This is a genomic window from Acetobacterium paludosum, assembly GCF_008086595.1.
In the GTDB taxonomy this organism is placed as follows: domain Bacteria; phylum Bacillota; class Clostridia; order Eubacteriales; family Eubacteriaceae; genus Acetobacterium; species Acetobacterium paludosum.
The window spans coordinates 115343-173013 of sequence record NZ_RXYA01000005.1; the positions used below are offsets into that span (position 1 = coordinate 115343).

Consider the following 57671-nt stretch of genomic DNA (forward strand, 5'->3'; position numbering starts at 1 on the left):
ACACCAGCCGTAACATCTGCAGAAAGCATTTCTGAATTCATTAAACAACGCCGAACCACCATTTCTGGTTTCTCAATATTCATAAGATCAATCATTTCTGCAACAGAATTTTCAAAAAAGAGAGAATGCATACCGGTATTTCCGCAGCTCCCGATTTCTTCTTTATCTGCTAGAATAACACAAAGTGTTCGTTTAGGATTATCACGTTCAAGTATTGCCTTGAGTGCTGTATATGCGCAGATTCGATCATCCTGACCGTAACTGCCCACCAAACTTTCATCAAAGCCCACATTACGCGCAGCTCCTGCCGGAACGACTTCTAATTCTGCTGTTGCAAAATCTTCCTCTACCATACCATATTTTTCGTGAAGAATATTTAAAATATTTAGCTTCACACCTTCTTTAAGATCCTTCTCCTTATAAGGCTGACTTCCAACGATAATATTCAATCCTTCTCCGGTTATGCCTTCATTCATTTTTTTTGCATTTTGCTCCTGAGATAGATGGGGTAATAAATCAGTGATACAAAAAACAGGATCCGTCAGTGCTTCACCGATCGAAAGATTAATGGTTTCCCCATCTTTTTTAACCACCGTTCCATGCATTGCCAACGGTATGGTAACCCAATGATATTTTTTTATGCCGCCATAGTAATGGGTCTTGAAAAAAGCCATATCATCACTTTCATAAAGAGGTGTGGGTTTTAAATCCAAACGGGGCGCATCAATATGAGCGCCTACAATAGCCATGCCGTTTTCAATCGAGTCTGTACCAGCAATAAATAATACGATCGTTTTTCCCTTGTGCACCATATAAATTTTATCACCAGCTATAATTTTACCACTTTTTTTGTAATCATCCAGTGGTTTAAATCCAGCTTTCTCTGCCATTTTTATACTGATTTCCACACATTGCCGTTCGGTTTTTCCACTTGTCAGGTATGAAAGGTACTCATCACTGATTACCTTCATTTTATGCGTTTCCTCTTCATCTAAATCATTCCATGCAATTTCCCATTTTTTTGTCAGCTGTTCCTGCAGCAATATTCCTGGTGTTTTTTCTTTTTCCTCAGTACTCATCACTCTGTATTCTCCCTAACTAGTCTGCTTTGTTTGTTTCATCATTTGAGCCTGCCATAACTTCATGGATATTTGTTTTATTTTTTTCTCCTGCTTCTTCAGCCACGTGATAACTCAAATCTTCACCGCCAGCTTCACCCTTTTGCTTCATCGCTGCATCCTGGGCATTTTCATAAATCCGCTCTGAATGCTCTTCTTTTAGTGAAACACTTTTTTGAGGAGATTCCTTTTTAAAGGATTCTTCTTTTTCAGCTTCATCTTTTGGGCCCGCCATAACTTCATGGATATTTGTTTTGTTTTTCTCTCCCGCTTCTTCAGCTACGTAATAACTTGAATCTTCACCGCCGGCTTCGCCTTTTTGCTTCATCGCTGCATCTTGGGCATTTTTATAAATCCGCTTGTTATCATCTTTTTCCATTTTAGTTCCTCCTTTATTTTTATCACATTGTGGTTCATCCACAATTATAATTGTATCTAATTGATCTCGAAAGTTTTTTCTAACCGCCTGAAGATATTCAGCTCGAAGAGATTGTTGCTCTATTCGTTCTTCTTCAGTTAACGCCATTGTCTTTTTTTTATTTGCGAGAGTATTAATTCGCTCAATTTTTTCCTTAGTTATCATAAATTGTATCCTTTCTAAATTATACCATTAAAAACTGATTCTAATCATATTATAATTATTTTTTTATCACATAATCTTTGCAAACTTAATAAGATTCCCAATTTCCCATGATAATGCGTTAAGCCACCCTGAAAATAAACAATGTAAGGTTCCCGCATGGGTGCATCAGCTGAAAGTTCAATGGAAGATCCTTGAATAAATGCTCCTGCTGCCATAATAATGGGATCCGCATATCCTGGCATATTCCATGGTTCCGGTGTTAAGTGACTGTCTACTGGGGCTGCCTCTTGAATCGCCCGGCAAAATATTTTAATCCCTTCGCCGGTGTTCAAACGCACACTTTGAATAATATCACTGCGATAATCGGTCACCTCCGGACAAACCTCGAAGCCAAGTTTTTTATAGCATGCCGCCAATAATATTGCCGATTTAATCGCCTGGGCAACAACTGTCGGTGCCAAAAACAATCCCTGCAGCAAGGTTCGATTGATTCCCAAGGTAGCTCCCGTTTCCCTGGCAATTCCAGGGGCCGACAAGCGACACGCTGCCAAGTGGACAAGATCTGAACGACCGGCAACGTAACCGCCAGTCGGAGCCAGCCCCCCGCCTGGATTTTTTATTAATGAACCGGCAATGAGATCTGCACCGATCGATACCGGCTCAACACGATCTAAAAATTCACCATAGCAGTTATCTACAAAGACCACCACTTCTGACTTAACTGCCCGTATTTTCTTGATCATTTTTTCCATTGCATCAAGCGTTACCGCTTTTCTCCAACTATATCCGGTGGAACGTTGCAGATAAATCATTTTCGTATTGGGGGCAATTGCCGTTAAAATCGCTTCCTCATCAAAGCTTCCATCCTCCAGTAATTCCACCTGATCATAGGTTACTCCATATTCTTTAATGGTACCGAGTCCCTGATATTTATCTTCTAACCCGATTACCGACCGGATGGTATCATAAGGAGACCCTGTTATCGCCAATAAATGATCTCCCGGTCTCAGAACACCGTAAAGTGCCAGGGAAATGGCATGTGTTCCGGAAGAAATATGTGGCCGAACCAAGGCATCTTCTGCTCCAAAAACATCTGCATATATTTTTTCGACAACTTCCCGGCCGATATCATCATATCCATATCCAGTGGCTACGGAAAAATGCCGTTCACTCAATCCCGCCCGCTGCATGGCCTTAATAACACGGTATTGATGAAATTCCGCCGTTAAATTCAAATCATTTAATGGCTCTACAATTTCATTTTCAATTTTTTCAACAAAATCAATCACTTCTTGCGAGATATTAAAATCTTTTTCTAAATAATCTTTAATGTCTTTTCTTTTAATCAAAAAAATACTCACTTTCTTTTTTTCTTTGTTACTATTCGCTAATCTGTGAAGCGATCACCGCGAGGCACTCTTCCAGAAGCATTTCGATTTTCTTATCTTCACTCATTTCAATCCAGTGAATGCGTTCATCCTTGCGAAACCAGGTCATTTGTCTTTTTGCATAATGACGGGAATCCCGTTTTAAGATGGTTACTGCCTCTTCCATAGATGCTTCTCCCCGAAGATAAGGTCCTAATTCCTTGTAACCGATGGCCTTAAGTGCCGTTAGGTTCCACTTATATCCACGATCGAGAAGCATTTGAGTTTCTTCAATTAAACCATTCTCAATCATCAGATCAATACGTCGATTAATTCGATCGTACAATACTTCTCTCGGCCATTTCAAACCAATCATCACATAATCATATGGAATTTCCTGCGTTTTTGTTTTTTCGTCAAAATATGATTTCGGCTTTCCGTTAATTTCATAAATTTCCAATGCCCGGATGACTCGATTTAAATTATTAGGATGGACAGTTTCTGCAGTGATCGGATCCACGCTCTTTAAACGCTGGTATAGAGTTTCCCGGCCTAACATTTCTGCTTCTGCCCTCAATCTTAGCCTAATTTCTTCATTGCCATCATTTTTCTGAAAATCCCATGGCAGCGTCAGACTATTGATATACAAGCCCGTTCCGCCGACGATAATGGGAAGTTTTCCCCTTCCGAAAATAGTCTCGATGGCTTTTAATGCCGCTTTTTTAAATTTTGCAACGCTAAACTCCTCATCCGGTGAAACACAATCCACCAGATAATGGGGCACGCCCTGCATTTCTTCAGTCGTTACTTTTGCCGTTCCAATCGTCATGTATTTATAGATCTGCATGGAATCAGCCGAAATGATTTCACCATTTAGTTTTTTTGCAAGTGCCACTCCCAGGGCCGTCTTACCGCTTGCTGTCGGTCCAGCCAAGACAAGAATTCTCGGTTTATTAATAGCCATTCATATCACCCGTTTAAATAACTTCATTAATTCATATTCCTTTAGCCGCGTGATAATGGGTCGGCCATGCGGGCAGGTAAAGGGGTTGTCCAATCGCATCAAATCTGTCAACAGTTGCTGAATTTCTGCCTGCGTAAGTGGTTGTCCACCCTTTATAGCCGCTTTACATGCCATACTGATTAATTTATTCTTTATTCTAAGTGAAACCACATTATCTGAGCCAGAATATTCTTCATCCGTATCGCATAAATTCTCATCAATTGCACTTTTTAGTAACTCAACGGTTTGCGGTTCACCCATTAGTACCGGCACACTGCGAACCAGTAAACTATCTTCACCAAAGACATCGCATTCATAACCTATCTTTTTATAGAATGCCAAGGCATTTCTTACTCCGTCTAAATCTTTGGGCCTTATTTTAACGGGAATCGGTGTTACCAGCCCCTGGCTTGGTATTAAACCGCCCCTTTCAAAAAGTCCTGCCAACTCTTGAGTGAGAAAAGCTTCATGGGCAGCATGCTGATCAATCAGATAAATCTCTTTTATTCCTTCTAAAAGGATATAACCATTGAACAATTGTCCGACAATTTTCATTTTTTGCAAATCCGGAAGTTTCTCCTTTTTAATGGTCGGCGCTTGATCCCTGACTATAAACGCCTTGGTTTTTTCAAATACACTTTCGCTGTTTTTTTGATCGATCTTCGCTTCGATCAAAAGCAGCTCATTTTCATTCAAAATTTCTTGATCTTTAGCGGCTTTGCTGGAGTCATTTTTTAATCGATAACTGACGTCTTTAGCATTCGTTACGATTGGATCTATTTGGGCAATATGAACCTGAGCTTTTTCTTCGATTTTTATCATCCGGTCATTGAAATTTGATCCAGTCTGTTTTTGCATTTTATCCCTATCGGGGGAACACTGATCATTTTTTGTCTTCTTTTTGATAATATCAGCACTCGAATTTTCTATTTTTTTGTCTATTTCTATCTTATTGATAATTTGTGTCATTTCTTTTTCTGAAAGCTGTTCTTTTCCATCCCCAATATTCACCACTAAATTTGCTCCGCGCAAAGTTTCCCGTATTCCCTGTTTAAATAACAGACAAATTAAACTTTCATTTAATATTTTTATTTCAGTTTTGGCGGGATGGATATTAATATCGAGCATTCTGCCAGGAAGTTCTATAAAAATAATACCAAAAGGATGTTGGTGCTTCATGGTGTAACCCATGTAGGCCTCATCCAAAGCCTGAGCTAATTGAGGATTCTTGATATAACGTCCGTTGATAAAAAATATTTGATCCTCGCGGTGATTTCGCATCATCTTAAGATTACCGATGAAACCACCCAGTTTCATGGGACTGTTTTCATAATCAACGGCAATCAGATTGTTCCCCTCTTCCCACCCATATAGCACATTTACAACATCGATTACTTTTCCTGAACCCGGTGTATCTAAAACAGAACGCCCGTTACACTTTACCTGAAATGCAATATTCGGATGTGACAATGCAATTTTATTCATTAAATTTCGAATTAAACCTTCTTCTTTTTTATCCTTTTCCATATGTTTTCTTCGTGCCGGCGTATTATAAAAAAGATCCCAAACTTTTATTTCCGTCCCCTGGTTATAAGAACACACCCGTTGATTAATAAGCATTCCGCCTTCAAAAGAAGTAAAACTTCCCACTTCCTCATTTTCATTTCGGGTTGTCACTTGTACTCTGGCCACTGCCGAAACACTGGACAATGCTTCCCCCCGAAATCCCAGTGAATTGATGGTTTCCAAATCATCAATGGTTGTTAATTTACTGGTCGCATGCCGTTTGAAAGCTAAAGGTATTTCATTATAAGCAATCCCGCAGCCATTGTCTCTGATTACAATTTGATTTTTTCCTCCGGCTTCGATCATCACCGAGATGTGATTTGCTCCGGCATCAATTGCATTTTCAACTAATTCCTTAACCACCGAAACAGGTCGGATAATAACCTCACCGGCAGCAATTTTATTGATTGTCTCATTGTTTAACATTTTAATTTTCATAAATTTATTATAGCATAAGAAAATAACACCGTCGATATACCCTAATACTAAAAATAAAAAACAGGAGCCATCAATTGACAACTCCTGTTTTCATTTTTACTTTTACTGTTTTATTTTTTCAGCATGTTTAATTGACTTTTCGGTTCCATGTTCGGTCGATTTAAAACAAGCTTAGGTTCAGGCAGTTCGATACCCAGTGCTTCTTTAAAAACATCTTCAATGCTTGAAACATACTTAAATGTCAATTCATTTCGCACTTCATCCGGAATATCAGGGACATCTCTTTCATTGTCTTTTGGTAAAAGAATCGTTTTGATCCCACTGCGTTGTGCAGCAATGACTTTTTCTTTAATTCCACCAACCGGAAGCACTTGACCGCTAAGGGTAATTTCTCCCGTCATAGAAAGCTTAGAATCGACCTGTTTTCCTAAAATAAGCGATGCCAGAGCCGTTGTCAAAGCCACTCCGGCGGAAGGCCCGTCTTTCGGCGTTGATCCCGAAGGCACATGAATATGAGTATCGTATTTAAAATAATCAAATCCATTGGCTAGTTCTCCTAAATGAGAACGAATAAGGCTCATTGCAATGGTAGCACTTTCCTGCATAACATCTCCCAGTTGACCTGTAAGTGTCAGTTTCCCACTGCCTGGCATTAGACTGGCTTCTATAAAGAGAATTTCTCCACCCACGGTTGTCCACGCCATCCCGGTAACCACTCCCGGCTTGTTATTTTCTCCTGCTTTTTCATGTCGTCTTGTTTTATTTCCCAAAACATCGCTAAGATTTTCGGTCGTTACAATAAATGGCAACTCAGCTGTTTTTGATACAATTTTTTCTGAAACAAACCGAGAGATTTTTGCTAATTGCTTTGTTAACCCTCGCACTCCAGCTTCCGCTGTATAGTTTTCAATAATCGCTTCAATGGCTGTTTCTTCAATTTGAAGCATTTGATCGGTTAATCCATGCTCTTCCAATACTTTTGGCAACAGGTGATCAATGGCAATACGCTTTTTCTCTCCATTTGTGTAACTCGACAACTCTATGATTTCGGCACGGTCCAAAAGAGGAGCCGGTATGGTGCTTAAATCATTTGCTGTGGCTATGAAAAACACATCTGATAAATCATAAGGAATTTCTAAATAATGATCTGAAAACGAATTGTTTTGCTCTGGATCTAAAACTTCCAGCAACGCTGCCCCTGGATCACCTTGATTTGATATTCCCATTTTATCTATTTCATCCAGAACAAAAACTGGGTTTTTGGCTTCGGCATTACAAATTCCTTTAATAATTCGTCCCGGCATTGCTCCTAAATATGTTTTTCGATGCCCACGTATCTCAGCTTCATCACGAACACCGCCTAAGCTGGCTCTTACATATTTTCGGTCAATTGCCTCGGCAATGCTTTTCCCCAAACTTGTTTTACCCGTTCCCGGAGGTCCCACTAACAGAAGAATTGAACCCTGTTTGTCTTCTTTTAATTTCATAACCGCAAGATGTTCAATGATTCTTTTCTTCACATCATCAATTCCATAATGATGCGAATCCAGAACTTTTCGGGCATGTTCGATATCAATTTCTTTCTTTTCACTTACCCACGGCATTTCAAGCAATAAATCAAGATAATTCATGATCACATTACCCTCTCCGCTATTGGGAGGAGTATTTTCCAGCTTGTGCACTTCTTTTAGCGCAATTTTCTTTACATCTTCAGGCATATCCGATTCCAGTACGTGAGTCCGATAATCCTCATCTTCTTCAACATCCCCATCCATTTCTCCGAGTTCTGCTTTTATATTTTTAAGCTGTTCCCGAAGCATTGCTTCACGATAGGATTTGTCTTTTCTTTGAGAGTACTTTTTACTGATTTCTAATTGCAGATGCACGGAATCTTTTTCTCGTACAATATAATCAATAAAATTAAGGGTGCGTTCTTTGATGGAATCAATTTCCAATAAATCCTGTTTGCTTTTTAATGGAATGCCCATCATGGGAACGGTATATCCCATTAGTTCTTCTAATGACGGCAATCCTTCTAAAATGCTTATAAAGTATTCAGCCCCTTTAAATTTGTTGCTTAAATCCTTCATTAGACCTTTGATGTATAGAATCATCTCTTGCTGTTCAGCTTCAGTGATATCCATAATGTCTTCTTGATCGCTATAGGATGCTGTAATTTGTTTTTCTTCAAAAGTAAAGTCATATATTTTTACACGATTAATTGTCGTAATATCAATGACGAACCCAGTATCCGATTTCTGTATATTATCAAATTTCATCAGCACACCGATTCGAAAAAAAGAATCCGCCGTTAATTGAACTAATCCTTTGTAATCTTTTGTTGACAACCCGATAGCTAATGTATTATTCTTGACGATAAGTTCTTTGATATTGTTTCCGATATCATCGTTCACAAAAATCCGGGTGCTAATTCCAGGATAAATTACAGTCTCTGTAATCGGGATTAATGGTGCGTTTTTGATTTCTAGTACGTTCATTTTTTTCCTCCTAATCCTCTAACCTTATGTTTTATTTTAAAGGATTTTATTTAGTAAAGTGATAAATTGATCCAGTTCTTCATCTGTAAGACTATTTGTAATTCGCTCAACTAAGCGTACATGTGTTTTTTCTTCAGCTCTTGCAATGGATTTGCCTTTAGGTGTTAAATAAATAAAATACACCCTGCCATCCTCTGGAGAACGTTCTCGATAAACACATCCCATTGAAATGAATTTTCCGATTAATTCAGTAATCGTCGGTTTTGAATTTTGCGTTTCCTGAGCCAGCTGACTAAACGTTACCCGATAATTCTGATCGATGATTCGCAGATAATATACCTGTTTGATTGTTATATCTCGTGCCTGACCTTCTTCATCTTCATGAAAGTCCGCCTCCATCTGAAGCAATTTTTGATAGGCCTGAAATAATTCATTTTTCTTACATGCCATAATATCACCCAACTGATTTTATTAGTTAGATTTAACCTAACTACTTGATAGAAGTATAGCTCTCTTACTGACAATTGTCAAGAAGAGAGCTATCTATTTTAATTAATTAAGTTTTCTTTAATTTTCTATTTGAATTGATGTTCTCGGACATTTTATATTGCATTTTTCCATAATAAGCATTTACTCATCTATATATTGACAAAAAACATTGAAAAGGCTATGATCTTTATTAAATAAATTAATTTTCAAGGAGATAATTATGGAAAAAACCCCTTTAGCTACCGTAGGTAGTAAAACAATTTACACCTCGGATTTAGATGCCTTAATCAAACAATTACCCCAGGAACAGGCAAATCAGTTCACGTCTCATGAAGGACGTCGACAGTTATTAGAAGAACTCATCGCCCAAGAACTTTTTTATTTAGAAGGTAAAGAAGAAAAAGCTGATGAAAGCGAAGAATTTAAAAAAATGCTCATTGATGCTGAAGAAAAGCTCTTAAAAACACATATGATTGCTCAATTTATGTCGGATGTTAGCGTTCAAGATGAAGAAGTTCAAAAATTCTACAATGAAAATCCGACCCAATTCATCGCACCCGATAGTATTCGTGCAAGCCATATCCTTCTGCCGGCCGAACAACAAGCAATTGACATTATTGAAGAAATTAAAAACGGGAAATCCTTTGAAGCCGCCGCTAAAGAATTTTCGACTTGTCCTTCCAGCGACAACGGCGGGGATTTAAATTATTTTTCAAAAGGTCAAATGGTTCCAGAATTTGAAGCCGCTGCTTTTGCCTTAGAAATCGATGAAATGACAGAAGTTCCTGTACAAACTCAATTTGGATACCACATCATTAAACTGACCGATCGAAAAACATCACAGACCATTCCCTATGATTCTGTAAAAGAAAATGTACGCAATTTTTTGCTGCGTGAAAAACAAAACAGAGCCTTTATTGGCAAAGTTGATGAACTCAAACAAAAATATCCAGTAACTATGGAAATGGGAATATAATTAAAAACGGGAACTGTTCTTCAAGACAGTTCCCGTTTATTGCAAAACCTATTTTTCGTATTTTTTAAATCTCGTCCGACTCTTTTTTACACAAAAATTTATGACCTAAAATAAAACCGGCAATCATAAAGAGTGCTGCAAAAACCCCCAACACACATGGAACAATTTTTTCTTTGTGAGCAATAAAACAACACTGGCTCTCTTCACTCTGATTTTCTTCTTTTTTATGACAGCACATTCTTTTTTCCTCCTAATTTTAGTTTTCCTTATAATTTTATTATATACCCACTTCTTCTAAATTCAACCTACTATTTTAATTTCAATTTATTTTTTATTAATCACTTGACTCTTACCTTAAGTAATAGTTTATTATTGATCTTGTAAGGAGGTCATCAAATGAAAATGACTGTAAAAGAAGTTTCAAATCTCACCGGAGCTAGTGTGCGCACCCTTCACTATTATCACAGCGAAGGAATTCTTATTCCCAGCGAGATTTCTCAAAACAATTATCGATATTATGATGAAGACAATCTTAAAAAATTGCAGAATATTCTTTTTCTTAGAGAACTGGATTTTTCAATCCAGGAAATAAAACATATTCTTTCAGATCCAAATTATGATCAAATTGAATCCTTTACAAAACAGCGAAACCTTCTTTTGCTAAAGCGAGATCGTTTGGACAACCTTATTAATTTATTAGACAAAAAAACAAAAGGAGAAAACAACATGAATTTTGAACCATTTGATATGAAAAAAATTGAAGAGATGAAAATAACGTATGAAAACGAAGTAAAAGAACGTTGGGGAAATTCCCAGGCGTATACTCAGTACGAAAACAAAACCAACCACTATACCCCTGAAAATTGGGAAGAAATTCACAATGAAGCTGAAAACATCTACACTGACTTTATTAATAACATGAATAAATCACCAGAAAATCCCGAAGTTCAGGAATTAGTCGCTAAATGGCAACAACACATCAGCAATCATTATTATGACTGCACGAAGGAAATTCTTTCCGGACTTGGCATGATGTACGTTTGTGATGAACGTTTCAAAAAAAACATTGATGAACACGGTGAAGGCTTAGCTCAATTTATGAGTAATGCCATCGCTATTTACACATCAAAATAATATAAAAAAAAGGTAGCGGCTAAATCTAAAATGATTGCTCGTTATTGCAATTTTTCTGGCATCGATGAGATTGGACCCCGTTCAGGTATTTATTTCAAAGTGTATCAATGAACGATTAGTAACCTTGGGAAATTATAAAGGGTTAAGTGAAATAAAAAGACATGATTATTTCACTTAACCCTATATTGTGATCATTAAATATTCATACTGACCAATTGTTAGTTTTGTTCTTTTAAGATTTTAATATAATCCTTCATATATTCAGGCAGATCAGGAGGACGTCGACTTGAAACAATGTGACCATCAATAATGGATGGCACATCATGCCAAATGGCTCCGGCATTTCTCATATCATCCCTGATGCCCGGGGTACTGGTTACATTGATGCCTTTTAGTATTCCCGCCGAAATGAGAACCCATCCGGCGTGGCAAATCTCGCCAATCACCCGTTTTCGATCATCCATGTTTCGAATCATATCCAGAACGACGGGAAAACGTCTTAACGCATCAGGTGCCCATCCTCCAGGTACCAAAATACCGTCGTAATCCGCTGGATTAATATCGGTAAAGGAATAATCTGAGATGCAGGGCACTCCGTATTTGCCGACATACTTTTTACCTGCCGTTTCTCCCACAACATGAACAGTGACGCCTTCTTCGCGTAAACGAAGCACCGGGTACATTAATTCAAGATCTTCAAAATCATTGCTGATCAATGCGATAATCTTTTTGCTTTCCATATCGTTCCTCCGATCATTTTTATCTGTTAGGCATTTCCTCTGGAGCCGGGTTTAACCAGTTGTATTTTTCCGGCTTTGCAAACCGGACAATCTTTTGCATCCCATGCCGTGATTTCAAGCTTAATTGAAGAATAAATCGGCATGTCTATTTCAACTCCCGGGGCCCGACGATCAGCGATACAGGCAACCCCCAATACTTCAGCACCCAAAGCTTCCAGTACTTTCTTCGTTTCAATGGTTGATTTTCCGGTGGTTACAACATCTTCGGTGATAATCACTTTTTCACCGGGTTTGATCTCAAAGCCTCTTCGCAGTTGCATTTCGCCATCTTTACGTTCTGTGAAAATGGATTCTTTTCCCAGCTGTCGGCCAATTTCATAAGAAACAATGACCCCGCCCATGGCTGGCCCAACCACCTTATCGATATCTAACGTTTTTAGCTGTTCCACCACTGGTGCCAACACCTTAGCAGCTTTATCCGGGAAACGCAGCACTTTTGCACATTGCACATACTGATCGCTGTGTTTACCGGAGGATAATAAAAAATGCCCTTCTAAAAACGCATCCGTTTCTTTTAATATTTCCAATATTTCTTGACTCATCCTATTTCCTCAATTCTATATTTTAATCTTTCTCTTAACTTGCTGTTTATATAATCCCACGGATTTCCGAGATATTGGCAAGCCCTTCTTTTTCACAATAAACTTCCAGTCCTTCAATAATTTCAATCGGTGCCAGGGGATTAATAAAATTCACGGTCCCAATTTGAATACAGGTTGCCCCTGCCATAATAAACTCCAGCGCGTCTTCCCAGGTGCTGATTCCGCCCATCGCCATTACCGGTATGTTAACCGCCTGACAAACCTGATGCGTCATTCGCAGGGCAATGGGTTTAACCGCCGGTCCGGAAAGCCCGGCATACAGGTTGTCAAAAACAACAGCCCTTTTTTTATAATCGATGGCCATCCCCTGAATGGTATTAATCAGAGAAATACCCTGAGCGCCGGATGCTTCACAGGCCCGCGCAATATCAGCCACTGAATCCCCGTTTGGCGATAATTTCACCATCACCGGATGATTCGAAATGTCCACCACTTTTTTGGTGATATCTCCTGCGGTCTCCGCTGTCATGCCATAAGCCATTCCGCCCGCCTTCACATTGGGGCAGGAAATATTCAGCTCAATGAGCTTCACATCAATGGCATTCAGTTTTTCAATGGCCTTCAGATAGGATTCTTCATCTTTTCCCCCAACATTGACAATGGTTACGGTGTCAAGGCTCTTTAGATGTGGCCATTCGTTTTCGATAAAAGCCTCGATTCCCGGATTTTCCAAACCGATGCTGTTCATTAAGCCTGCAGGTGTTTCCCATAAGCGTATGCCGGTGTTTCCTGATTGCGGTTCTAAGGTCAGACCTTTTGAACAAAGTCCGCCAAGTTTTTCCAAATCATAATATGCTTCATATTCCCGACCAAAGCCAAAAGTGCCGGAAGCGGGAACAACCGGATTTTTAAAGAGAATCTCATTGAATTTTGTTTCAAGTTGTTTAGACATAAAACACCTCATCGCTTAAAAAAACCGGACCATCTTTACAGACTTTTTTATTTCCGTATTTTGTCGCACAGGTGCAACCCAGACAAGCACCAATTCCACAAGCCATGCGAGCTTCCATTGATACATAAACCAGATTTTCTGCCGGCGTTGCTTTTGCGACTGATTTCATCATTACTTCCGGACCGCAGGTTACAACAACCTCGTTGGATGCTACCTTCAGTTGATCGGTGATCATTCCGCCGATATTCAAATTCACTTCATCTGCAATCGCATTAAAGGATTCCACACAATAGGAGCTGTCTCGAAAACCCAAGTATACCCGACAGTTTCCCTGTGGATTTTTTTTCTTGTAATCCTTCACGAAATAGTATAACGGCGCGATTCCAATGCCTCCGCCAACTACACAGAGATCCCCGACAATCTGGGGAAAGCCATTACCCAACGGTCCCTGCAGGATCACTTCACTCTGAGCTTTTAGACAGGATAAAATTTCGGTTCCTTTACCCACTACCTGATATAAAAAGGTCAATTTCCCGGCCTCATAATCGTGAACACTAATCGGTCTGGATAATAACGGATCTTTATCCCAGGCCCGCAGCATAAAAAATTGACCCGGCAAAACCGCACCGGTAAACGCAACCGTCATTTTGCAAATCCCGGGACTGATAAATTCGTTACTCCGGATTATAGCCATTGGAGAATATCCTCCTTCATTGCCAGCGTCGCATTTCGGATGTGCTCTGCAAAACCCTCATCTTCACATCCTGCTTTTTGATGCCCGGTAATCAGGCCCCGGGATGAATTGACAACCGCACATCGGGTGCGTTTAAGGATATTGGCGATGTCTTCCCCTTTACCTCCCTGGGCACCATAACCCGGTACCAAAAAGAAGGTATGAGGGCATCTTTTTTGAATGGCTGCAAATTCGTCTGGTCGCGTCAGGCCGACAACGGCACCAATGGAACTGAATCCACATTCGCCTCTGAAAGCACTGCCCCATTTTTCGATTTTATCACCCATGATTTCATAAATGAAATCATCCTGAACTTTCAGGTTTTGCAGATCAACTGCTGATGGGTTTGACGTGCGTTGAAGAATAAAAATGCCCTTATTATTGTCTTTAATATAAGAATAGTATGGTGACACCGCATCTTCTCCCATATAAGCATTAACCGTCATAATATCCACTTCAAAATCACCGGTAAAATGACCTTTGGCATATTGGTCTCCAGTGGATGAAATATCCCCCCGCTTTACGTCCCCAATCACCACAATGTTTTTATTTCTGGCATATTTTACCGTTTCGCTATATGCCTTGAGTCCATCTAACCCAAGGGATTCATAGCACGCAATTTGAACCTTGTAGGCCGCTGCCAGATCTTCTGTGGCATCAATCACTTTCTTATTGAAGGCTGTTATTTTTTCACCATCAGACCAATCTTTTAGAAGCAAATACTGCGGTAAAAATTTAAGTGTCGTATCAAGACCCACACAAATCGGGCCTTTTTTTATCGCATCTTTATAAAGCCGATCCATTATCATCATATTTTATATTTCCCTTCACCATCGTCATTAAAACTTTGCCTTTAAGCGTTTCTCCCCCAAATGGATTATTTCTGCTTTTAGAAATGAAATCTTTGGGATTGATTTTACCCTCCCAATTCAGATCAACTAAAACTAAGTCTGCCGGATATCGTTCTTTAACAAGACCGGTCTTTAGCCCCATCCGTTTTGCCGGTGCATAGCTTAACATTTCACTCAATTTTTCCAGCCCGATTTTATTTTGATTAAACACAGTATAATACATAGAAAATGCCATCTCAAAATTATTAATGCCAGGCGCCCCATTTTGCTTATCTTCTTCTGAATGAGGGGCATGGTCCGTCCCACACATATCAATCATCCCGTCTTTAATGCCTTCAATTAATGATCGCCGGTCGGGGTAGGTTCTAAAAGGCGGATTCACTCGGTATTCCATCGCTGATGCAAAAAGATGGTGGGGTGTCACTTCGCAGGTAATATCCAGACCTTTTTCTTTCGCCATCCGAATGACTTCCAAGGTATCTTTCTTGCTAATATGACAAACATGTAAATGGCCGCCATAACTTTCCAGAAGCCCAACATCCCGTTTAACCAAAGCTGTTTCCGGATCACAATGGGTTAACAGAATAAAGTCATTTTCTGCGGATGCTTTCAAACCTTTTACCATGGTATCTTCATTTAAAATAGAAACGCCATCATTGGAAAACACATTGGTCAGTGTTCGCAATGCTTCAAAATCGACTAATTCTTCTTCGCTGAAATTCTTGGTCACTGCCGACACTTGAATCAGCTTACAAAGATTCAATTCTGTCGCTTTGTTTAGATTTTTATTAAGGATTTCCGCATTATCAATGATTGGTTTGGTATTGGCCATGGCAACTAAAGATGTGAATCCGCCCTTCAAAGCTGCTTTCATCCCAGTTTCCATGGTTTCCTTGTATTCATAGCCAGGATCTCTTAAATGACAGTGCATATCGATGAATCCCGGCATCAGTACATGTCCCTCACCATCGATTTCCTTATCGTATGCTGCGCGAACCACGCCTTTTTCTTTGTAAACTTTTTTTATTTTTCCATCTTCTATCAATACCTTGCCGGATCGCAGTCCTTCAGCATCAACAATTTCAATGTTTTTGATCAAGGTTTTCATGTGTCCCTCCTTCTTTTAGTCTTCTTCAATAAAGGTAGTAAAAGCATCACAATATTCACAACGATACTGCTTTTTTTCTTCATTAACTAAATAAAATTTTATTTCTCTGACATCTTCATACTGCGTAATACAGCGAGGATTTTTGCATTTCATGATTCCATTGACAACTTGCGGAAGCGTAAGTTTGACCTTTTTATACATTTCTCCATTTTTGACAAAATTTATGGTGACATTGGGATCAATGAGGCCTAAAACCGTCATATCAATTTGCATATCTGTTTCAATTTTGATCAAATCTTTTTGCTTCATTTTTTTACTTGGAATGTTTTTCAGAAGAACGACCACATCATCTATATCATTGAGGTGGAGCGCCTTATAAATCTCAAAGCCGTGACCTGCTTCGATATGGTCAATAATGATTCCCTTTTTTAGTTTAGATACATTTATCATTTTTATCCTCCACCCCCAAAAGTTTGGCAATCAGTGCCATTCGCACGTACATCCCATATTTTGCCTGAGTAAAATAAACCGCTCTGGGATCATCATCAACCTCTGTGGCAATCTCATTAACCCGTGGCAATGGGTGCATCACGATCATATCTTTTTTTGCACTCTTCATTTTCTTTTTATCAAGTACATAATAGTCTTTCAACCGAAGATATTCTTCTTCACTGACAAAACGTTCCCGTTGAACTCTGGACATATAAAGTATATCCAAGTCTCCAATCACTTCATCCAGGTTTGTGGTTTCTTTATAAATCCCATCATCCAACAGATTGAGAATATTTTCGGGCATCTGCAGTTCTTTTGGCGATATAAAAACAAACTTTACCCCCTGATATCGACTTAGCATTTTTACCAACGAGTGAATCGTCCGGCCAAACAGTAAATCGCCGCAAACGCCAACCACGTGATTGTCATACCCACCTTTAAATTTCCGAATGGTCAGTAAATCTGTCAATGTCTGAGTTGGGTGTTCATGTCCCCCATCGCCGGCATTAATAATCGGCATATTCTTAGCAAACTTTGACACTAGCCGTGCCGTTCCTTCCCGTGGATGCCGGATAACGGCAATATCCGAATAACATTCAATGGTTCGGATGGTATCTCCTAAACTCTCTCCCTTAGAAACTGATGAATTATTTGGATCATCAAATCCAATAATTTCGCCACCTAAGCGAAGCATGGCGGCTTCGAAACTAAAACGCGTACGAGTCGAAGGCTCATAAAAAAGGCTGGCTAATAATTTTCCCTTACAAACCATAGAATAACCCTCTGGGTTTGCAATAATATTATCAGCCAGCTGCATAATCGATTCAATTTCGTCTAGCGAAAAGTCGTTAGGTTCGATTAAATGTCTTCCTTTTAACATAATGTTCCTCCTATTCATCAACACAATTATGGGCAAAAAACAAGCCGCTTAAAAATAATAGCGGCATACTTTGTAATAGGCATTTTTCCTAATTAAATGGTTTGTTTTTCACCTTTTATGCCACGCTCAATATGAGCATGCATACTAAATTACAATAATCATAATTTAATTATCCGAAATTGTCAATGCTCTTTCATTAAAGAAACCGTCATCTTAAGATATTATTTTGACTATTTTGTTTCTAACACTATGACGGCGATTCTATTTTTACTTTTTCACAACTTTCCTTTTCATAATAGACAAATCATCTGGAATTTCAATCGGTATAGTGATATGATAAAAAAGAAAAGAAGGAGGAATTCTATATGTATTTTGTAACTTATCAATATAATGCTTTTAGTGAAGGCGGCATCCTAACTGCGGATGAAAAAAAAGTTTTACCAATTACAACAATTGGAAAGCTTATGGGTCTCAAATTTCCAGAACGATTAATCGATTTTATTCCAATGGCTACCGATAAATTGTTATCTGATGTTCAAAACATAATGACTGCAAATCCGAATCTTGGGATTGACCTCAGCCTGGTAAAACTGTTGGCTCCAATTCCCAAACCGCCAAGAAATATCTTCTGTCTGGGAAAGAATTATGCGGATCATGCTAAGGAAATTAAAAATATTCCTTCATTGACCGAACTTCCGGAAAGCCCTATTTATTTTTCTAAGCTGCCAACGTCTGTCACCGGTCCTGATACGGTTATCCTCTCCCATGCCAATGCAACCAAAGAAATTGACTATGAAGTTGAACTTGCCATTGTAATTGGAAAAGAAGGCTCGGATATCCCCAAGGAAAAAGCCGAGGAGTATATCTTTGGCTACACCATTGCCAACGATATTACTGCGCGTGATTTGCAAAAGAAACATTCCCAGTGGTATAAAGGTAAAAGTCTTGATACTTTCTGTCCACTCGGACCAAAAATTCTTCATAAAAGCACATTGAAAATTCCTTTTAATATCGCATTAACCTGCCGGGTCAATGATGAAATCCGACAGCATTCTACTACAAGTCATATGATTTTTGACATTCCAACAATCATCAGCGATTTATCTAAAGGAATAACACTACTTCCTGGAGATATCATTCTTACCGGAACACCTGCCGGAGTTGGGTGTGCAAGAAAGCCACCCCTGTTTTTACAGCATGGCGACAAAATCGAAGCAGAAATTGAAAAAATAGGTGTTCTAAGAAATATTATTGAATAATCATCTTGAATTTAGACTATAGAAAAGCGCACCCAATAATTTCGGATGCGCTTTTTGCGATTTTAAACAGGCAGACGCTTAATTCCAAAAGCGCCGACTCCTGCTGCAAATAAAAGCAGACTAATTGTTAAAAAGCCGACACATATAGTCACAATATTCGCTTCGCCTTTTACAATTGCAAGGCTGTTAAAAGCATTATATAATGAATATTTTCCTAAAAATGCAGTTAGGTCCGAAATACCACTGAGTATGGTAAACAGGAAAAAGATAATGAGGATTCCCGCGCCAAAACCTAAAGATAATGTTGTGTCATTAAACAAACAAGAAAAGAAAAAACAAATCATTCCAACTGTTATTGTCAATAGACACGCACAGAGATTAAGTTCAAAAAATACGGACTTATCAAGTGTTCCTGGAAAACAATACCCGCTTATTGCCAAGCCCACAAGAAAAAGAACAGAAAATAAGACAATGATGGAAAACACCATATATAGGCCTTGCGTCACAATGATTTTCACGCGACTATTTGGGGTTGTCAATAAGCAGGCAAAAGAACCATCATTGACCCATTTTGCGACCAAACGATTTCCGAGGATAATACAATAAACCATTGGAAAAAGATAAATTATAATTCCGTAGAATAAACTGCCGATAAAACCAGTTAGCCCACTGTCAATTGTGCTAAGTCTCATCGCCTTTACCAATGCAACTGGTAATAATGACAACATATCCACAAGTGCTCCGACACCATTTGGATCATACATATAAATAATAACCCCCAGATACAACGACATCAAAAAAACAAAAATTAATAGCAGGAAAATGTTATCTTTTATGTCTTTAAGAAACAAAGGAATACTCATGCGTTTATCGCCTCCTTACTATAATACTTTTGAAAAATTTCTTCTAATGTCTGCGTGTTTGAGTTGAATACTAAAACCTTCTCATGAGATAATACTTTTACTAAAGCATCAATACGATCCCCTTGACAAAGTATTTCATAATCTTTTTCAGAAAACTGTTTGTAGCCAAAGCCATATTTTTTTAATTGTTCTAAATTCGGATGAGCTTCAAATCGCACAAAATACGATTTTATCTCTGCCGATTTCACCTGAATAATATCATCTTGGGCAACAATGTGCCCTTCTTTTAAAATTCCTACCCGATCACAGGTACGTTCGACATTTTCAAACATATGTGTTGCCATTAAAATTGTCTTTCCCTGGCGTTTTTCTTCAATGATCAAATCAACAAATCGCGACTGCATAAGAGGATCGAGTCCATTTGTGGGTTCATCTAAAATCAGAACTTCCGGATCGTGCATGAAAGCAGTAACAATTGCCAATTTTTGCTTCATATCATTGGACAGGTTCTCAATTTTTCCTCGAGTTTCCAATTCGAAACGTTCAATTAATGAATCTCTCAATCCCGTTTTCTTGGACCGACTTGAACCGCGCATTCGCGAAATAAAATTAAGGTATTCTTTAACCCGCATCCCATCAAAAAAAGAAGTTTCCTCTGGAATATAGCCAGTTATTTTTTGAATGGCTGCTGCTTTATTAAAGCAATTCAATCCATTTATGGTTGCTAGCCCTTTGCTGGAATGACTTAATCCCATTAAGACACGAATTGTTGATGTTTTTCCAGCACCTTTTGGCCCAATGTAACCAAAAGCTTCGCCTTTTTCAACCTTAAAATTTAAGTCAAATATTCCTTTATTGCCTGAATACTTAAGGGTGATGTCCCTTGTTTCAATCATACTTTTCTCTCCTTTAAAATAAATAATCAATTTCGAGATTTTTTATTATCAAGTAAACCAACTGTATTCTTTATCGCTTTTTCAATTAATATAATTGTTCAAATGATTGGCAATATTAGCAAACTCAGACCCTGTTAATGTTTCGCCTCGAATACCTGGTGCGATGCTGCATTCTTCTAATACCTTAAGCAGCACTTCTTTATCAAAAATGGTGTTCATTGTTAAACCGTTGATCAAAGTCTTCCGACGATTTAAGAAGCTTGCCTTTACAACCGATAAAAACAGTTCTTTGTTTTCCACCTTGAATTTTGGAGAATCCAGTTTTTTAAAGGTAACGACAACGGAATCAACCTTTGGTCTGGGAATAAAAACATGAGATGGTACACTAAAATCAAGTTTAATATCAGCATAAAATTGAGCAACAATACTCAATGAACCATACGCTTTTGTACCCGGTCCACCGCAAATACGCTCTCCGACTTCTTTTTGAATTAAAAAAGTCATCGATTCAATGGGTAAGTCCGATTCCAAAAAACCCATAATGATTGGAGTTGTAATGTAATAAGGTAAATTCGCAACAATTTTAATCGGCAACTTCCCGATGTCATCACCAAGAAGTTCTCGCACATTCGTTTTAAGAATATCGCCTTGTATGATTTCAACATTATTGCAGTCTCTCAGTGTTTCATGAAGTACCGGAATCAATTTTTTATCTATTTCCACCGTGACGACTTTCTTGGCATTCTCGCTAAGAACTTGAGTCAGGGTTCCAATCCCGGAGCCAATTTCTAAAACGAGATCTCCTGTATCAACTTCTCCAGCCATCGCAATTTTCCTTACAATATTTTCATCGATTAGAAAATTCTGTCCAAATCTTTTATTAAAGTGAAGGTCATATTTTTTTAATAGTGTTTCAATTACGTGTGGGGATGTTAATTTTTCCATAAAATCCTTTCAATTTTTAAACTTTGCTGCAGATAATAAAATTACGATTATAAATCAATAACTTAACTATTATACACTGTATTCTAATTTCCGTGAAGCCCCTTCGTTTATTATATTCTAAGCCATCTTAATTTTATTGTTCTTCCTTACTATATCGATAACTTCCCACAAATTTTCTATCATAAATGTTGGTTTGCAGCGTTCAAGAGCAAGTGGTGTATTGTAACCCCAATTTACTGCAACCACATCTACCCCAACCTTTTGACATGCTTCAATATCACGGGATTCATCTCCCACATATAACATTTCGCTGGGTTCAATATCATATTTTCTTAATACTTTTTTTATTTTTTTTCCTTTGGACATTAAAGCCGAACACATTATAAATTCAATCTCATGACTCAATTCATAGGTCTTGAGAAACTGTGCAACAGTCTTTTTTATATTCGACGTCAAAATACCAGTATGATCTGTTTCTTTTCTGAGTTCCGTAAAAAATGCATGAATGTCCGGAGAAAATGCATTAATATCACTGGATTCTTCCTTTAATAACTTCTGTCCTTCTCTCAATACCCTCGGATACTGAAAAAATGGGATATCAACAATTTGTTTTATTTCTTTAATATGAAGATTTTTTATATGCTGCAATTCTTCCATTGTTACCGTACTGTATTTGTATTTTGATGCCAGTTGATTGTATATGTTGAAGGCTTTCTCTTCAGTATCAGCGAGAGTACCATCAAAATCAAAAACCACACATTTATAGGTCATATATGACTCCTCTAATTTAATAGTTAATTGTTCTGTACTTCTTCATTTTTTCCTTTACGTCCAGTTCCAAATCTTGATTGTAAAAATAATAATCGACATTCAAATGCTGTGCTTCATGCATTGCAGCACTTGCAAAACGAACAAGATCTTCTTTGAAACTTGCATGCTCCGGAAATTTTGAAACTCCAATATGACTTCCCAGTTTTATTTGAGAATCTTTCACCGTAAAGGGTATCTTTAATAACTCAGTAATTAATTTGCAGAGCTCAATTGTTCTTTCCTCATCAATATCACAAGGATAAAATAAAACAAATTGATTCGCATATCGCCGGACAAAAAGTCCGTATTTCCCAATTGCACTATACAAACGCTCGCTGATCAACCTTATCACTTGATCTTCGGCACTCTGTCCGAACCCATCTGCGACAACAAAAAGTCCTTTGATATGAATGAATAATAAGACCAGATGCTTATCTTGTCTTTTTCCGTTTTTTTCAAAATAATTATCCAATACCTGGTCCAATTTATAACGATTGGGAAGTTTTGTAATTGGATCCAATGCAAATGATTCTTCAAGTGCTTTACGTTTTTTAATTGTCTCACTAATATCAATACCAAGAAGGATATTTGCAAATTCATTATTTTTTTTCGTAAACGTTGCGTGATCCCATTGGATATAATGAATATCGCCAGTGTAATCTTTTATAGGCATAGGCTTCTTGAAATTCATATTTTCTTCAACAAATTTTCTATGAGTTCGATTTAATTTTCCGAAGACGTCAAGTAATTGTTTTCCCCGAGCAGCTTCATTATTTATCCCAATCAGGTGACTAACCTGATTATTAATGCTACTGACTTGAAAATCACTGTTACATTCAATATATAGTAGACTACAGTTGTTTAAAACCGTATCCGTATAAGTAAGCTGCGCATTAAGTTCTTCTCTTAAATCGACTTGCGCCGTTATGTCCTGCAGTATCCCTATTGTTCTTAAATGTTCATTGCCGTCCGAAAAAAAATGCCGAATTCTTAAATAAATATCACGGATTTCACCCCGATTATTTTTTATTCGATACTGTGTATCCACTTTTTTTTGATTCTGGAACGCACTTAAAAAAGCCTTCCACACGCGGTTTTGATCATCTTCATAAGCCATGGAATAAATAATATCAAGAGTTGGCTCAACCTCACCCTCTTCATAACCTAGTATACTATAAAGTTCTCGTGACCAGTAGATCTTTTTTGTTAAATAGTCGATTTTCCAATAGCCTAATTTGGCCAAATGTTGTATCTCTAACAACTCATCCTGTTGTTGATTAATATAATCATCCTTTTCGTTTGTCGTTTTTAAATCAACTGCGGTAACGCAATAAAACGTTTGAGGTTCATTCTTCTTGTTTTCAATTGCAATTAAATTAACCACAACATGAAAAGGAATAATATCTCCACTATTATGGAAATATTTTATATCAAATTCATAAATCCCCGTCTCACTCATTGCTTTCTTAAATGCTTCGCGATGATCACTATGCATATAATCTGTCTGAAGGCGTTGAATACTTTTTCCAATCATTTTTTCTGCTGTTTTCCCGGAATAATTCAAGCATTGATCGTTCATTGTTTGAATTATTCCGGCCTCATCAACAAGTAGTGCACACTCCTTTACCAGATTGATTAATCCCTCATAAAGTTTTAGCCAGACCTCATAGTTACTAATCCTTCGTTTGGTTTCTTTCGACTTCAACACTACAAATAAAATCCAACCAAAAAAAACGATGGTCGCAACGACTACCATCATTATTATATGGTCACTGGTGAAAATTTTAGAAAAATCAACCATCGTGAATACCTTACTTTCTGATGCCACACTTTCGATACAAACTTATACAAACGTTTTTTATATTTTAACTTATGATTCCACGATTTGCCTTTAAATCATGGATATACTATAATAAATAAATATTAAAAATCCATTAAAAGCTTTGACAAATAAAAATAAAGTGTTAAAATGATATTATCGCTTTATCAAGCTACTGTAATGAAGTATTGGAGGTACATATGCTTTTTAACTACACCATTGATGGCTTTGAAAATATTCAGCATCAAGATTATTTTTCATTGCAAAAAATTATTAATAAACTCATGTCGCTTTACCGGTCCTACGGCTATCATCAGATATCAACACCAACCTTTGAAACCTATGATCTTTACGTTCATGAAGATTCTATTCCCAGCGACGATCTTTTTAAGCTGGTGAATCATCAGGGAAAAGTTCTCGTATTAAAACCGGATGCAACCCTGCCAATCACTCGGATGGCAGCCATGAATCATCCAAATTCTGATGAAATCATTAAATATTCATATCAAACTAATATTTACCGAAATTTTTCTTCACCAGAGATGGTTAAAAAAGAAATTACACAAATTGGAATTGAATATTTTGGAAATAATAGTCCAGAATGTGACGGCGAAGTGATTGCCCTTGCGATTCTATCGCTTCTCGAGTATGGTATTAAAGATGTCCACATTGATCTTGGCCACGTCGGATTCATTAATTATCTTTTTGATGAATTAGCCTTATCACCTAAGGCAAAAGAAACACTTTTTCGATACATTGAAAATAAGAACATTGGCGATATTGCCGCCTATTTAGACCAACTGAAATTATCGACTGACAAAAAAGAGATCATTCTGAAGCTTCCCACGCTGTACGGTAAACCGAAAACAGTGCTAAAGGACATGAAAGAACTCTGCATTAACGAAAAAATGGAATGGGTGGTTGAACAGATTTCAGAAATATATCATCATTTAGAAGTAATGGAGCTTTCCAAATATGTTATCTTTGACCTGGGATTTACCAACCAAATGAACTACTACACTGATATAAATTTTAAAGGTTATATCAGCAATTGCGGCGAACCGGTTATTAGTGGCGGTCGTTATAACAATTTATCTGAAAAATTCGGAATACCCCGACCTGCCTGCGGTTTTGCCATTGATCTTCTAAAAGTGATTGATTACATGGAACAGGAAAACTTGTTACCTCAGGATGATCAAAGCAGGAATGTCATTTTTTATAATTGCACCGACAAAGCTGCCGCTTATCAAGTTGCCGAAAAATTTAGAGCAAATGGCTCTATTGCTGAAGTTTTTTTGATTAAGGGAACATGGGAAGATCACGTTCACTCACTCCGAAAAAACCAGCTTTATAAAAATGCGAAACTTTATCTTTTGTCTGAAGGAAATCTTTACACTGAAAACAATAATCAATTATTACCGCTTGATTCCGTTGATACAGAAAGTGAGGTACAATAATGATTATCCGTTTTGCCCTTGCAAAGGGCCGCGTTGCTAAAAAGGCCATTGAACTCCTCGTCGCATTGGGCTATATTTTCGAAGATTATTCCGAAAAAAGCCGTAAACTTATTTTTACCGATACGACCGGCACCGTTGAATTCTTTTTAGTGAAATCCCCTGATGTTCCCATTTATGTCGAGAAGGGTGCCGCTGATATCGGCATCGTAGGAAAGGATGTTTTAATGGAACATCCTGCTCAGGTATATGAAATGCTTAATTTGAATATCGGACGTTGTAAAATGTGTGTTGCTGGATTTAAAGACCGACCAATTCTCTATGGAAAGAAACTGGTGGTTGGTACCAAATATCCAGTTATTGCCAAAGAATACTTTCACACTAAAGGTCAATCAGTGGATATCATTAAATTAAACGGATCGGTTGAATTGGCACCGCTTATCGGTTTATCTGATTGTATTGTCGATATTGTTGAAAGCGGCAACACCTTAAAAGAAAACGGTCTGAACGTATTAGAAGAAATCTGTGACATTAGTTCACGCTTAATTGTGAATCAAGTCAGTTTAAAAACCAAGCATGAGTTAATTGATCCTATTATTAAGGAATTTAAAACCCAGCTTTGAGGAAGGAACACTATGAAAACTATTATTTATGATCAAACGATGGATCTTGACAAAATCCTAAAACGCAATGAAGATGTACGAGATGATATCCGTAATGCCGTTCTGGAAATAATCAAAGGCGTAAAAACAGATGGTGATGCCGCACTATTGTACTATACAAAGGCATTGGATCACTGTGAGCTGACCCATCTTCAGGTAACTGAAGAAGAAATACAGGAAGCCTTCGATTCCGTTTCTGAGAGCTTGCTTGAGATTATCAGAGAAGCTGCCGGTAATATTCGTTCTTTCCATGAAAAGCAACTGGAAACCACCTGGACCTATGAACCCAAACCCGGTGTTGTACTCGGTCAACACATTACTCCAATCGAGCGTGTAGGATTATATGTACCCGGAGGAAAAGCAACCTATCCCTCCACGGTATTAATGGATTCCATCCCTGCCCTGGTTGCTGGTGTTCAATCATTAGTTATGGTAACTCCTCCTGGTAAAGATGGAAAAGTCAATCCCGCAATTCTGGCAGCTGCTAAAATTGCCGGCGTTCACGAAATATATAAAATTGGTGGAGCTCAAGCAATCGCTGCGCTTGCTTATGGTACCGAAACCATCAAACCGGTAAATAAAATTGTCGGGCCTGGAAACATCTATGTGGCCACCGCCAAAAAAGAAGTTTTTGGAAAAGTCGACATTGATATGATCGCCGGCCCCAGTGAGGTCCTCATTATCGCAGACAAAAACGCCAATCCCGTTTATGCTGCCGCCGATCTATTATCCCAGGCTGAACATGATGAAATGGCGATGCCCATTTTCGTTACCACCTCAGAGGATCTTGCCAAACAGGTGATCGAAAAAGTTTACCGACAAATCAACGAAGACTTAGGCCGCAAAGAAATTGCAAAAAAATCAATGGATGATTTTGGATTTGTTTTCATTGTCAAAGATCTGGATGAAGCCTTTGAACTTTCCAATAAAATTGCTCCGGAACATTTAGAGCTTCTCATTGAAAATCCGATGGACTCTTTGGAAAAAGTGAGAAATGCCGGTGCCATTTTCATGGGAGCCTACACCCCGGAGCCTCTGGGTGATTATTTTGCGGGGCCTAATCATACCCTTCCCACTTCTGGAACGGCAAAATTTTCTTCTCCTCTTGGTGTCTATGACTTTATTAAAAAATCAAGCATTCTTTCTTATGATCAGAATTCTTTGAAAAATGTATATGAAAAGATTGCTGCTTTTGCCCGCTCAGAAGGTCTTGATGCTCATGCAAAAGCAGTCGAAAGGCGGTTTGAAAACTGATGGAGTCCTTAATTAGAAAAAACATTCAAGATCTTGTTGCTTACAAAGTCGATGCCCCTCAATACGAAATTATCGTTAATGCCAATGAAAGTCCCTATGACTTTCCAATGATTTTAAAGCGACAATTTACTGATGATATCTGTAATACCGACCTCAACCGATATCCTGAAGCTTGCTTTCCCGAATTATTAAACGAACTTAGCGCTTATACCGGTGTCCCAACCGATGGGATTATTTGCGGATCAGGCTCTGATGAGCTGATTGCGATGATTAATCAAGCTTTTGTTAATGCCGGTGACGTGGTAGTTTCTCATTCGCCATCCTTTGATATGTATAATATCTGGGCAAAAATTTCGGATTCCAAACACATTCGCATTCTTGATTTACCCGGCCATATACCGGATGTCGACGGTATTATAAAAGCAGCCTGTGACAATCACGCTAAACTATTATATATTTGCAATCCAAATAATCCAACCGGTTATACTTTCGCCAAAAAAGACATTATCAAAATATTAGATGCTGTTCCTTCTCTCGTTGTTTTAGATGAAGCCTATATCGAATTTTTTGGCGAATCTGATGTGGATTTATTGCCTAATTATCCGCGGCTTTTAATTCTCCGCACCTTATCAAAAGCCTTTGGTCTAGCAGGTATTCGTTGTGGCTACGCTTTGGGAAACAAGAATATCATCGATGTGCTTTACAAGGTAAAAGCTCCCTATAATCTGAATGTTCTCACTCAAAAGATGGCCGTGATTGCGCTTCAGAATCGGGATAAAGTTTTTAAAAATCTTGAAGAAATTAAAGCTGAACGAGAAAAAGCAATGGCTGTTTTGAAAGAATTGCCTTCGCTCACTGTTTATCCTTCCGGTGCAAACTTTATTTATTTTGAAACGCCTTTCGCTGAAAAAATATATGAAGTACTGCTTAATCGTAGTATCCTTATCAAGCGCTTTAAAGAAACCGGTTCCTGTCCCGAAAGCATCCGTTTTTCAATCGGTAAGCCGAAAGAAAACCAAAAGATTCTGGAAATTATCAAGGAGGTCGTGTACAATGAAGCGTAGCTGTGTATTAAACCGAACCACGACTGAAACCACTATTGCACTTTCTTTAAACATCGATGGTTCCGGGATCGCCAATGTCAATACCGGCGTTGGTTTTTTTGACCATATGCTGACACTTTTTACCAAACATGGAAAATTTGATTTAACCATTGATGCTACCGGCGACAACGCCGACAATCACCATGCCATTGAAGATATTGGCATTCTTCTTGGTAAGGCTTTTTATCAAGCCCTTGGCGATAAAGCCGGTATTAACCGCTATGCCTTCCAATTCACCCCAATGGATGAGGCTTTATGCCGTACCTGCGTTGATATCAGTGGCCGCAGTTATCTTGTCTTTGATGTTCCCTTAACCCGAGAGTTTATTGGTGATTTTGAAGCTGAACTTCTAGAAGAATTTTTCATCGCATTTACCACTAACAGTAAAATGACCCTTCATGTTGCTTCCTTGTATGGAACCAATAATCATCATATCGTCGAAGGTATTTTTAAGTCATTGGGACGAACACTCAAAAATGCCTGCTACATCGAAGCCGGCAACAAAGAAATTCCTTCAACTAAAGGAATTATTGAATAACAAGGAGGAACATAAATGATAGCAATTGTTGATTACGACGTTGGGAATTTAAAAAATGTCTATACTGCCCTCGGGGATGTTGGCCTGGAAGGAATCATAACCAGAGATAAAAAAGTGCTGGATCAGGCTGAAGCGATTATTCTTCCCGGTGTTGGTGCATTTTCTGATGCGATGGAAAATTTAAGAAAATTTGACCTCATCGACACCCTCAATGCCAACGTCAAAAAGGGGAAAATTCTTTTAGGAATCTGCTTGGGGATGCAGCTACTTTTTGATAAGAGTTATGAAGACGGAGAATTTTCAGGCCTTTCCTATATTCCTGGAGAAATTGTTAAATTCACTGCCCCAAACATAAAAATCCCCCATATGGGTTGGAACAATCTTATTATTAATCGGGAAAGCCCTTTAGTAAAGAATATCGGCACTGAAGATTACGTTTATTTTGTTCATTCCTACTATGCTAATCCAGTGGATTTCAACGATGTCATTGCTTATGCCGAATACAGCGTTAAAGTCCCTGGAATCGTGCAAAGAGGCAACGTCATCGGGATGCAGTTTCATCCTGAAAAAAGCTCAACCGTCGGACTTCAATTATTAAAAAACTTTAAGGAGATATTATCATGATTGTTTTCCCTGCAATTGATTTAAAAAACGGTAAATGCGTTCGTTTAATGCAAGGACAAAAAGATGCTGAAACCATTTATTTTAATGATCCTGTGGATGTCGCTCTAAAATGGCAAGCGAAGGGTGCACAATTCTTACACTTAGTTGACTTGGATGGAGCCTTTGACGGTCAGCCAAAAAATTTAGAACTCATAAAAAAAATTGTCGAAGCTCTCGACATTCCAATCGAATTAGGCGGTGGCATCAGAAATTTGGATATTGCCAAAGAATATATTGATATCGGTGTATCGCGAATTATCATTGGAACTCAGGCCGTCAAAGATTTTGGTTTTATTGAAAACCTTTTGGACCTCTATGATGATAAAGTCTGCGTTTCTATTGATGCAAAAAAAGGTATCGTGTGTACCGAAGGCTGGGTTGAAAGCAGCAATATTGAAGCATTGGAACTGGCCAGCAAATTAGAGAGATACGGTTTGTCAACCTTGGTGTACACCGATATATCGAAAGATGGCATGATGACCGGTCCTAATTTTGAAATGCTTGGTGTGCTTAACAATCATTTAAATATGGATATCATCGCCTCTGGAGGAATTTCCAGTATTGAAGATATGAAACGATTGAAGTCAATGGGTCTGTATGGCGCCATCACCGGAAAAGCACTTTATGAAGGTACCATTGATCTTGAAAATCTGTTAGAGGAGCTTAAATCATGCTGACCAAACGTATCATTCCCTGCCTGGACGTCGATCATGGCAGGGTCGTAAAAGGAAAAAAATTTCAAAACATACAAGACGTTGCAAACCCTGTGGAATTAGGACGCTATTACTCGGAACAAGGCGCTGATGAGTTAGTTTTCTATGACATTACCGCAACATATGAAGATCGAGATATTTTTATCAATATTGTTGAAAAGGTCGCTGAAGCAATTCGCATTCCCTTTACCATTGGCGGCGGCATCAGCAAGGTGGAAGATTTCAGAAAGGTTCTCATGGCCGGAGCCGACAAAGTTTCCGTCAACTCTGCGGCCGTTATGAAACCCCAACTCATCAAGGAAGCTGCCCTGAAATTCGGCGCTCAGTGTGTTGTTCTCTCCATTGATGCCAAAAAAAACAATCATGGCTCCTGGGATGTTTATGTTAAAGGCGGTCGCGAAAATACCGGAATTGATGCCATCGAATGGGCACAGCGCGGTCAAAACTTAGGTGCCGGAGAAATCTGTATTAATTCCATCGATTCAGACGGCGTAAAGAAAGGCTTTGATCTTGAATTAAATAAAAAGCTTTCTGATCTTCTAACTATTCCCATTATTGCATCTGGAGGAGCTGGAAAAATGCAGGACTTCGCCGATGTTTTAAAGGTTGGTGCCGATGCCGCCTTAGCCGCCTCCGTGTTCCATTATAAGGAAATTTTAATTTCTGATCTGAAAAACTATTTGCACAATGAAAAGATTCCCGTTAGACGGGTTTAGAAAGGTTAATTATGGATTTAACAACTATTAAATATAACGATGCTGGTCTTGTTCCGGCAATTGTACAGGATTATAATACTCGTCAGGTTTTGATGATGGCCTGGATGAACGAAGACGCTTTAAAACAAAGCGTTGAAACAAAAAAAGCGACTTTCTATAGCAGAAGCCGCCAACAGTTATGGGTTAAAGGAGAAACATCAGGTAACACTCAAACGATTATTTCAATTGATTACGACTGTGATGGTGATACTTTACTCATCCAGGTCATTCCAGCCGGGCCAGCTTGTCATACCGGAAATACCAGCTGTTTTTATCGAAATATTATGACCGATGAAAAAAATGCTCTCGGCAATATTGACATTCTACCGAAACTTTTTGCATTGATTGCCGATCGTAAAGAGAACCCCGTTGAAGGTTCTTACACCAACTACCTTTTTAGAGAAGGCGTTGACAAAATTGGTAAAAAGATTGGTGAGGAATCTGCTGAAACAATTATTGCCGCTAAAAACAATGATCCTAATGAACTCATTTATGAATCGTCCGACTTAATCTATCATCTATTTGTCATGCTTAATAATCAAGGTGTTGATTTAGAATCTATTTTTAAAGAACTGACCAAACGACATAAATAGAAAAAATACTTACTGCTAACTATTTTCAATTGATCAAAATGAATTTTTCAAAGCAGACTGAATCAAAAGATGTGATTATAAAATAAATGCATCTTTTTTATAATCACATTTCCCCGAAACCACAACAGCTTAAGATTCCTTAATTTTACTTAAATTTAACCAATTCCAAGTCTCTTTTAAGGTTCAAGACCTATCATAAAGATGCGAGATGAAAGTCTCCCCTTTTTCTTTTCATTCCTAATATAAAAAACAGCAGGTCATCCGGACCTGCTGTTTTTTTATTGATAAGAATTTATTCTCTTCTTAGTATTACTCCGCCAATCCAATCGTTTTTAGGATGTTGTACCCCAGCCGTCTTTCTTTTCCTTCAAACGGATAAGCATGCATCATAATTGCAGGATTAAAGTTTAATTCGATAATTCCGTAAGCGGATTTAGGATTTTTATAGTCTTCAATAATGATGTCGATCCCACAAAATTTCGCATCAAATGCTCTTGCCGCAGCTAAAGCAATCTTACTAAAATAAGGATGCATTTCTTCCGTATAATCAATGCTGTCTCCACCCGTACTGATATTTGAATTTCCCCGCAAATAAACAACTTCCCCAGGCTTAGGTACTGATAAGACCGAAATTCCCTGTTTTTTCAAAAACATTTGAGACTGATCATCCAGTTCAATTTTTTTCAAAGGACTGGTATGTCCATCTCCACGATAAGGATGCTGATTTTTTATATCAATCAATTCCTGAATGGTTAGAATTCCGTCTCCAACAACGTTTGCCGGTCGTCGATGAAGTACCGCAACAACATCATCTCCCATGGTTAGAAAGCGGTATTCCAAACCAGCGATATATTCTTCTATGAGGATCGTATTATCGTGTTCAAAAGCAATTCGCGCACCTTCTAATAACTCATCAAAAGACCCACCATTATTATAAATGCATATTCCTAAGCCAAAATTAGTAGACTTTGGTTTGATAACAACTTTTTTCCCTACATATTTTGGCAGCTTAACGCTTGCTTCTTCAAAGGAAAAAAACTCCTCACCTTTTGGGACCGGTATCCCATTTTCTTTGAGAATCATTTTTGTTACAACCTTATTTTCCATTAATAATGGTGTGATATAGGTATCGGCGCTTGTTTTTGTGGCTTGCTTCACATACTCTTTATGACCGTCTTTTTCCAATGCAATAATATTTTCTGATGCATCCACCGGTGTCACTTTAATCCCTCGGGTGAGAGCCTCTTTAATTAAAATCTGGGTTGACAGTTCCCAGTTTTCAAAGCCTTTTAGATGATAATGCTCTTTTACCGATTCAGATTTATATTTATTTGCCAACTCTAAATTAGTCCTAATATACCCTTTTTCCGTCATCAGTTCTTTAAGACGATATGCATAAGTTGTTTGCGGATTCTTCACTCGATTCAGCATCACTTCAATGCAATGATCCTGGTTCAAATTTAAATATTCATTAATCTCCGCCATTTTCCCCAAAACATCTTCCGCCCAAGCTGTTTTTAACGTCCAATGCTGCTTATCCAGAAGTTCTAAATCCGATTCAAGTCCATGTTCTGCCACGGCAACTTCATTAATTAGTGCTTCCTGTTGCCAGGTTTCAAAAAACTCTTCACCTTCTAATAAAAGGAACAACATGAAGATATTTAAAAATTCAAGATCAACTTTCGCAATGCCGCATTTGTCAAATGGGTTAAGATCTATCGTACGAATCTCTAAATATTGGATACCGTCCCTTTCCAGAGATCCTAGCACATTTGCAAAATCTTTTGGTTTTAAGCGGATCTGAGCATATAACTCTTTTGCCTCAGAAATATTTTTCCTGCTGATAAATTCCTTTATACTGCCGATAAATCCACTGACTGAAGAATAGTCAGGGTATAAGTCAATTTCATTTTTGTAACCACTACAATTTCCATTTCGAGCTGATGTTCCGCCCTGACTTAAAAATGTTTGATGTCCGTTTTTTTCCATACAATCCAAACATTTTTTGATATAAGACTCATGCAATCCCGGGGTACATCCCATTAAATAAATGATTAACCAGCGATAACGCAAATAATTTCTTAACACTTTTAAATAAATTTTGTCCTTAAAGTCTTTATAAGTTAATTCACTGCCAGATTCTTTCCATAGTATCTCTAAAAAATCATCACTAAATGAAAAATTATAATGAATTCCTGAAATTAGCTGGCGTTTCCCGCCATATTTCGCCATCAGTTTTTCACGATATTCTCTAGCTTTCTTTCCAGATTCTCCCTGATATGTTGAAATTGGGATATTTTTATCTTCTGGTATATCACACGGCATGGAATAAGGCCAAAACAGCTCTTCATCTCCATCAATTTCATTGATAACAATATCTGTTAGTGCCTCTAAAAAATCGTAGGTTTCCGTCACCGAATAGCAAACCGGTGTAACTAATTCCACCTGACTTTCTGAAAAATCAGTTGTTATATAGGGATTTTTGAGTTTGTCTCCAAAAACTGGCGGATGTGGAGTTAATGCAAGTTTGCCTTGAGGTGTTACTCGAAGTCCTTCTCTTTCCACGCCAAACCCTGCGGTTAAAATACTCTCTGGGGTCATTTTATTTTTTAAAATTTCAATCATGCGTATAACCTTTCTATTGTCGTACAGGTGAAATGGGGTAAACTGTACAAAATTTTATTTATTATACCATAAAAAGGAATAATTCTATCTACCCTAATTCCCTTTGATTTGTCGGATATATTTTTTTTGAAAACCGCATGATTTCACCAGGAAACAAGTACTTATTTTTTGTTTATTAGGAGTGGCATATATTCCGCATATCCTTCCTGTTTCATCTTATCTTTTGGTATGAACTTTAGTGCGGCACTATTGATACAATATCTCATCCCACCCATTTCTTTTGGCCCATCATCAAAAATGTGTCCCAGATGGGCATCACCAATTTTGCTTCTTACTTCAGTACGCACCATGCTATTCGTTTTGTCAGTGATTTTCACAATAATATTTTCATCAATCGGCTTAGCAAAACTAGGCCATCCACATCCTGACTCAAACTTATCACTTGAAATAAAGAGTGGTTGTCCCGTTGTAATATCTATATAAATACCTTCTTCGAATTCATTAAAATACTCGTTTTGGAAAGGCGGTTCCGTGGCATTATTCTGTGTTACAGCATACTGAACTTCTGATAAATTTTCCTTTAATCGCTCGCTCGGTTTTTTTAAGTATTTCTTACTTAAATCAACAGAATTCTTGGCCTTTTCAAATTTTTCTGCTCCAATATGACAGTATCCATTCGGATTCTTATCCAAATATTTTTGATGATATGCTTCTGCCTTAAAATAATTCAAAAGTGGCTTCACTTCAATTGCTACCTGCTCCCGATACTTTTTCTGCAGCTGAAAAAGCGAGTCTTTGATAATCTCTTCATCTTCGGGATTTATATAATATATTCCGGTTCTATATTGTGTACCTATATCACCACCCTGTCTATTGATACTTACCGGATTGATGACGTCATAAAACAACTCTAAAATGAAAGCTAAACTGATTTTATTTTCGTCATAGATTACTTTTACTGTTTCAGCATGGCCAGTATTTTGGTGGCACACTTCTTCATATGTTGGCTCTTTCGTATTGCCATTTGCATAACCAACTTCAGTTTCGATGATACCTTTAACATTCTCAAGATATTTCTCGGTTCCCCAGAAGCATCCCCCTGCCAAATATATTTCTTTTATCATATTCATTCCTCCATTTTTCATTTTCTTGTATAGTAAGCTTAATTCTTTTGACTTATAAAAATAGCTATCTAATCTAACACACTATATTTTTTTTTAAATATTTTTGATAAGCACTTGTTATCACATTTTCCAACTCCGACTCTAACTCTGAAAAATCACGATATGCTAAAATTTCCTTTTCCAGAATTTGAGGAAGACGAACTTCTTTTATAAAAATGATTGTCATCGACATATCATCTGCAACACTCAAATAAAAACGGGTGAGATCATCAAGCGCCTCATCTTCCAAACTCCATGGGTTAATAATGCATAAAAATGCTTGGTAGAAAATCAAATCTGCATAGTAATCGGCCTCAACGACAGAAAATTCTTTTGAAGGCAAATGCTCAATTACACTAAAATTTTGATATTGGTCTAATCCCAACGTAATGATCCTCTTCATCTTTTCATCACCTCTCGTAACGTGTTTCATAACTACATTCAAAACATATAAACCCTTCATTATTAGTCTTTTTCTATATAAATACCCTTATGCTAAACTAAAATGCAAATATAATAGATTAATCTCGTTTTCATTTATAATAAACTTTTAAAATCGAAGGCTGCCAATGATCACTATTGACAGCCTTCGAATCATGTGCAAAAATAGATTTGAAATTTTTATCTTTTAATCTGCAACACATAGTTTCAATTATTTTATTAATTGTTTTATAAACTTTTGAATCCGTGTGAAAGTCTTTAAATACTTTCATTTTTTTAATATCATATGCTATCTTGATTGGATTCAACACGATTCTTTCTATTTAAGCGTACCTCCTCATTCCGATCAGATTTTATGAATATGCAAATCAAAACAGTGAGTATGGACATCACAAGCATTAATTGAAAGGCTAATGAAAAACTTCCAGTCATTTTTTTAATGTATCCACCTGCATAATTCCCTATCATAGACCCTACCCCTAATGATAAGTTCATCAATCCAAATAATTTCGCGGTTTTTTCTGGTGGTAATACTCTGGCCACATAGGTTGGATGCAAACCAAAAATACCATTGTATGTTAGTCCAAAAATAAAACAAGCAAAAAGTGCCGCAGCTCCGTTATGAATAAAGACTACTGATGCTATTGATAGAATTGAAATTCCATATGCAATAATCATTGCCCGTTTAGCCGAATATTTATCCGCAAAAACTCCTGCAATAAAGCCACTAAAAATACCTACAAAACCAAAGATACTCCAAGCAAGTCCTGACATTTGCTCATTTAAGCCCAAATCTGCTTGCATCAACGGTACTATATAACTTTGGAATGGAATCAGATAAAGCCCAGATAAGATCAACAATGCAACTAATATGATATAATATTTGAGATATTTACCTGATGTATCATTACCCAAAACCAAATTTTCCGTTTCACATTCAGCTTTTTTATTGACTTTTTTAATCTCTAAATCAGGTACACTTTTTAATTTATAGATCCAATAAACACCAACTGCTCCTAAAAATAAACTGATTATTCCGAAAACAAACCAAACGGTTTGCCAGGTATCATTAGTTAATATGTAGGGAATCAAGAAGCCGTTTAGAATTAATCCAAACGATGTTCCACTCGAAATGATCCCAAGACTTTTTCCTCGATTATCTTCTTGAATGTTCTTGGCAACAAACTCTACCATTGGTATCCATGATGTTGCCGCAATAATACCCTGAAGGGTTACAATAACTAACAAGAGCCATGGATTATTTACGAATGCAAGCACAAAAACACTGATGCCACACAGGATTACTGATGAAGAAATCAAGAACTTCACACTAATGTAACTACATAAAATACCACCAAGCAAAGAGAAAAGAAGATAAGCGGCTTGATGACATGCATTAATACGTCCTACAAATTCGTAGTCAATATTTAAGCTGCTGACAATATCCGGAGTAATCATTGAAAATATATAGCGACCAAATGCAAATGTAATTGTGATAAAGCCAGTCAAACAAATGACATAAATCAGTTCTCTTGTTCTATTCGACATGGTGTCCACCTTCTTTTTCTTTCATACATCGCTATATGTCTGACTAATTCAGGATGTACAAATTTTCAATTCTGACATATTATTCCACTTTCCAACAAACTTTTTTCTTTACTATCCCCATATAACTTTTCCCATGTTCAATTAAAATTGGAACAACCAATTTTTCAGTTGATTCACTCGAGGTTATTGCAGAAGCCGCACCTCCTAGTGATATTTCACAAACCATAATCAACCTTCTTTCTACTACAATGTATTTATGGTTATAGTACCTAACAACCAGTTAGGTTTTTATCCATCTTGTTGCTTAAGCTGTTAGAATGTAAAGAGCAATCGGTATATCGTCCTTCTTTCTTGGACTTCGCGTCCGTAAAATAGACTGATAGCCAGCTCCTCATTCGCAGCGTTCGTTTTATGCAGGTTGAACTGCTGTCCTACAGTACGTTCGTGTCACACCACAGTAGATTGAATAGGCAATGAGTAAAACTGGTATTTATCCATTGCAATAAACTTTAGGAGTGTCAAATTTATGAATATGAACGCAGTAGGTATTGATATTTCTAAGGGCAAAAGCATGATCGCTATTATCCGCCCATATGGTGAGATTGTTTCTTTGCCTTTTGAGATTCGCCACACTTCCAATGAAATCAGTTCTCTCATCAACCAGATCAAATCCATTGAAGGCGAATCTCGCATCGTTATGGAGCACACGGGTCGTTATTATGAACCACTAGCACGTGAGCTTTCTCAGACAAATCTTTTTGTGAGTGCCGTAAACCCAAAGCTTATTAAAGATTTCGGTGACAATTCTCTACGTAAAGTCAAATCTGATAAAGCAGATGCTATAAAAATAGCGCGTTATGCTCTTGACAATTGGAATGATTTGAAACAATATAACCTTATGGATGAAATACGTAATCAGTTAAAAACCATGAACCGTCAGTTTGGTTTTTACATGAAGCACAAAACGGCTATGAAAAATAACTTTATCGGGATACTTGATCAAACCTATCCGGGCGTTAATACTTACTTCAACAGCCCTGCTCGTGATGATGGTAGCCAGAAATGGGTTGATTTCGCTACTGCATACTGGCATGTAGACTGTGTTCGTAAACTGTCTCTTCATGCTTTCACCGACCATTATCAGAAATGGTGTAAGCGAAATAAGTACAACTTCAGTAAATTAAAAGCTGAAGAAATCTATGGAGCAGCAAAGGAACTTGTTCCTGTACTTCCTAAAAATGATTTGACCAAACTCATTGTGAAACAATCTGTCGATCAATTAAACATTACTTCCAAAACTGTAGAAGCACTTCGTACTCTGATGAATGAAACTGCCTCTAAGCTGCCAGAGTACTCTATCGTCATGGAAATGAAAGGTATTGGTCCATCTCTTGGCCCTCAGTTGATTGCTGAAATCGGTGATGTTACACGTTTTACACATAAGGGTGCTATTACTGCATTTGCAGGTGTTGATCCAGGCGTTAACCAATCTGGAACCTATGAACAAAAAAGTGTTCGTACTTCCAAAAGAGGTTCTTCTACCTTGCGAAAAACTTTGTTTCAGGTCATGGATACTCTTATCAAGACCAAGCCGCAGGATGATGCTGTTTATCAATTTCTCGATAAGAAACGTGCTCAGGGTAAACCTTACTATGTTTACATGACCGCAGGCGCTAATAAGTTTCTGCGTATCTACTATGGTAGAGTTAAAGAATACTTAACAGTTCTTCCACAATAATTACCTCTTGCATTCCTTCTTTCAGACCAGCGTATAATGGGTCTATTTGTTATGCTTAAAATCCAGCATATAACCTTTTCAAAAAAACTTCAATTTTCTATTGACTTTTATTTGCAGGCTTTTTTTGCTCATCTATTATTATCGATGAGCATCTTTTCTATGATTAAATTTTGCGAAAAAACATCATTTAATTCCCATATATCACGAATTCGAGTCCGAACTACATCCATTAAAATTTCTTTTTCATACTGGCCGAAAGTTTTCCAATTATCCCCATACTAATAGCATTTACTGATTTAAGTCCACGTCTAATCATTTTCAGACTCGCTATTATTCCTCTTAAGTCAACAGATTTTGTCGATATTTCCGAATTCATTGCTTTTTCTTGTAAATCCAAAAATACACCAACAAACTGAGTTAATAAATCAGTTTGTTCATCAGGAAAATTTATATTCACCTCTTTACAGCCAATTTTTTCGGAACTCATTTCATCTCCTAGGTTTTTTCCCGGTTTTTGGAGTTCTGGCTTCATTTATCAGTATGAATTTTTTATGCCTACCGGCTATGGGTTACCAATATTCCGGTGTTTGATCTATGACAACATTCTCATGTTTAGACAAATCAATCTTTTGAAAAGGAATTCTAACCTTTTACTTTTCAACTGCCTAAGATTTTCAGTATTTCATGATTGATTTCAAGAATTGAAGCAATCCAAACTGTGACTGCCCCAAAATATTGTGTAATAGATGTTAAATCTGAAAAATAAATTGTTAAGTGACTTGTCAGATACCCTAATACAAACATCCACATCAGCATCATCAAACCACGTGCTGATCGACCCAACAACACATACCCTGAGCAAGGAACAATGATCGTCAACATTAGTATGATCCATCGGAACTGTTTATTACGCTTCAATAAAGCATTCAAGTTCATTCAATCACCCCCATTTTAATAACCTTTAGGGCGTGGCCATTGAGCAATTCCTTTAGATACAAACGTATGGTAATCTAAATCTCTGGATCGATACAATACAAACCACACTGAAGCCAGTAAATAAAATACAAATCCTGCAAGCAGATTGATCCAGTAACCAAAATACATCCCAAATAATGTAGCCCCAGATAACACAAAGACAATAATGGCTGGAACAGGGTGCCACTTGGCCTGATACCCTCTTTCAATACTCCCCAACGGATACATTTTCCGAAATTTAACCATCATATACGCGGTCAATATATAGACTAATAATGCCGACAAAATAGAAAATGTGATGATTTGATCTAATAAACCGGTTAACCCAAAGGCCAGCGAAATGGGTAATAAAAATAATATTGCCCGATATGGTGTATTATATTTCGGATGAAGCACTGCAAATGATTTTGGGATCAAAGTATCCCGTGACATGGAATACCAAGCTCTGCTGGCATCTGCAATGCAACCATTTGCGCTTGCTAGACAAGCAAGCATCGTCCCCATAAACAAAAGATTAATCACAATCGGGTTGTTTACTACAACTGCTGCATCAAACAAAGGGTAGGTGGACTTCCCAAGAATGGTTGCTTCAACTAATCCCGAAGAAACAAACCACGTGATCGAAGCACCAATAATTAATGTTATCAACCCTGTAATCGCTCCAACAGGCAAGGCTCGTCCCACCGATTTGCATTCTTCTACCACTAGCACTGTTCCCTCAATTCCCAGAAAAAACCAGCATCCAAATTGCAATGCCCCAAGAATTCCCATTGCCCCATACGGAAGCCCATTGGTCAGTCCGTTTAAATTAATTAGACTTTGGGACGGCAAGTAAAACTTTGTACTGAACAACAATACAATAATGGTAAAAAAAGCAATTGCTGTTAGTATTATATTTAGATTTAATGTGGCATGAAGACCTTTATAATTTAAATAAGTTAGCAGTAACAGACTAAGGATAATATACGGAAGCGGCTGAACATCAGGACTTAATGTCTTCAGAATTTCCCCAACCACCAATGCATCTGCAGCTTCTAACATCAGGTATTCAAAAACCAGCATTAACCCAATATTGAATGCTGCCAATGGTCCTAATAGATATTTAGCCATTGCATATTGACCCCCGGCTTCAGGAATAACAGATCCCATTTCTGTATTGATCATTATTAAACAGACGTATAAAATAGCGATGACCCAACATGCTATAATAGAACCAAGTGACCCGCCCTTTGCAATGGTAAAATTCCATCCCATAAACTGACCAACTAATACAATTCCAACCCCCAGCGCCCATACATGTACTGGACCCAGTACTTTTAATAAATGTGGTTCATTTTTTTTTCCTATTGGCTTCTACCTACTTTCAATATTTTTCCAAAATAGTCATCAATCATTTTTAAATCTTCCTTTTTCAATCCGAATAAAATCCACAATAAAAACGATTGTAATTAAAACGCATAACCCCCAAGCTATACTATTCATCGCACCCCAAAAGCTCATTTTTTATTCATCTCTTTGATCGATTCATCAAAATATACTACCTGAATCATCGCTTTCAATCCGCGTTCCGAGCGATTGATCATATATACCAAATATGCAATCAACCCTAAAACCGTTACAAAAAATGTTTTGGAATAAATAGTATAATCAATTCCCGTCATACTTTTATTTTTTAATAACATAGCACTCAACAATGTCGAAAAACACAAGATCATAATAAAAAGCGAATCAAATATTTCTTTGCCTATTCTTTTTCTTTCATTCTTTTTTTCTTTCATTGACCTTTCCTCATTTCAAAGTTTATTTTCAATACAATTTTTTCTGATTTTTTTTTAAATGTGAAATGACTGCAATCGACGAAACTGTTGCAAAAATTTCAATTAATGTGCCCATAATCCAGATAAAACCTTTTACAATTTCATCAAGTGACATTTTACCGATTTCAAACATAACATACCCTAAGACAAGCCATAATACTGCCATTGCCAGAATAATAAAGGCAAGGTCCAATCGGTAATATTTTTTAATTTTATTTTCCATCCTTCTCTCCCTTATCAGCACTTTTTTTCGGTGATCATTTTTTAATAAATTAGCCAATCAACACGCTGACACCATCTTGAAGATTCCCAACTGCAAAGTGGTTAATAATCTCAATTATATTATTGAGTCGTTGATTAAGGACGTTAATTGAAAATGCGAACTCCGAATAGATTCCCAAATATTGGCCTTCCATCTTTTCCCTGAAATCATGATGACTCATCAATCCAAGAATTCGATTTCCTTCTTCCAAAGCCCCCAGTCCAATAATACAGGCATTGATCCCTTCCACAACATCTCTGAAACCACCTTTAAATAATTCCACATTTCCTCTAGTATGAAGCCGACCTTCCACCCCTGCCTTGGAGAGTCTGGTAGCTTCTCCAATTAATCCACGAATGGACTTAATTGTCTGTTTCAGTGCAAGCATAATCTCATCTGCATCATCCTTTTCATGTATCGTTGCCGACAAATCCCCATCCGATATCTGTATCATGGTACCTATCACCACATTTTGCAGATCATCAGCGAAGCTGTCCATGACCAAAGCCATTTCTCCAATTTCATCAACCGAATCGATGCCCAAACGCAGGCCCAAATGACCCATACTCATTTCCTTGATCATATGATTAATCCGAGCAATTGGTTTGGTAATTGAAACTGAAACCCGATACAAAATAAATGCCAATACGAAAAATACAACGAGCCCCACAATGGACACCATCATTATGTTTTTGAAAATTGCCGTCTGGATTGAACTCATGGAATAACCAATATTCAATGCACCTTTTAATTCGCCGTTAATCACCACCGGATTACAGGACATCATAAACATCTTTATTCTCCGCTTCATAAAAATACTCGGATGCACTTGATTTTCCGTCAACAGCCACATCTTTGATTGTTTGATCATCAGCATAACTCACTCCAATATCATCAGGATTACTGTCAGCCACCACGGTTAAATCCTTATTGATAAAGCTGACATAGACAACTTCGTTTGCAGATAATTCGTCAATTAGGGCCTGGTAACCGAACTTTTCAGTCAGTTCGGTTACTCGATCAGCAGTAACGCCTGCCTGAACAAACTCACCTGTGTTGATTTTCATATATCCGAATTTAAAGCTCTCTTCAGTTTCCGTGCTTTTTCAGATGTTTTCCATAAATTCATTCTTGCCACTGACCATAAAATCATAGATAGGATCTCCCTGAGAAACCTTCCACCCAACATACTCACCGTTGATCGAATTGATAATTTCTCCAGCTGCATTAAACCAATAAATCTGATTGATCCCCGACTGTTGGGCCAAGGTTGTTAGGTATTGATCACTGATTGTTCCTCGGTTTCCAATCATAATATTGCCAATGCTTCGAATTTGTTCCTCAATCATGACATTCATGGTAGAAAGGGCTTCTGTATTGTCTTCCAATCGATCCACAAACTGCTGTGATGCTGAGAACCCATTCTCTCTCATTTCAGCAAGCAAACTTTCTCTGGTTAAATAAGCAGAGAAAGATCCAATTACAAACACCCCCACTAGCACCGAAAATAGTGGTACAATCAACAATTTTCTCTTAATTGTCTTCATTCCTCGTTTTCTCTCTTCCATTGTTTACCCGTCCTTTTTGTTTTCTATTGATGATCACCCGTTATATTGAACAGTTTTCGTGCCATATAAGGCTATAATCAATAATTTATACATTTCTTTTTGAAAACAGAAGAATGTATCCTAGATATTTTGCGCTGAAAATCTTCTTCATCTTTTTTTAAATCTAAATATTTACAGGAATGTCACCAAAATTTATTTTCCAGAATCTTAATAAATCACTGAATAGCCGTATTCCAACCGACGATATGAATACCACTTCAGTTTCTTCAATAGGATTACTCCATGGATTTATCACCACACAATCATTAACACAACTGACTTCAAAAATCCCTTGATTCGTCCGTACAAAACCCTTAATACGATAAGTTGAAAACTTTATTTGATTTATAAATCTCTCAAATGTTTTATAATCAAGGACTTCTTTTGTTTTTAAAACATTTGTCTTCGGCCGAGATTCCCAGGTGTTCGCTGAGGGCTTGGCCACCAATTTTAAACTTGTCATGTTTGAAACCATGTCTCTTAACGGTACTTCACAAAATGATGATCTAAAAATTCTCACCGCTGAGTTAATTTCCTTAATTTTCGTCTCAATGGCTTCCAATTCTTCTGTATTTTGGAGATCCGCTTTATTAATGATTACTTCATTGGCATAAAACACCTGTTTTTCAATGGCTGGTATTACATCAAACTGTTTGAGAAAATAATGCCCATCTACAATACAAATGGAACCGGCGTAGTCATAATATTTGCCTGAAATCTTTGTGACTATTTCAAGAATCATTTCCATATTTGACGGATCTGCCACTCCCGATGATTCCACAAAAATAATTTCCAGATCCAGATTTAAAAACTGGGCCAGAGCTTTAATAAAGTTTTCTTTTAGACATGCACAAAAGATCGAGCCATTTGTAAGTTCAATCAGATCAAAGTCATCTCCTTGAATAAGTTGTCCATCAATGCTGGTTTCTCCAAACTCGTTCATAAGCACTCCGATTTTCAAACCTTTATATGCGTTTAAAAGTTTTTTAAGCAGCGTTGTTTTGCCTGACCCCAAAAATCCCGTGAGTAAAATCAGCTTCATTGAATTTCTCCTTTAGTTTTTAAAAACGGAAGCACATTGTGCTTCCGTCAGGTTATCTAAGGTCTCAAACACCGTTCCATAAACTTATACGGTTTTTTAATTTTTTGTTGAGGTAATTAACTAAATGATGTTTTCTAATATTATAGTACTTATTTTTTTACAACTGATCCAATTTTTCCTGCTCTAAATGCCTTACTGTATTTTCTGCAATGTTTGTCCTGTCCGAGAAGTGCGTAAGTCGCAAAAATGGTTCCCATCATATCCCGATTCAATGGATCCATCACAGCCGAATCCATGCCCGCCTGGATGGCAAATGTCATGGCGGTTTTATTCAGCAGAGCTCGTAGCGGCAACCCAAAGGACATGTTGCTGATGGCTCCGGTTACATGGATGGTTGGATACAGAATTTTAATCTCTCTAATTTCATGAGCAAAATTCAGGAGAGAATTGTTTTCAGTTGATAAAGCCATAACACAAGGATCGATATGAATTCGATCCGGTGTGATCCCGTATTTCGCTGCTTTTTCAACCATAATTTTTGTGATATCCACTTTTGTTTGAACATCATTAGGAATTCCCCTGTCATCACAGGTCAAACCCACTACTTCCCAGGTATTGCCTGCCATCAGAGGGAGCAGAACTTCGCATTTATCCCCTTCTTCAGAAATCGAGTTAAGCATTCCTGGTTTATTGGCATATTTAAACACTGTTTCTATCACTCGGGGGTTGGGGCTGTCGATACACAGGGGCGTATCGGTAGCATCCTGAACGACCTCCATCAGCCACTTCAACGTTTCAATCTCATATTCCGGTGCGGTGCTGGCACACACATCAATGAAATGAGCGCCAGCATCCGTCTGCATTACTGCACGGTCTGCGATAAAAGCTGCATCCCGTTTTTCGATGGCTTCCTTCACCACTGGAATGCTCCCGTTAATTTTTTCTCCAATTATTATCATAGCAACCTCCTATTCCCAACCCTGACAGATTTTGATACCTTCAGCTGCATTGGTAGTGAACGCATCTGCACCCACATATGCGCAGGATTCTTTAGTTACAGGGTTTCCCCCGATAATGATTTTCGATTCAACACCCACAGCTTTCAAAGCGTCCACAGTTTCTTTCATGGATTCAATAGCAAGGGTTAATACCCCACTCATACCAATAATCTGGGGTTTAATTTCTTTTGCTTTTGTCACAAATATTTCTACTTTAACATCGATACCCATATCAATCACTTCATATCCGGCTGCTTCAGACATACTTTTGAATATATTTTTACCAATGTCATGTAAATCCCCTTGAACGGTTCCCAGTAAAATGGTTCCCATCACTTTGGTGGCTCCACTTCCCAATGATGGTTTTAAAACGTTGATGGCTTCAGTTAGGAATTCTCCTGCAAAAATCAGATCTCCAATAAAATATTCGCCATTTTCAAAAAGATCCCCAACAATTGCCATTCCTCTCTGACACGCTGCTACCGCCTCCAACGCCTCGTTTTCCGATGGATTGGTGGCAGCAAATTCTTTTAACAACTCGATTACTTGGTCTTCTTCCAAATCACCCAAGGCTTGTGTTAATATGTTTAAATCCAACATTTATTTCTCCTTTAAAATCTAATCTGTTTATCAGCAGACTATTCTTTTCTTATTCTTTTCTTATTCTTTTCTTGTTTTTTTACTCTTCTTATTCGTTGTAAAAGATTACTTTCATCTAACTGATTTAGGTTGTTGACAAATATGGTGAAATTTACAAATAAAGCTTTTTTATAAACATCTACCTACCACTTCAATTAATTCCTGTTTACTAGGGATTATGGAAGACCATTGGAGTTTTCCATTTATATAAGTTGATGGTAAATGCTTCACCCCCATTTTTTTTGTGCGAGCAATATCTAATTTGTTTGTGTATTTATATTCTTTTATCTCAACTCTGTCTCCAAACTCTTCTTCAGCAAGCATGATTCCTTTTACCATATATGTGCAGGCAGCGCAGGTAGCTGAATCAAGAGTAAAGATTTCGATTAATGGCTTGGTTAAGGTTTCATAATCAGGAAGATCCACTGGTATATCTTCATCAACTGCCTCATAGTTTTCAATCATTTTGCGTACATTTTCAGTTTGCTTAATAGCCTGAATGGTTGCCACTGTGTTATCAATTGGTACATTGTATGGCATATCACATCCCGGACTGATGATTAAATTATGATGTTCAATATTGTCAAGCATGTCCACAATAAATTTCATATTATCCTGTTGGTTGCCAAAGAGTAATGTTGTCGTTAGGGGGATATTTCCTCCTATGGTGATATTATATTGATCGGTTATTTTTTTTGCCTCATAAATATTGATGTTTTCATCAATGGAAATACCATCTGGGTTTGTCCGACACATCACTTCAATTTGTGGCGTTGCGTCACCACAAACGAAGAAACAGCTTAGCGCACCCTTGCTCTTAATCAAATCAAACACCGCTTGGAAAGGTTCTAAAAATAAACTTTCAATGGATTTAGGGGAAATCTGGCTGATCAAGGGATCTACCACAGCAATAATGTCCATTCCGGCTTCTATGTAGTAGGTTGACATAGCATTGCATACTTCTGCGCAGAATCCAACCAGTTCTTTAACATATTCAGGATACATAACGATATCCATGAAAAACTGACTTCCCCGAATATGGGATGCCAGAGTTACCGGCCCACAAACCAGTCCGTATAAAGCGGTATTATCTCCAATTTCTGCTTTCACCCGTTTCATCACATCTAGAACCATTGGTATACGTCCGTCAGTTGCTTTTGGAATCTTGCATTTACATGGAACCTCCAATTCACCTGCATAGGGATGGCTCATAACAGATGGTGGATTGTCTTCTGCCCATAAAAGCTCACATCCCAAAATTTCAGCTTCAATTTGAAGATCGAATATAATCGGCATACCGTCAGGGGTATAAATCTTGTTAACTTCCATTAATGAATCAAACAATTTATCCCCATCAGTTAAAACTTCTCTTGCGGTATAGCCCTTTAAAAAACCTGCATGAACACCACTAAAGGGTACCCACGGTACTTCATTTACGGTATCATGCCTTAATGTCTTTAAAACTAAATCTTTTCCCATTTCTTCACCTCATTTAGTAATTTTAAATTCAATTATTTTAGTTTCTGACTATTTATAAACATCTATTTCGCCTCAGTTGAAATCTTTTTAATATCGATATGTCGGAGTGGGGTAACTAGGGCGGAAAGCTTGAACCTCGAAATTTTCCACCTCTAATTTGTGGGCCTCTTCAAGACGTTTTATACTGATTTGAGTAATTCTACTCAATTCTTCCGGTGAAACAGTAGCTCGTATATTTATAATTAAATCCCCATTTTTTATTGGTTTGGTAAACTCACTGGCAACATCAATTGGCTGGTTTACTCCAACGCAACTTATTTTAGATGCTTCTCCTTCTGATTTTAAGAACAACTTAAGATGACCAATTTCCCCACCGGACTGGGTAATCAAATCTTTAATTTTTTTTCCCAAATCAAAAAGAATATCGTTGCCATTGATCAAATTTTCAGCATTCAATTGTGCGTTGGCATTTAGCCATCCCATTTCCGCTTCGGCATTGGCATAAGTATCATATTCAAGATTAATTTTTTTAATATTAGTCGTTTTTTGGTCTGAGCATAAAACAGCTAACAACCATTTTTCTATACCAGTTCCTTCCCTGGCGGAAATTTCCAAAATCTGGCTTGTGGGATATGTTATTTCTAAGAATTCCTTTAGTAGCTTTCTATCTTTAACACTGATTGTATCCAGTTTATTCAGTATAATAATATCGGCTTCCTCCATTTGCTTAGAAAACAAATAATAAACATCCTTAGATAAAAGAGATGTATCCTGATTCATCAAATCCATTAATCGTCTTGGTTCTACTACCACAGATAAAGGCAATATTTCCACATTTCCGGCTTTTCCCATTTTTATAGGCTTCATAATCGTCGATACTAAATCGGTACAGCTGCCAACCGGTTCAGCCAGAATAAAATGCGTATCTTCTTCTTGTAATTTTTCAATTACTTCTTTAAATTTATCAAAATTACAACAAAAACAACTTCCTGATACTTCTTCAACTGGTATTTTTTGTGTTTCCACATAATGCGTATCAACTTGAAACGCTGTTTGGTCATTTGTAATCAGAGCGACTTTTTGACCTATTGTTTTAAGTACATTTTCAATTTCAATCATTGAGGTTGTTTTCCCTGCACCTAAAAATCCGCCAATAACCATCAGTTTTGATCGTTTCATATTTTCTCTCCTGAGGTACTTATTTCTCCAAAATAAAATCCATAAGCTAGACCTGATTCCAGATGACATCAATTTCTCTAATTTTTAAATATAATTTATTTTTAAAAAAGGCACTCCTTTTTCTGAGTGCCTGAGTTCGGTTTTACTATTTTATGCACATTTGGATTTCTTTATTGCCTGATGCTTTTTTTTGCTTTAGTTTAATATTATGCAAACATTACTTCTTTCATAACAGAATCACCTACTAATTTTTTCGCTGTATCCACTGCGCCAGAAGCATCTGCTGCATAAATTGCTCCGATTTTTTCACTGTAACCTGGCGATAATGGTGCACCACCAACAAGATACTGTACATCCAAACCTTCCGCTTCACAAGCTTTAATGACTTCTTGCATATAAGTCATTGTAGTTGTCAGCATGGCTGACATCCCTATGATATCTGCATCATTTTCTTTTACTGCTGCTACAAACTGTTCGACTTTTGCATCGATACCAAGATCTATGACTTTGAAACCTGCACTTTCAAGCATCATCACTACCAAGTTTTTACCGATGTCATGAAGATCACCTTTTACTGTACCTATCACGATTGTTCCCAAACTTGGCATGTCATTATCTGCAATAAGCGGTTTAACAATATCCATCCCTGCATTCATTGCTCTGGCTGCCATTAATACTTCCGGTACAAACATTTCTCCACTTTTAAATTTTTCGCCTACAACATTCATTCCGCTAAGTAAACCCTCATTAATAATAGTAATAGGATCTGCTTTTCCTGCAACCAGTAGATTGACATTTTCAATCACACCTGGTTCGTTCCCATCGATTACAAATTGTCCTAAATTAGCTATATTCATCATATCTTTTTTCCTTTTCCTTATTTTATTCGATTTCTGCTAAAAGTTTTTCAAGATTTACAGCTTCTTCATCCGCAATGAGATAAGTATGAAGATTATCATCTGGAAATGTGCCATTACGAACTTCTTCACAAAATGCTGTAAATCCTTTCAGTAATTCTGCTCCGACATTTGCATATTTTTTCACAAATTTCGGCGTAAAGTCATCATAGTAACCCACCATATCCGCATAAATCAGTAATTGTCCATCAGTAAAAGATCCTGCACCTATACCTAAAACAGGAATGCTCAATCGTTCAGTGATCGCCTTCCCAACCACTGCTGGTACACCTTCCACCAGAATAAATGATGCTCCCGCAGCTTCGATCTCCAATGCCTGTCTCAACAATTCCATAGCAGCCCCAGCACTTTTTCCCTGGGCTTTGTATCCACCCATTTGTGCTGCAAATTGAGGTGTTAAGCCAATATGACCCATAACCAAAATACCAACATCTGCAATGGCTTTAATGCGTTCGCAAACGGAATCGGTACCGCCTTCTAATTTAATGGCATCTACTAATGCTTCTTTTGTGAAACGACCAGCATTAAATACAGCCTCTTCATTTGAAATCTGGTAAGACATATAGGGCATATCTCCTATTATAAATGTATTGGGTGCACCCCGATGTACTGCTGATGAATGTGAAATCATGTCTTCCATGGTCACAGGGTAAGTTGTTTCATGACCCAGTGTAACCATACCCAAGGAATCTCCAACAAGGATCATATCAACTCCTGCTCGCTCCTCATATTTCGCGGTTAAATAATCATATCCAGTGATGTAAACAATCTTTTCTTTCTTCTCCGCCATTTCTCGAAAATTAATAATGCTTTTTTTCATGTTATCTCCTTTTTATTAAATAATCTTATTTTCTGGATTTTTGCTAGTCTTATACAAAGACCATCCATCATCGCACGCTTTTAAACGTGCGAAGGATTGATGGTCTCAATCGAAAAGTCCGTCTATTTTGTTTTCCCAGTTCTTAAATACTCATTAAGTTCTTCTTTGTTCATATTGTCAATGCCGATGTACTCAAGTGTGTATCCTTTGGCTATTAGATCTCTTCCAAGAATTGCACATGCTAAACTGATCATTGAGTCTACCACAGGAGTATTAACACCATAGACATCTCCAAGCTGCTGATAAACATAGCAACCTACAGGAATATCTTCAGTGATATATCTGTTTTCCATGGAGAATGGTCCTGTTCCATATTGGATAGGATCCTGTTTATCAAACGGAATTAAATAATCAAGTCCCATATATTCCTGCCCTAATACATTTTCCCGAGAGAAAAAGTTTTCTTTTTCATAGGGTTGGATACCTACGCCGATTGTATCTGCAAGGGTACACTCTTCTTGGTAGAAGGTGTATTGCACCTGTGAAATGGAAGGACAATACGCATGTGAATAAATAGAAAATTTAAACTTATCTTCTCCGAATATTGTTCCAAAGTTTTCCATAGTTGAAACACCAAGGATTGCTCCTGGGCAATGAAGCACAGGGTTAACATTTGAGAAACCAGTGTCTAAGACGGTATCACCAGCAACTGCTCCTTCACCTTCAGTAACTGCATCCATTGACGGTAAATATTTTGAGCTTTCGATGAAAGCTTCAGTATCAGTAGCAGGCATAGCCGCACCACGAAGAGTAATTGCACGATAATATACTCTGATTTTATGAGTAATCACACCACCTGGCATTTCTACACGGCTACCATAAGTAGAACTAGACCAGCCGCCGATAATAACATTTTTAGTACATCCTGCTTCCCGCATCATTTTTCGTAAGATCAAAGTGCCGAAGTTGTCTGGAAAGATATGGATCACTTGTCCATCTTCCAAACAAGGAATTAATTTTTCGAAAAATGGCTTATGTCCAAAGGTTGGCGTTGCAATAACAATGATTCCTGCTCCTTTTACAGCTTCCGCAACATCTGTCGTAACCTTCTCCATTTTTGCAAAGCCTTCACGTTCGAAACCATAAAGATTTACTTGTTCGCCAAAAAATTTAATTCCAACTTTTTCTACGTTTTTTAACGTTTTATCTGCAAAAGGTTCAAAGTCACAAATTCTAACTTTTGCTCCTCCTAAAGCACAGTCTCCGGCAATTGCCTTTCCAACTGCACCAGCACCTAATACTGCTATAGGCTTGTCTTTTAAATAACTCATATCTGCCATAATTTTTTCTCCTTTAAATTCAGTTTAATATGAATAACTGATTATTTGTTTTTACGTTATTGTTTAAAGCAAAGTTCATGCCAAATAAATAAAATCATCGAATTATTTGAAAATACGATTTCTATGAGCTTTAATCATCTTCTTTTTTCTTTTATATTTGTTGAACAAATTATAGATGCAAATTATTTTGCATCTATATGGCTGAACTTAAAGATATTAATTCTTTTCTTTCAAAAAAAGACTTGTAACAAAACTTTCTTTAGTATGCAATTTATTTTGCACCCTATTCTTTTTTTTTGCACTCCCACATGTCACTTTTTCATTCATTTTCAAATTTGGCGGATATTCCCGAAAATAAAACAAAAAGAGATCTCGTCAATTTAAAAAAATTGAGATACCTCTTTTTTATAATTCTTTTATACTTCATTCTCTGATGTTTTATTCGGTACAAGTACACCAGCAGTGTCTCCTAATTTAATTTCAGACGATTTAACCAAGTTGGCATCCTTAGTTTCTGGTGCCCAAAAATATGACATGATAAAGCCAAATGCAAGTACAGCTATCAATCCAACCATTGTAGGTGTAAAACCGATTCCGGCAATACCAACAGGTAACAGATATGTTCCAATCGCAGCTCCTAATCGGCTGATTGCCGTACAAATTCCAACACCTTCTGACCGAAGATTTGTCGGAAATAATTCTGGAGGATAGACCCCTGTAAGATTCGAAATTGCAGTCATAAAGAATGTAAATATCAAAAATGCTATGATCTGAATGGTAGCACTAGGAATAAAAACAAGTAGAACCAACGCCACGGCCATGACCCCAAAGGACCATAGTGTAAATCCTCGACGCGTCATTTTTATAGTCATCCAAAGACCAACGAGCCCACCAAATATAAGCATAAGATTCAATGCCAGATCAACGGTCCAAGTTTCTGCCAAATTCATTGTTGTCAATATTAACGGCAGAAAAGTATATATTGCAAAATAAGGAATAACGATTGCCATGAAGAATAAACCGCCGAAAGCTGTACGTTTTCGATTTTCCTTATTAAAGAGGTCAAAATAACTGACTTTTTTTGTTGTAACTGGTTCTGGATCCATATAAACATTATTTCCAAGATACTTATGTACAATTGCCTCGGCTTCGTCTCGACGACCTTTGCTTTCAAGCCATCTTGGTGACTCAGGGGTTCCAATTCGTAGTATTAGTACGATTACTGCAGGGATTGCAGCACTTGCCAGCATCCATCTCCATATTTCAGGATTGCCGGAAGATATTAATATAACACCAATAATATTTGCTGCTACATACCCAACAGTCCAAACTACACTTAGTGCGCCAAGAAGAACGCCTCTTGACTTTTTCGGTGCAAACTCAGCAAGTAGAGACACACCTACCGCATAGTCCCCCCCTAAACCAAATCCAATCGCTATTCTCAAAATAAATAGCGAAAGCGGATCGTTTACAAAAAACTGAAGTCCAGAACACACTGTGATCATAACAAAGTTAATCAAGAATATCTTTTGTCTTCCAATTTTACCAGAAATACCACCAAGAATGATACTTCCAAAGAAGAGTCCTATTAATGCAGATGCTCCGAGTAATCCCATCCATTGAGGACTCAAATAAATTTGTTTTTGAATGAGAATGAGAGCCATACCTATGGTCCCTAATGAGAAACCATCTGTGAAATGTGCACCAAAAGTTAGTGCCGTCATCTTAATATGAAACTTGTTAAGTGGAAGATCATCCATGTTGATTCTTTTATCATTAACTACTTGACTATTCATAAATATTCTCCTTTTAATAAATTATCTTTTTTACTCAATTTAAATGGCCAATTGCCATTTCATCACTATTTAACCATCCCTTCATTTTTCATTTTCAATTCATCTTCTAAAACACATTTAGCCAAAGCCGATTTTTGTTTTTACACAACTCCCTCCAGTTTTTAATACCTTTTATTTTCTTATGGTATATCTGTAGCAAGCTTTATGCCAAATCGTAAAAATTATTATATTTTAAAATCCAGGTTTCAGCCCTTTTTCTAAGGTACCGCGTCCGTAGGAAATTCATACCTGCTGCAAATTTTTATGCACTTATCGTTCGCTTTTTTTTGAAATGGTTTACATCGTTCGCTTTAAATCGGGGATTTTAACCTTATAGCACATATTTTTGCATGTATTCTTTTTTTGCATATGTTGTTGCAACTTATAAATATATCGTTAATTACTAAAATGCTCACATTAAATCGTAAGCATCCTTGGACATTTTCGTAAATTTATCCTACGCAATATTTTAATCATTTAGATACATATCATAATTCTTCTAACTTTATAATATATTTATCGCATTTTCAACATACTTTTTTCATCTCCTAAATTTAGTAAAGAACCAAATTCTGATTTCAAACCATATATTTGGCACAATACTTGCTTTGTATTATCTGCATATAGCAAAAGCTATTGATTATTTATAATTTAGGAGGAATAAATGCAAAGAGATTTAGGAATTAACTACATGACCACACGAAAAAACCATACATGCTATGGTATGGGTATTGGCATTATGGTATTGGATGATGCGTATCCCGGCTTCCCTGGAGATGTTCGTAATGCCAGTGCCTGGGATTTCCCAATTCAATATGAAATCGCAAAGGGTGTTGATAACTATACTTTAGTTTGGGAACAGGATAAAACACCCTGTCGTGAACCAATTGTTCAAGCCGCTAAAAATTTGGAACGCATGGGTTGTCGTGCCATCGCAGCTGAATGTGGCTACTTCGCATACTTTCAACAAGATGTGGCAGCAGCTGTTGACATTCCTGTGTTTATGTCAAGCCTTCTCCAGGTTCCCTTTATTCAACAACTAATCGGACCCACCAATGCCGTTGGCATAATATGTGCTCAAAAACGTTTTTTAACCAATACTCATTTAGAAAAAGTTGGAATCAATCTAAAAAGCAACTTCTATATTGCCGGAGCTCAGGATGAATATGGTTGTCCTCAATTTGACACCTTATGGGATCATGAAAAAAGACCTGAAATACCTGAAAGTTATTATGACGAATCTGAAAAAGATATGATTCAAATCACTAAGAAATTCATCGTAGAACACCCTGATATTAAAGCAATCATGTTAGAATGTACAGGTATGCAGCCTTTCGCCAGAGCGATCCAAACTGCGGTAGATTTACCTATATTCAGCTGGGGTACTTTACTAGACTATGCTTATTCCTGCGTAGCTCATCGTGATTACTACGGTCATATCTAAATTATAAAAATATCACAATACATAAAAGGGGATTAAAACAATGAAACCATATGAAAAATATGTATCAAAAGCAGATATACAAATCATTCATGAAGAATCACTTAGAATTCTTCATGAAGTGGGTGTAAAATTTGAGCACCCAGAAATTCTTAAAATTTTCAAAAATCATGGCGCTCGCATTGAAGGGAATGTTGTTTTTTTAGAAGAGAAAATGGTGATGGACACCATCTCAACTATCCCGGAAACATTTACCATCGAAAATTCCAAGGGAAACCATACCTTAGGAGGAGGCAGTCTCATTTTAATGCCCGGTGTGGGTAATATATTCAGATTAGAAAATGAACATCTCCATAAAATGACCAATGATGACGCTGTTGATCAGTTTAAATTGTCAGATACCAGCGACGTTATCAATTGTAATTACTTCAATATTTTTTTAGATGACAAAGAATTATCCTTAGACGAACGGGTATTCAGTCCGATTGCGATGATCTTAAAATATTCAAATAAAACAGCGCTTCATTTGCAGGCAAATACCTTCCCACTAAAATCAAATATCCGGGAATCTTTTAAAAAAGGACTTGAACTCATTGACAGATTCGAAGGCCGAAGTGGAGTCTATAATAATATTGTCCATGTTAATTCCTTATCACCGTTATGTTTCGACCATGATCCTTTGGAAAAATTCTTGATTGCCACCGAAATGAACCAACCGGTTTGGTTCAGTCCTTGCGCCATGCCGGTGCTAACCGGTCCACCTTCGGTTGCCGGGCTTATTGCCATGACCAATGCTGAAGTCTTAGCTGGTATGGTTATGTCGCAGCTTGTCAAACCTGGATTACCGGTTGTTTATGGACAAACCTCGGCGTCCACAAACCTGCGCACCATTCAATTAAGCATTGGCGCTCCTGAAACAGCTTTGATTTCTTATGCAACCCGAGGACTGGCTGATTTTTATAAACTCCCCTGCCGTACCGGTGGTGGCCTAAGTGATGCGAAAGATTTTGATATACAGGCCGGTATTGAATCCGATATGATGATTCGCTCGACCCTTGAAGCCGCTCCTGATTTAGTCCTTCATTCCTGTGGTATCATGGGAAGCTTCAATATTTTAAGTTTCGAAAAATTCTTAATGGACGAAGACACCTACCGAATGAACCGTCGTCTTTTAAAAGGAATTAATATTGAAGAAAGTTACTTGTGTCATGATCTTATTGCTAAAATCGGCCCTCGTGGAAACTTCTTACAAGGTCGAACTCCAAAAATGTTTAAAGAGGAATTTTTTGTTCCAAAATATTTTAATAAAGAAGACCCTAACCAATGGCAGGAAAAAGGAAGTAAACCGGTCTTAAAAGATGTTCAAGAAGCCGTTAAAATTCGTTTATCTACCTATACCCCACCAGACATTACAAAAGAACAAGCAGCCTTGCTGGATGAATATATCCCTGCCTGCTATCGCGAAAAAATCTAATTTAAATTATAAAAAAGACAAGGAGAACCTATGGAAACCACACAAAGAAATATTGAATTCAATGTATTAAATAAAAATAAAATTGAAACTATTCATGAAAAGAGCATGGATCTGCTAGAAAACTTCGGCATGCGGGTTGTTGGTGAACGAACCATTGAATGTTTGAAAAAATACGGTTGTACCATTGAAGGAGATCTAGTTAAATTTCCAAAGACCGTTGTCGATAAAGCCCTGAATACCATTCCAAAAGAACTAACCCTCTATACCCGAGATGGCAAACCTAATATGGTGATTAACAGCAATAACAATGTTTATTTCGGAACTCATTCCGATCAGTTGGAAATTCTCGATTATAAAACCAATATGGCACGACCTTTCCTAAAATCAGATATTAAAGACATGTGTAAAATCGGAAGTTATCTGTCCAACATCAGTTTTATCCTGTCCGTAGGAATGTGCGCTGATGTAAATCCC

59 protein-coding genes (2 of these 59 running past the window's edge) are annotated in these 57671 nt (G+C 37.5%); 16 read left to right on the forward strand and 43 right to left on the reverse strand.

The window, feature by feature from the left end; all coding sequences use genetic code 11:
* The 7 genes from FZC41_RS06885 to FZC41_RS06915 form a co-directional block, all read right to left on the reverse strand.
* Positions 1-1079: the 5' portion of an aminopeptidase gene (locus FZC41_RS06885; RefSeq protein ID WP_148566661.1), read on the reverse strand. The gene continues 355 nt to the left of window position 1, outside the view; only the first 1079 of its 1434 coding nucleotides appear in the window; its start codon is at positions 1077-1079; its stop codon lies beyond the left edge, outside the window.
* 19 nt (positions 1080-1098) lie between these two features.
* Complete coding sequence (locus FZC41_RS06890; RefSeq protein ID WP_148566662.1) at positions 1099-1701, reverse strand: DUF896 domain-containing protein; 603 nt, start codon at positions 1699-1701, stop codon at positions 1099-1101.
* A 44-nt stretch (positions 1702-1745) separates the two neighbouring features.
* Complete coding sequence (locus tag FZC41_RS06895; RefSeq protein ID WP_148566663.1) at positions 1746-3050, reverse strand: methionine gamma-lyase family protein; 1305 nt, start codon at positions 3048-3050, stop codon at positions 1746-1748.
* Positions 3051-3081: 31 nt separating this feature from the next.
* Positions 3082-4032, reverse strand: a complete 951-nt coding sequence (gene miaA, locus FZC41_RS06900) for a tRNA (adenosine(37)-N6)-dimethylallyltransferase MiaA (RefSeq protein ID WP_148566664.1) — start codon at positions 4030-4032, stop codon at positions 3082-3084.
* Positions 4033-6063, reverse strand: coding sequence for a DNA mismatch repair endonuclease MutL (mutL, locus tag FZC41_RS06905; protein ID WP_243136667.1), 2031 nt, complete (start codon positions 6061-6063; stop codon positions 4033-4035).
* A gap of 122 nt (positions 6064-6185) precedes the next feature.
* Positions 6186-8573 carry an endopeptidase La gene (gene lon / locus FZC41_RS06910; protein ID WP_148566666.1) on the reverse strand — a complete coding sequence of 796 codons (2388 nt, stop codon included), beginning with the start codon at positions 8571-8573 and terminating at the stop codon, positions 6186-6188.
* 36 nt (positions 8574-8609) lie between these two features.
* Positions 8610-9023 carry a MarR family winged helix-turn-helix transcriptional regulator gene (locus FZC41_RS06915; protein ID WP_243136668.1) on the reverse strand — a complete coding sequence of 138 codons (414 nt, stop codon included), beginning with the start codon at positions 9021-9023 and terminating at the stop codon, positions 8610-8612.
* A 259-nt stretch (positions 9024-9282) separates the two neighbouring features.
* Between FZC41_RS06915 and FZC41_RS06920 the strand changes: the two genes are divergently transcribed.
* Positions 9283-10038: a peptidylprolyl isomerase gene (locus FZC41_RS06920; RefSeq protein ID WP_148566668.1), complete on the forward strand. Its 756-nt coding sequence runs from the start codon at positions 9283-9285 to the stop codon at positions 10036-10038.
* Between the two features lie 64 nt (positions 10039-10102).
* Here FZC41_RS06920 and FZC41_RS17260 read toward each other — a convergent pair whose 3' ends face one another.
* Positions 10103-10276, reverse strand: a complete 174-nt coding sequence (locus tag FZC41_RS17260; protein ID WP_170253888.1) for a hypothetical protein — start codon at positions 10274-10276, stop codon at positions 10103-10105.
* Positions 10277-10434: 158 nt separating this feature from the next.
* On the opposite strand from FZC41_RS17260, the gene FZC41_RS06925 reads away from it, so the two are divergent.
* Complete coding sequence (locus tag FZC41_RS06925) at positions 10435-11172, forward strand: MerR family transcriptional regulator (RefSeq protein WP_148566669.1); 738 nt, start codon at positions 10435-10437, stop codon at positions 11170-11172.
* Between the two features lie 218 nt (positions 11173-11390).
* Here FZC41_RS06925 and FZC41_RS06930 read toward each other — a convergent pair whose 3' ends face one another.
* From FZC41_RS06930 to pyrB, 8 genes are read right to left on the reverse strand one after another with little or no spacing between them, the layout of a single operon-like run.
* Positions 11391-11912 (reverse strand): type 1 glutamine amidotransferase domain-containing protein, encoded by a 522-nt coding sequence (locus tag FZC41_RS06930; RefSeq protein WP_148566670.1) that lies wholly within the window; start codon positions 11910-11912, stop codon positions 11391-11393.
* A gap of 26 nt (positions 11913-11938) precedes the next feature.
* Complete coding sequence (gene pyrE / locus FZC41_RS06935) at positions 11939-12514, reverse strand: orotate phosphoribosyltransferase (protein WP_148566671.1); 576 nt, start codon at positions 12512-12514, stop codon at positions 11939-11941.
* Positions 12515-12560: 46 nt separating this feature from the next.
* Positions 12561-13466: a dihydroorotate dehydrogenase gene (locus tag FZC41_RS06940; RefSeq protein ID WP_148566672.1), complete on the reverse strand. Its 906-nt coding sequence runs from the start codon at positions 13464-13466 to the stop codon at positions 12561-12563.
* On the reverse strand, positions 13459-14160 hold the full coding sequence (locus FZC41_RS06945) for a dihydroorotate dehydrogenase electron transfer subunit (protein ID WP_148566673.1): 702 nt from the start codon (positions 14158-14160) through the stop codon (positions 13459-13461). Before FZC41_RS06945 ends, FZC41_RS06940 begins: the two co-directional genes overlap by 8 nt.
* Entirely contained in the window at positions 14151-15011 is an 861-nt protein-coding gene (gene pyrF / locus FZC41_RS06950) for an orotidine-5'-phosphate decarboxylase (RefSeq protein WP_148566674.1), read from the reverse strand. The genes FZC41_RS06945 and pyrF overlap by 10 nt, the downstream gene beginning before the upstream one ends.
* Positions 14986-16158, reverse strand: a complete 1173-nt coding sequence (locus FZC41_RS06955) for a dihydroorotase (protein WP_148566675.1) — start codon at positions 16156-16158, stop codon at positions 14986-14988. Before FZC41_RS06955 ends, pyrF begins: the two co-directional genes overlap by 26 nt.
* Positions 16159-16173: 15 nt before the next feature.
* Positions 16174-16608, reverse strand: coding sequence for an aspartate carbamoyltransferase regulatory subunit (locus FZC41_RS06960; RefSeq protein ID WP_148566676.1), 435 nt, complete (start codon positions 16606-16608; stop codon positions 16174-16176).
* Positions 16592-17530, reverse strand: a complete 939-nt coding sequence (gene pyrB, locus FZC41_RS06965) for an aspartate carbamoyltransferase (protein WP_148566677.1) — start codon at positions 17528-17530, stop codon at positions 16592-16594. Before pyrB ends, FZC41_RS06960 begins: the two co-directional genes overlap by 17 nt.
* A 365-nt stretch (positions 17531-17895) precedes the next feature.
* Here pyrB and FZC41_RS06970 point away from each other — a divergent pair, with 365 nt between their 5' ends.
* Positions 17896-18789: a fumarylacetoacetate hydrolase family protein gene (locus FZC41_RS06970; protein WP_148566678.1), complete on the forward strand. Its 894-nt coding sequence runs from the start codon at positions 17896-17898 to the stop codon at positions 18787-18789.
* A gap of 62 nt (positions 18790-18851) precedes the next feature.
* On the opposite strand, the gene FZC41_RS06975 is transcribed toward FZC41_RS06970, so the two are convergent.
* From FZC41_RS06975 to FZC41_RS06995, 5 genes are all read right to left on the reverse strand, one after another.
* The gene (locus FZC41_RS06975) at positions 18852-19652 is read right to left on the reverse strand and encodes an ABC transporter permease subunit (RefSeq protein WP_148566679.1); all 801 of its coding nucleotides are present in this window, start codon (positions 19650-19652) and stop codon (positions 18852-18854) included.
* Entirely contained in the window at positions 19649-20548 is a 900-nt protein-coding gene (locus FZC41_RS06980) for an ABC transporter ATP-binding protein (RefSeq protein WP_148566680.1), read from the reverse strand. The genes FZC41_RS06975 and FZC41_RS06980 overlap by 4 nt, the downstream gene beginning before the upstream one ends.
* A gap of 81 nt (positions 20549-20629) precedes the next feature.
* A complete protein-coding gene (gene rsmA, locus FZC41_RS06985) occupies positions 20630-21493 on the reverse strand; it encodes a 16S rRNA (adenine(1518)-N(6)/adenine(1519)-N(6))-dimethyltransferase RsmA (protein WP_148566681.1) in 864 nt (287 codons plus the stop codon).
* Positions 21494-21610: 117 nt separating this feature from the next.
* On the reverse strand, positions 21611-22264 hold the full coding sequence (locus FZC41_RS06990; protein ID WP_207725031.1) for an HAD hydrolase-like protein: 654 nt from the start codon (positions 22262-22264) through the stop codon (positions 21611-21613).
* A 16-nt stretch (positions 22265-22280) separates the two neighbouring features.
* The gene (locus FZC41_RS06995; protein WP_148566682.1) at positions 22281-24104 is read right to left on the reverse strand and encodes a sensor domain-containing diguanylate cyclase; all 1824 of its coding nucleotides are present in this window, start codon (positions 24102-24104) and stop codon (positions 22281-22283) included.
* A gap of 218 nt (positions 24105-24322) precedes the next feature.
* Between FZC41_RS06995 and FZC41_RS07000 the strand changes: the two genes are divergently transcribed.
* Genes FZC41_RS07000 through hisIE form a run of 9 tightly spaced genes read left to right on the forward strand, consistent with a single transcriptional unit; the run spans position 24323 to position 31857 of the window.
* On the forward strand, positions 24323-25579 hold the full coding sequence (locus tag FZC41_RS07000) for an ATP phosphoribosyltransferase regulatory subunit (RefSeq protein WP_148566683.1): 1257 nt from the start codon (positions 24323-24325) through the stop codon (positions 25577-25579).
* Positions 25579-26199, forward strand: a complete 621-nt coding sequence (gene hisG, locus FZC41_RS07005) for an ATP phosphoribosyltransferase (protein ID WP_148566684.1) — start codon at positions 25579-25581, stop codon at positions 26197-26199. The genes FZC41_RS07000 and hisG overlap by 1 nt, the downstream gene beginning before the upstream one ends.
* A gap of 12 nt (positions 26200-26211) precedes the next feature.
* Positions 26212-27492, forward strand: a complete 1281-nt coding sequence (gene hisD / locus FZC41_RS07010) for a histidinol dehydrogenase (protein WP_148566685.1) — start codon at positions 26212-26214, stop codon at positions 27490-27492.
* Complete coding sequence (hisC, locus tag FZC41_RS07015) at positions 27492-28556, forward strand: histidinol-phosphate transaminase (RefSeq protein WP_148566686.1); 1065 nt, start codon at positions 27492-27494, stop codon at positions 28554-28556. Before hisD ends, hisC begins: the two co-directional genes overlap by 1 nt.
* Positions 28546-29133 carry an imidazoleglycerol-phosphate dehydratase HisB gene (gene hisB / locus FZC41_RS07020; RefSeq protein WP_148566687.1) on the forward strand — a complete coding sequence of 196 codons (588 nt, stop codon included), beginning with the start codon at positions 28546-28548 and terminating at the stop codon, positions 29131-29133. Before hisC ends, hisB begins: the two co-directional genes overlap by 11 nt.
* 15 nt (positions 29134-29148) lie before the next feature.
* A complete protein-coding gene (gene hisH / locus FZC41_RS07025; RefSeq protein ID WP_148566688.1) occupies positions 29149-29757 on the forward strand; it encodes an imidazole glycerol phosphate synthase subunit HisH in 609 nt (202 codons plus the stop codon).
* A complete protein-coding gene (hisA, locus tag FZC41_RS07030) occupies positions 29754-30473 on the forward strand; it encodes a 1-(5-phosphoribosyl)-5-[(5-phosphoribosylamino)methylideneamino]imidazole-4-carboxamide isomerase (RefSeq protein WP_148566689.1) in 720 nt (239 codons plus the stop codon). The genes hisH and hisA overlap by 4 nt, the downstream gene beginning before the upstream one ends.
* A complete protein-coding gene (hisF, locus tag FZC41_RS07035; protein ID WP_148566690.1) occupies positions 30467-31225 on the forward strand; it encodes an imidazole glycerol phosphate synthase subunit HisF in 759 nt (252 codons plus the stop codon). Before hisA ends, hisF begins: the two co-directional genes overlap by 7 nt.
* 11 nt (positions 31226-31236) lie before the next feature.
* On the forward strand, positions 31237-31857 hold the full coding sequence (gene hisIE / locus FZC41_RS07040) for a bifunctional phosphoribosyl-AMP cyclohydrolase/phosphoribosyl-ATP diphosphatase HisIE (protein WP_148566691.1): 621 nt from the start codon (positions 31237-31239) through the stop codon (positions 31855-31857).
* 309 nt (positions 31858-32166) lie between these two features.
* On the opposite strand, the gene gshAB is transcribed toward hisIE, so the two are convergent.
* The 5 genes from gshAB to FZC41_RS17265 form a co-directional block, all read right to left on the reverse strand.
* Positions 32167-34482 carry a bifunctional glutamate--cysteine ligase GshA/glutathione synthetase GshB gene (gene gshAB / locus FZC41_RS07045; protein ID WP_148566692.1) on the reverse strand — a complete coding sequence of 772 codons (2316 nt, stop codon included), beginning with the start codon at positions 34480-34482 and terminating at the stop codon, positions 32167-32169.
* Positions 34483-34643: 161 nt separating this feature from the next.
* The gene (msrB, locus tag FZC41_RS07050) at positions 34644-35603 is read right to left on the reverse strand and encodes a peptide-methionine (R)-S-oxide reductase MsrB (protein WP_170253901.1); all 960 of its coding nucleotides are present in this window, start codon (positions 35601-35603) and stop codon (positions 34644-34646) included.
* 76 nt (positions 35604-35679) lie between these two features.
* Positions 35680-36030, reverse strand: a complete 351-nt coding sequence (locus FZC41_RS07055; protein WP_148566694.1) for a hypothetical protein — start codon at positions 36028-36030, stop codon at positions 35680-35682.
* A gap of 338 nt (positions 36031-36368) precedes the next feature.
* The gene (locus FZC41_RS07060; RefSeq protein ID WP_148566695.1) at positions 36369-37634 is read right to left on the reverse strand and encodes an MFS transporter; all 1266 of its coding nucleotides are present in this window, start codon (positions 37632-37634) and stop codon (positions 36369-36371) included.
* 79 nt (positions 37635-37713) lie between these two features.
* Positions 37714-37860, reverse strand: coding sequence for a hypothetical protein (locus tag FZC41_RS17265; protein ID WP_170253891.1), 147 nt, complete (start codon positions 37858-37860; stop codon positions 37714-37716).
* A 306-nt stretch (positions 37861-38166) separates the two neighbouring features.
* Between FZC41_RS17265 and FZC41_RS07065 the strand changes: the two genes are divergently transcribed.
* Positions 38167-39372 carry an IS110 family RNA-guided transposase gene (locus FZC41_RS07065; RefSeq protein ID WP_186855141.1) on the forward strand — a complete coding sequence of 402 codons (1206 nt, stop codon included), beginning with the start codon at positions 38167-38169 and terminating at the stop codon, positions 39370-39372.
* 229 nt (positions 39373-39601) lie between these two features.
* On the opposite strand, the gene FZC41_RS07070 is transcribed toward FZC41_RS07065, so the two are convergent.
* From FZC41_RS07070 to FZC41_RS07150, 17 genes are all read right to left on the reverse strand, one after another.
* On the reverse strand, positions 39602-39859 hold the full coding sequence (locus FZC41_RS07070) for a hypothetical protein (protein WP_148566697.1): 258 nt from the start codon (positions 39857-39859) through the stop codon (positions 39602-39604).
* Between the two features lie 170 nt (positions 39860-40029).
* Positions 40030-40308 carry a hypothetical protein gene (locus FZC41_RS07075; protein ID WP_148566698.1) on the reverse strand — a complete coding sequence of 93 codons (279 nt, stop codon included), beginning with the start codon at positions 40306-40308 and terminating at the stop codon, positions 40030-40032.
* Positions 40309-40323: 15 nt separating this feature from the next.
* Positions 40324-41694: an APC family permease gene (locus FZC41_RS07080; protein WP_148566699.1), complete on the reverse strand. Its 1371-nt coding sequence runs from the start codon at positions 41692-41694 to the stop codon at positions 40324-40326.
* Positions 41695-41843: 149 nt separating this feature from the next.
* Entirely contained in the window at positions 41844-42125 is a 282-nt protein-coding gene (locus tag FZC41_RS07085) for a hypothetical protein (RefSeq protein WP_148566700.1), read from the reverse strand.
* A 28-nt stretch (positions 42126-42153) separates the two neighbouring features.
* Positions 42154-42387, reverse strand: a complete 234-nt coding sequence (locus tag FZC41_RS07090; protein WP_148566701.1) for a hypothetical protein — start codon at positions 42385-42387, stop codon at positions 42154-42156.
* A 49-nt stretch (positions 42388-42436) separates the two neighbouring features.
* Positions 42437-43219: a HAMP domain-containing protein gene (locus FZC41_RS07095; RefSeq protein WP_186855138.1), complete on the reverse strand. Its 783-nt coding sequence runs from the start codon at positions 43217-43219 to the stop codon at positions 42437-42439.
* Positions 43200-43493, reverse strand: a complete 294-nt coding sequence (locus FZC41_RS07100) for a hypothetical protein (protein ID WP_148566703.1) — start codon at positions 43491-43493, stop codon at positions 43200-43202. Before FZC41_RS07100 ends, FZC41_RS07095 begins: the two co-directional genes overlap by 20 nt.
* A 39-nt stretch (positions 43494-43532) precedes the next feature.
* Positions 43533-43994: a hypothetical protein gene (locus tag FZC41_RS07105; protein ID WP_148566704.1), complete on the reverse strand. Its 462-nt coding sequence runs from the start codon at positions 43992-43994 to the stop codon at positions 43533-43535.
* A 163-nt stretch (positions 43995-44157) separates the two neighbouring features.
* A complete protein-coding gene (locus FZC41_RS07110) occupies positions 44158-45075 on the reverse strand; it encodes a CobW family GTP-binding protein (RefSeq protein WP_148566705.1) in 918 nt (305 codons plus the stop codon).
* 149 nt (positions 45076-45224) lie between these two features.
* Positions 45225-46034 carry a methyltetrahydrofolate cobalamin methyltransferase gene (locus tag FZC41_RS07115; protein WP_148566706.1) on the reverse strand — a complete coding sequence of 270 codons (810 nt, stop codon included), beginning with the start codon at positions 46032-46034 and terminating at the stop codon, positions 45225-45227.
* A gap of 9 nt (positions 46035-46043) precedes the next feature.
* Positions 46044-46673 (reverse strand): cobalamin B12-binding domain-containing protein, encoded by a 630-nt coding sequence (locus tag FZC41_RS07120; RefSeq protein ID WP_148566707.1) that lies wholly within the window; start codon positions 46671-46673, stop codon positions 46044-46046.
* A 168-nt stretch (positions 46674-46841) separates the two neighbouring features.
* On the reverse strand, positions 46842-48191 hold the full coding sequence (locus tag FZC41_RS07125; protein WP_148566708.1) for a uroporphyrinogen decarboxylase family protein: 1350 nt from the start codon (positions 48189-48191) through the stop codon (positions 46842-46844).
* Positions 48192-48278: 87 nt separating this feature from the next.
* The gene (locus FZC41_RS07130) at positions 48279-49439 is read right to left on the reverse strand and encodes a GTP-binding protein (RefSeq protein WP_148566709.1); all 1161 of its coding nucleotides are present in this window, start codon (positions 49437-49439) and stop codon (positions 48279-48281) included.
* A gap of 137 nt (positions 49440-49576) precedes the next feature.
* Positions 49577-50230, reverse strand: a complete 654-nt coding sequence (locus tag FZC41_RS07135; RefSeq protein ID WP_148566710.1) for a cobalamin B12-binding domain-containing protein — start codon at positions 50228-50230, stop codon at positions 49577-49579.
* Positions 50231-50252: 22 nt separating this feature from the next.
* Positions 50253-51107 carry a 3-methyl-2-oxobutanoate hydroxymethyltransferase gene (gene panB / locus FZC41_RS07140; RefSeq protein WP_148566711.1) on the reverse strand — a complete coding sequence of 285 codons (855 nt, stop codon included), beginning with the start codon at positions 51105-51107 and terminating at the stop codon, positions 50253-50255.
* Positions 51108-51229: 122 nt separating this feature from the next.
* The gene (locus FZC41_RS07145) at positions 51230-52447 is read right to left on the reverse strand and encodes an NAD/NADP octopine/nopaline dehydrogenase family protein (protein WP_148566712.1); all 1218 of its coding nucleotides are present in this window, start codon (positions 52445-52447) and stop codon (positions 51230-51232) included.
* Positions 52448-52863: 416 nt separating this feature from the next.
* The gene (locus tag FZC41_RS07150) at positions 52864-54243 is read right to left on the reverse strand and encodes an MFS transporter (protein ID WP_148566713.1); all 1380 of its coding nucleotides are present in this window, start codon (positions 54241-54243) and stop codon (positions 52864-52866) included.
* 703 nt (positions 54244-54946) lie between these two features.
* Between FZC41_RS07150 and FZC41_RS07155 the strand changes: the two genes are divergently transcribed.
* The 3 genes in view from FZC41_RS07155 to FZC41_RS07165 are tightly spaced (at most 40 nt apart) and all read left to right on the forward strand, a layout consistent with a single transcriptional unit that may run on beyond the window.
* Positions 54947-55726, forward strand: a complete 780-nt coding sequence (locus tag FZC41_RS07155; protein WP_148566714.1) for an aspartate/glutamate racemase family protein — start codon at positions 54947-54949, stop codon at positions 55724-55726.
* Positions 55727-55766: 40 nt separating this feature from the next.
* On the forward strand, positions 55767-57197 hold the full coding sequence (locus tag FZC41_RS07160) for a trimethylamine methyltransferase family protein (protein WP_148566715.1): 1431 nt from the start codon (positions 55767-55769) through the stop codon (positions 57195-57197).
* 30 nt (positions 57198-57227) lie between these two features.
* Positions 57228-57671 carry the 5' portion of a trimethylamine methyltransferase family protein gene (locus FZC41_RS07165; protein ID WP_148566716.1) on the forward strand. Its footprint extends 972 nt past the window's final position, so the window shows 444 of its 1416 coding nt (coding positions 1-444); it begins with the start codon at positions 57228-57230; the stop codon falls past the right edge of the window.

What these genes read in the sequence shown, in the direction of transcription:
- FZC41_RS07095 (WP_186855138.1), bottom strand. Translation starts at nt 43,219, where the DNA reads ATGTTTATGATGTCCTGTAATCCGGTGGTGATTAACGGCGAATTAAAA.
- FZC41_RS07090 (WP_148566701.1), bottom strand. Translation starts at nt 42,387, where the DNA reads ATGGAAAATAAAATTAAAAAATATTACCGATTGGACCTTGCCTTTATT.
- hisF (WP_148566690.1), top strand. Translation starts at nt 30,467, where the DNA reads ATGCTGACCAAACGTATCATTCCCTGCCTGGACGTCGATCATGGCAGG.
- FZC41_RS07135 (WP_148566710.1), bottom strand. Translation starts at nt 50,230, where the DNA reads ATGATGAATATAGCTAATTTAGGACAATTTGTAATCGATGGGAACGAA.
- FZC41_RS06990 (WP_207725031.1), bottom strand. Translation starts at nt 22,264, where the DNA reads ATGACCTATAAATGTGTGGTTTTTGATTTTGATGGTACTCTCGCTGAT.
- FZC41_RS06945 (WP_148566673.1), bottom strand. Translation starts at nt 14,160, where the DNA reads ATGGCTATAATCCGGAGTAACGAATTTATCAGTCCCGGGATTTGCAAA.
- hisC (WP_148566686.1), top strand. Translation starts at nt 27,492, where the DNA reads ATGGAGTCCTTAATTAGAAAAAACATTCAAGATCTTGTTGCTTACAAA.
- FZC41_RS07110 (WP_148566705.1), bottom strand. Translation starts at nt 45,075, where the DNA reads ATGAAGCTGATTTTACTCACGGGATTTTTGGGGTCAGGCAAAACAACG.
- pyrE (WP_148566671.1), bottom strand. Translation starts at nt 12,514, where the DNA reads ATGAGTCAAGAAATATTGGAAATATTAAAAGAAACGGATGCGTTTTTA.
- FZC41_RS06970 (WP_148566678.1), top strand. Translation starts at nt 17,896, where the DNA reads ATGTATTTTGTAACTTATCAATATAATGCTTTTAGTGAAGGCGGCATC.
- hisIE (WP_148566691.1), top strand. Translation starts at nt 31,237, where the DNA reads ATGGATTTAACAACTATTAAATATAACGATGCTGGTCTTGTTCCGGCA.
- hisH (WP_148566688.1), top strand. Translation starts at nt 29,149, where the DNA reads ATGATAGCAATTGTTGATTACGACGTTGGGAATTTAAAAAATGTCTAT.
- FZC41_RS07145 (WP_148566712.1), bottom strand. Translation starts at nt 52,447, where the DNA reads ATGGCAGATATGAGTTATTTAAAAGACAAGCCTATAGCAGTATTAGGT.
- FZC41_RS06960 (WP_148566676.1), bottom strand. Translation starts at nt 16,608, where the DNA reads ATGATAAATGTATCTAAACTAAAAAAGGGAATCATTATTGACCATATC.
- mutL (WP_243136667.1), bottom strand. Translation starts at nt 6,063, where the DNA reads ATGTTAAACAATGAGACAATCAATAAAATTGCTGCCGGTGAGGTTATT.
- pyrF (WP_148566674.1), bottom strand. Translation starts at nt 15,011, where the DNA reads ATGATGATAATGGATCGGCTTTATAAAGATGCGATAAAAAAAGGCCCG.
- lon (WP_148566666.1), bottom strand. Translation starts at nt 8,573, where the DNA reads ATGAACGTACTAGAAATCAAAAACGCACCATTAATCCCGATTACAGAG.
- FZC41_RS07075 (WP_148566698.1), bottom strand. Translation starts at nt 40,308, where the DNA reads ATGAACTTGAATGCTTTATTGAAGCGTAATAAACAGTTCCGATGGATC.
- miaA (WP_148566664.1), bottom strand. Translation starts at nt 4,032, where the DNA reads ATGGCTATTAATAAACCGAGAATTCTTGTCTTGGCTGGACCGACAGCA.
- FZC41_RS07115 (WP_148566706.1), bottom strand. Translation starts at nt 46,034, where the DNA reads ATGATAATAATTGGAGAAAAAATTAACGGGAGCATTCCAGTGGTGAAG.
- FZC41_RS06955 (WP_148566675.1), bottom strand. Translation starts at nt 16,158, where the DNA reads ATGAAAACCTTGATCAAAAACATTGAAATTGTTGATGCTGAAGGACTG.
- FZC41_RS06980 (WP_148566680.1), bottom strand. Translation starts at nt 20,548, where the DNA reads ATGATTGAAACAAGGGACATCACCCTTAAGTATTCAGGCAATAAAGGA.
- FZC41_RS07085 (WP_148566700.1), bottom strand. Translation starts at nt 42,125, where the DNA reads ATGAAAGAAAAAAAGAATGAAAGAAAAAGAATAGGCAAAGAAATATTT.
- FZC41_RS17260 (WP_170253888.1), bottom strand. Translation starts at nt 10,276, where the DNA reads ATGTGCTGTCATAAAAAAGAAGAAAATCAGAGTGAAGAGAGCCAGTGT.
- FZC41_RS07060 (WP_148566695.1), bottom strand. Translation starts at nt 37,634, where the DNA reads ATGTCGAATAGAACAAGAGAACTGATTTATGTCATTTGTTTGACTGGC.
- FZC41_RS07065 (WP_186855141.1), top strand. Translation starts at nt 38,167, where the DNA reads ATGAACGCAGTAGGTATTGATATTTCTAAGGGCAAAAGCATGATCGCT.
- FZC41_RS07125 (WP_148566708.1), bottom strand. Translation starts at nt 48,191, where the DNA reads ATGGGAAAAGATTTAGTTTTAAAGACATTAAGGCATGATACCGTAAAT.
- FZC41_RS06995 (WP_148566682.1), bottom strand. Translation starts at nt 24,104, where the DNA reads ATGGTTGATTTTTCTAAAATTTTCACCAGTGACCATATAATAATGATG.
- hisG (WP_148566684.1), top strand. Translation starts at nt 25,579, where the DNA reads ATGATTATCCGTTTTGCCCTTGCAAAGGGCCGCGTTGCTAAAAAGGCC.
- FZC41_RS06940 (WP_148566672.1), bottom strand. Translation starts at nt 13,466, where the DNA reads ATGTCTAAACAACTTGAAACAAAATTCAATGAGATTCTCTTTAAAAAT.
- FZC41_RS07000 (WP_148566683.1), top strand. Translation starts at nt 24,323, where the DNA reads ATGCTTTTTAACTACACCATTGATGGCTTTGAAAATATTCAGCATCAA.
- FZC41_RS06890 (WP_148566662.1), bottom strand. Translation starts at nt 1,701, where the DNA reads ATGATAACTAAGGAAAAAATTGAGCGAATTAATACTCTCGCAAATAAA.
- FZC41_RS17265 (WP_170253891.1), bottom strand. Translation starts at nt 37,860, where the DNA reads ATGGTTTGTGAAATATCACTAGGAGGTGCGGCTTCTGCAATAACCTCG.
- FZC41_RS06975 (WP_148566679.1), bottom strand. Translation starts at nt 19,652, where the DNA reads ATGAGTATTCCTTTGTTTCTTAAAGACATAAAAGATAACATTTTCCTG.
- FZC41_RS06915 (WP_243136668.1), bottom strand. Translation starts at nt 9,023, where the DNA reads ATGGCATGTAAGAAAAATGAATTATTTCAGGCCTATCAAAAATTGCTT.
- FZC41_RS07160 (WP_148566715.1), top strand. Translation starts at nt 55,767, where the DNA reads ATGAAACCATATGAAAAATATGTATCAAAAGCAGATATACAAATCATT.
- rsmA (WP_148566681.1), bottom strand. Translation starts at nt 21,493, where the DNA reads ATGGAAAAATTAACATCCCCACACGTAATTGAAACACTATTAAAAAAA.
- FZC41_RS07155 (WP_148566714.1), top strand. Translation starts at nt 54,947, where the DNA reads ATGCAAAGAGATTTAGGAATTAACTACATGACCACACGAAAAAACCAT.
- FZC41_RS06925 (WP_148566669.1), top strand. Translation starts at nt 10,435, where the DNA reads ATGAAAATGACTGTAAAAGAAGTTTCAAATCTCACCGGAGCTAGTGTG.
- FZC41_RS07070 (WP_148566697.1), bottom strand. Translation starts at nt 39,859, where the DNA reads ATGAGTTCCGAAAAAATTGGCTGTAAAGAGGTGAATATAAATTTTCCT.
- FZC41_RS07150 (WP_148566713.1), bottom strand. Translation starts at nt 54,243, where the DNA reads ATGAATAGTCAAGTAGTTAATGATAAAAGAATCAACATGGATGATCTT.
- hisD (WP_148566685.1), top strand. Translation starts at nt 26,212, where the DNA reads ATGAAAACTATTATTTATGATCAAACGATGGATCTTGACAAAATCCTA.
- FZC41_RS07120 (WP_148566707.1), bottom strand. Translation starts at nt 46,673, where the DNA reads ATGTTGGATTTAAACATATTAACACAAGCCTTGGGTGATTTGGAAGAA.
- hisB (WP_148566687.1), top strand. Translation starts at nt 28,546, where the DNA reads ATGAAGCGTAGCTGTGTATTAAACCGAACCACGACTGAAACCACTATT.
- gshAB (WP_148566692.1), bottom strand. Translation starts at nt 34,482, where the DNA reads ATGATTGAAATTTTAAAAAATAAAATGACCCCAGAGAGTATTTTAACC.
- FZC41_RS06930 (WP_148566670.1), bottom strand. Translation starts at nt 11,912, where the DNA reads ATGGAAAGCAAAAAGATTATCGCATTGATCAGCAATGATTTTGAAGAT.
- hisA (WP_148566689.1), top strand. Translation starts at nt 29,754, where the DNA reads ATGATTGTTTTCCCTGCAATTGATTTAAAAAACGGTAAATGCGTTCGT.
- FZC41_RS07130 (WP_148566709.1), bottom strand. Translation starts at nt 49,439, where the DNA reads ATGTCATCTGGAATCAGGTCTAGCTTATGGATTTTATTTTGGAGAAAT.
- FZC41_RS07100 (WP_148566703.1), bottom strand. Translation starts at nt 43,493, where the DNA reads ATGAAAATCAACACAGGTGAGTTTGTTCAGGCAGGCGTTACTGCTGAT.
- FZC41_RS07105 (WP_148566704.1), bottom strand. Translation starts at nt 43,994, where the DNA reads ATGGAAGAGAGAAAACGAGGAATGAAGACAATTAAGAGAAAATTGTTG.
- panB (WP_148566711.1), bottom strand. Translation starts at nt 51,107, where the DNA reads ATGAAAAAAAGCATTATTAATTTTCGAGAAATGGCGGAGAAGAAAGAA.
- pyrB (WP_148566677.1), bottom strand. Translation starts at nt 17,530, where the DNA reads ATGTTAAAAGGAAGACATTTAATCGAACCTAACGACTTTTCGCTAGAC.
- FZC41_RS06920 (WP_148566668.1), top strand. Translation starts at nt 9,283, where the DNA reads ATGGAAAAAACCCCTTTAGCTACCGTAGGTAGTAAAACAATTTACACC.